Raw genomic sequence first — 46376 nt, 5'->3', positions numbered from 1 at the left:
GCCGCAGACCGATAGTGAGCCACACCGATCGAGTTGGTGGGCAGCCGCATGGAGAGCTGCCCGCTGATCACCTAGACCGAGTCTGGCCAGACACCGGTCCTACGGGAATCGTCTAGCAGCCGCGAGCTGGGCGCACCCCTTGGGCCGGTGTGCTGGATGCGGTTGCTGTCCCGTGATTGCGGCGGACGCCGTCGATGGGGTGATCGCGAGGTGCGGTTGGCTATGCGGCATCACGGGACGGGGGATGCGGGTGGCGCTGGCCTCGATGCTCCTGCACCTCCCGGCGGCCTGGTGGTCAGATGTCGCAGCCGCGCGTACCGTCTCGTGGATGCGCGGGATCCCCATCGGGACCATTGCTGTCGTCATTGCCATGTCCGCGTGCTCGTCGACGCCGGATTTGGAGCCGACGGAGCGCACGTCGGTTGGCGGCCAAGTGGTCACTGTCGGGGCCTCCGGTATGGACATTGAGTCGCGCCTCACGACACCCACTACGACCTCGGAACGCGACGGCTCGTTCGTAGAAACCTTCACGATTGACCCCGCGACCCCCGACCAGCACTTCGCAGTGAGGACGCGCCACACGCCGGGCTCTCGGGCCGCGGGCGACGTCAAATGCTGGATCAGCGTGGACGGGCGATTGGTCTCGGAGAACGCCGACAGCGGAGAATTCGCTATCGCGTCTTGTTCTTGGTAGACGCGGGCGGCACCCGGTCCGGTGGTCGCGAATCCCACCACGGTCGGCGGCTACCAGATCACCGGGTTGTTTGTCATCGTGGTCACGACTCTCCAGGCCTTCGGCCCAAGCTGAAGGGAGCGTCAAACCGCCGCGTGTCGGCTTGGTGAGGGTGGAAGTCCAGTCGCCCGACACCGTCGCCTTGAGCTCATGCGCCGTTGGAGGGGGAACTGGGCTCGAAGGTACCGCCAGCCGGTTCTCGACCGAAGAGAGCCGGGTGGTCACTGGTAGGGGTCGGTGATGGTTCGTAGGTCGGTGAGGGCTTCTCGGAGTTGCTGCATACGCCTTGTGCCCAGGTGTGCGCGCCACTCCTCTTCGATCCGGTCCTCCTCGGCTCGGGCGTGCGGGATCGCCTCATTCGCGCGGGAGGTCATCCGCACCAGCCGCGCGCGGCCGTCGGTGGGATCGGCGACGCGCTCGACGTAGCCAGCGCGCTCGAGCTTGTCGACCAGGGCAGTCGCCGTCTGCTTGGCGATCTGCGCCCGCGCGGCCAGCACGCTGAGCCGGGTGCCTTCGGGGTCGACGCCCATCATGAGCCGGGCCTGCGCGATGGTCACGTCGTCGAAACCACGTTCCTGGAGCGCCTCGAAGATGCGGTTAGCGGCCGATCGCGAGGCGATGAACATGAGCAGGCTGGCCGGCAGTTCGCGCTCCATCCGATCCCCTTCACAAAGTCCCAGTAGCGAACTATAGTAGTCCGCTAGTGGGACCAGTCTAGCGTTGGAGGCGTTCATGGACGCGACACCGGACGTGGTCGACTTCTGGTTCGACCCGGTGTGCCCCTACTCGTGGACTGCCTCGCGCTGGCTGCAGGAGGTGGCGCAGCGACGCCAACTGTGCGTGCGCCACCACGTCATGAGCCTGTACCTGCTGAACCGGGACCGCAGGGACATCGCGGCGGAGTATCGCCGCAGCGTCGAGGGCAGCCGCGGGCCGGCGAAGGTGGCGACGGGCGTGGCGGTGACGTGTGGAACAGAGCTGCTCGCGGACTTCTACACCGCTTTCGGGGAGCGGGTGTTCGACGTCTGGCGTCGACCCACCGCCGCGGAGTACCACGAGGTGATCCGCGCGGCGCTCGACGAGTTGGGGCTGCCAGCTGGCCTGGAGGACGCCATGGAGTCGGACGACTACGACGCACCCCTGCGCCTGAGCCATGACGCCGGGGTGGGCCTCGTCGGTGCCGAGGTCGGGACGCCGATCACCTCCATCGGCGGGGTGGCGTTCTTCGGCCCCGTTCTGAACGGGATCCCGCGTGGAGCCCAAGCGGCCGAGGTGTTCGAGGGCGCACGGCTGCTCGCTGGCCACCCCCAGTTCTACGAGCTCAAGCGGACCCGCAGCCAGCCGCCGGTCTTCACCTGAAGGAGGCAACGATGACACGCTTGACGACCATCGAAACGGACGCCCTCTGGGCCGGGATCGACGACCAACGAGCCAGAACGGCCGCGCTGCTCGAAGGCCTCACCCCCGAACAGTGGGAGCACCCCTCGCTGTGCGACGGCTGGACCGTGCGACACGTCGCCGCACACCTCACCGGGCAGCAACAACGGGTACGTGACGCGTTGCGCTTCATCAGCCGCCACCCCCGGATCCTGCGAAGCAGGTCGTTGAACGCCTTCATCCACGACGCCGTGGTCCTGCAGGCGCAGGCGTTGTCCACCGAGCAGATCGTCGCCGAAATCAGGAACGGCATCGGGTCGCGTCGACACAACCCCGGGCTCACTCCCCTGGAGACCCTGACCGACATCCTCGTCCACAGCCAGGACATCGCCATCCCCCTCGACCTCGACCTGCCCATGCGGCCCTCACTCAGCGCCCTCGCCGCGACCCGTCGCTGGGACACCCGCAACACCTGGCTCGCCACCGTCAACCACCAGCTCCCCCTCGACCCCTATCAGCTCAGAGCCACCGACACCGACTGGAGCCGCGGCCACGGCCCCGACATCACCGGCCCCATCGGCGCCATCCTGCTCCTACTCACCGGCCGGACCGCCGCGCTCGACCACCTCGCCGGCCAGGGAGCAGACGCCCTCCGCAACACGGTGACCCGATCCGCATAGGGACGACACCCACTGCCACGTGCGAACCAACGCTCGCGCTCCCCCCCACGCACGCCAACCAACCAGCGTCTTATCGCCGCGAACCGGCCGGCAGCCGCCATGCGATGCACATGGTCCTTTCAGACCTCCAGGTCGGTCTATAGCGTGAGGGGATGCTTGACCTGGGCGCCATCGACCTGGACGAGCTCGCAACCGCGCTCGCGGATCAGACGGACTACGACCACCGATGGCTGCTCAACCCGCGAACGGGCGAGGTGGCGTTCTGGACCAGCGACACCGGCATCGACGGTGAGAACCCCGTCGAGATCGACGAGCTGGACCTCACACCCATCGACCCAATCCCCTCGTACGTCTGGTACCAGGACATGGCCGACTTCGCCGAGGGCATCAGCGACGCGGCGGCCGGACGACGTCTGGCCGCCGCACTCCACGGGCAAGGAGCATTTCGTCGGTTCAAGAACGAGCTCTATGAGGGATTCCCCGAACTGATCTCCTCGTGGCACGCCCTGCGTGACGTGCGGGCACCGCGCCGCGCCGTCGATTGGCTCCTGGACCAAGGCCTCATAGACGAGAACGCCGCTGAGACGTTCACGGCCGACCACCCAGAGCCAGACCCGCCCTGATCCCAAGCACGCGAGACGACAGATGCCTGCAGCGGCAAGGGCGCGTCACATCGCCGCAAGACGACCATCGGATGAGCAGCACTAGGTGGCGAAGCGGCAGCCACGGGCGCCCACGAGGGCACTAGTCTCGGCGCGTGAGCATCCAAGAGCTCGATTGGGGCGACACCCCATGGGGTGCTATCAGCCTTCGCCGGCGCTGGGACCGCGTCACGGAGCGGGACGTGCACGAGGTCAAGCTCGGGGACGATTTCCTCATGTCCAGTCAGTTCACCACCGGCGAGCGGGAGCTGGCACGAATCGGGCTCGCGGCCGTGACAGGTACGTCATTGACAGTCCTAGTGGGCGGGCTCGGGCTCGGGTACACCGCAGTGGCCGCACTCGAGGACGACCGGGTCACCGAGCTGACCGTGGTCGAGGCCCTTGAGATCGTCATCTCGTGGCACGAGCGCGACCTGTTGCCCGACACCCGCGGACTAGCCGCGGATCCACGTGTGCGCCTAGTGCTCGACGACTTCTTCGACGTCGTGCGCGCTGGCCGAGCCGACCGCACCTTCGACGCGGTACTGCTGGACATCGACCATGCACCCGACTGGCTGTTGCGCGCCGACCACGGAGACCTCTACACGGCCGAGGGGTTCTCGCGGGTCGCTACGATGCTGGCCGACGACGGAGCGTTCACGCTGTGGTCCGACGAGCCGCCCGAGCCTGAAGTGGTGCGGCGTATGGGCGAAGCATTCGAGCGCGCCGACGCCCACGTGGTCCGGTTCCCCAACCCACTTACGGGTGGAGAGTCGGCCAACACCGTGTATCTGGCGGTCAGGCCGCGTCGCTGAGCACGCTCAGACGACTCTGACCGCCGCCTGACACCCGTCGACACCGTTGTGCGGCAACGTGCAAGGTCACGCGCTGATTCCGGGAGCGCAGCAATCCGCCGCGTGTTCGGGCGCCCGCTTGCCATGCGTCGCCCGGGAATGAGTGATTGGACTCGCGGCCCGCCCGCCCAACACACGGAGGCCGCCCATCCCCACGGGGACGGGCGGCCTCTCGCTTCGCACCTCAACGAGAGGCGCTGTACGCGTCCTGCACTTCCTGGCTGATCCGGCCGCGGTCCGAGACCTTGTGGCCATTGGCCCGGGCCCACTCGCGAATTGCCTGGAGTTGATTCTTATCGGTCTTTCCGACGGACGCCTTGGCCGAGGAACGGCGGCTGCCACCGGTCTTGCGAGCCTTGCTCGTGAAGGGCTCGAGAGCCTTGATCAACTTCGCCTCGTTCTTCTTGGAGAGGTCGATCTCGTACTGGATGCCCTGATAGCTGAACTGGATCGTGGAGTCGGCGGGGCCACCGTCGATGTCATCGTCCAGAATCGTTTGGATCCGCTGTGCCATCCTTGGGCTCTCCTATTGCTCGATGAATCCCTGCGGCAGTATCGAATCACACCCAAAGTGAAGCCCGCTACTTCGCTGCACACACATACCGGCACGGACCGAACCACCGCCCTTTGCCGCTATGCCAACGGCTCGGTCATCTTCGGAGCGCCCCACACCGCCGCCCATCCTCCCTTGACTGGGCGCCTGGGGGCGAAGTTCGTAGCGAAAGCGAATTGAGGCTCGTCCCGCTACCCGAAATCCCCGAGGACGCAGGCCGCAGCCGCTGCGACAACAGCTCCGCCAGCGCCAGGCGTGTCGTCGCGCCCTCGACCGCGGGGAGGTCCAAGTTCTGCCTTACAACGGCAACGACACTCATTCCTGGCGGCCAACGCGATGGGTTCACGAGATTGGGTTTCCCCGATTCGGAACCGACCTAGCGAGCCGTCGGGCCGCCGAGCTCGCTCATAAGTGACCGCTTCCAGACCCGGGTCTGTACGGTCGACACATGCCATACCCGGGTCGCCGTGTGCTCCACGTGCTTCCGGAGTTCGTAGGCACCGCCGGGATCCGCCAGACACGAGAGCAGCGGGCGCGGCTGCTGGCGTTCTGTGCGGACCAGTACGCGGCCGGCCGGTCGATCCACGAGCTGGCCGAGCTGACCGGCCGGTCGCAGGCGGTTCTCTGCACTTGTCAACAGGTAGCAACTCGGGGACGGCCGCGGCCAAACGCCCGCTCTGCTCGGTGAGCGGTGGTCGGCTCGTCGCCATGCCACGATGTCCTCTGACGTCGGGTTCGAGGGAGGCCGCGTGTATGGCGAGGCGCCGTTCTGGATTTCTGGCGGCTTTTGGGACTTCGTGCTCCGCCCGAGCCTTCGGGACCCTCCGTTGTGGGATGCGATAGGTGACCTTGTCGGCTGTCTCTCGGAGTCGGAGGAGTGGCTCGCGTGGTGGACGCGCCAGTCCCCGTTGCCTCTAAACGTGTTCTGGGGAATTGAGCCCGGTTCGCGACCCGGCTTGCGGCAGTACCGTTCCCGGTCCTACATCACCGTGACCCGGATCTTTGACGACAGCGAGATCTTCGAGCTTCCGGAGGCGCAAGTTCAGACCCGCGCTGCCCGCGAGGTCGAGGCAGCCATCGCCTACGTCGTGGACCGCAGGGGCCTTGAACCTCACCCACCTTGGCCTTGGAGCGTTCACGACGGCTAGTCGCAGCAGGACCCGGTGATGTCCGGTCATGCCCCTCCACTCGCGTTTTGAGTTCGAGTCGCGCACGGACACTGTGGTCCGGCATGTCGCCTCGCGCGCACTGTCCTGCTTCACTGGTCGTTGGTTGCGGAGCTGGGCGATGGCACCTCCCATGTGGGGTGCGCACCGAGGTCCAGCACGTCGTCGAGGGGTGCGAGCGGCTGAAGCGTGGCGCGCTTCTGCTCGAGCTTGCTCAGGGTGATCCGGAGTTGTTCGACGTCGGCCAGCCAGGTCTGCTCCTGGGCGGTCTTGATGCGTTGGTGCAGGTCCTGCTCGATGTCGTCGAGCCTGGGGCCGCTGCTTGGGGCGACGGTGAGGAACTGGCAGCGGATGCAGGCGTGTTCGTGGGTGCACCCGGAGCCGTAGGGGCGTACGCAGTCGCCGAGCTCGACGCGTCGTCGGCCGAAGTGGTCGGCGAAGACTTGGAGTTCCTCGGGTGTGGGTTGCCGGTATTCGTCGCCTGGGCGGGTGGCTCGGCGTCGTTCGAGGAATTGGTCGTAGTGGTCGAATACGTCTTGGGGGTAGATCGCGACGTAGCCCTGGGTGGTGTTGAGGCTGCGGTGGCCGGCGAGCTGGGCGGCGATGTGCACGGGGAGCTTGTTCGCGACGAGCTCGGTCAGGTAGAGCCGGCGGAAGTCGTGTGGGGTGGGACGCAGCAGGGTCCCGTCCGCGTCGCGTAGGCCGGCCTTGGCTGCGGCTTGGGCGAGGTACTTGCGGATGGTGCTGTCGCTGAAGATGAAGCCGGCACCCGAGCGGAAGTGGTGCTGGAACAGGAACGGCAGCGGCGCGCTGAACTCACGCTCGGACCGGTCCAACCGGCGCAGCAGCGGGACGGTGCCGTGCGCGGCTTGGTGTCGGCTGATGATGTCGCTGACGGCCTTGGTGAGTGCGGGGCTCATCGGCAGGATGCGTTCCTCGTCGGTCTTCGACGGGGCGACCTGCAGCAGCGGCACGATGTCGCCGTTCTGTTTCCGCAGGGGCCGCACCGACAGGTGGGTCAGTTCGAGCAGCTCCTCGATGCGCAGGCCGGTGTGGCGCAGGACCTCCAGGGCGGCCCAGGTCCAGTAGGCCTTGTGCTCGAGGTGGGTCAGGTTCACGGCGTCGCCGGCAGGGTCGACGACGAGGGTGGTCATCAGGGCGTACTTCATGTCCCCGCGGTCGTTGAGCTGGTGGTCCCGGCGGAACCACTGCTGTCCATCGAAGGTGAAGGGGTTGCCGGGCTCGACCGATGTCGCGGCGGCCAGGAGCTGGGCCATGCGGTCCTTGTCGGCGGTGACCGACGCGACGAGCTGGGGCACCCAGGGCGCGAGGGTGCGGGTGCGTCGTTTGAAGTCGTTCTGCTGGCGGCGGGTGTTCTTCATCCGCGCGCCCTTCATGCTGGAGCGCGGGATCGGGTTGGGCGCCACCCACGCCGCCCACGTCCCGGGATCCTCGAGTGCCCAGGCGGCGATGTCGTTGTAGAAGGTGCGGACCCGGTCCATGATTTGGGCCCAGTCCTTGCGGGGCTGGCCGTTGGGCAGGGTCTTGATCCGGGCGCGCCAGGCGGCGGCCTGCTCGGGGGTGAGCTTCAGCGTGGCGATGTCGGGGTGGTGCGCCTGGATGTCGCCCCAGAAGTTCTTCACGAGCAGCTGTTCGAGTTGGTACAGCGTCTTGTAGTCGCAGGAGACCGACAGCTCGGTCAGGTAGGCGATGAACACGCCTCTGATCGCTGGGTTGCGCACCCCGTGGCGGTCAACCAGCTGCTCAGGGGTCATCTTCTGGACGTGGACCAGCTCCGCGTAGCTGGAGGGCTCGTTGGCCAGCAGGCCGGCCTGCTTGCACACCGTCCATGCGCCGGGGAGGCCGTGATAGTTCACGCCGCGGGAGTGGTGGGCGGCCCTCAGGTCGCGGAAGTCCTGTGCGGTCAGCTCGGCCAGGGGCTTGCGCAGCCGGATCGACATCATGGCCAGAAGGGTGATGACCCGGATGGTGTCGCGGAAGCCGCCTCGAGCATCGACCGCCTCGACGACCCGCCGGAACACCTCCGGGTCGTGGTAGGTGGCCCAGTCCTTCCAGAGCCGGATCCGACGCTGGGACAACATCCAGTCGTACGACGGGCTCGCGGCGCCAACGATGATGAGGGCGTTGATGGCATAGGCGGTTTCCCACTTGACGCCCTGGCCTGACGATCCGGGGTTGGGTCGCCAGTCCTGCTCGCCCTGACCGATCCAGTTGTCCCAGCGGTCCTGCCACGTGTCACCGGGCTGCTCCTCGAGCCAGTCCAGCAGTCGCCCGACCACCCGCCGGGAACGTACGACCGGGTTGACCTTCCTCGTCACGGGCAACATGGCTGCGGTGAGCTCCTCGAGCACCGGAGCGAGCTCATGACGTGGCGCGGTCGGTAACCGCCCGGTGGCGATCGCCTCGGCAACCCCCGGCAGTGGGCTCGTGATGCTCATGACGTCAGCCCGGGAAACAGCACCGCCAGATCGTTCGAGTCGTAGTGGATGCTCGTCCTCGGCGGCTCAGGTGGCGGTGCCGCGAGATGGCGGTGCAGTGCAGCCACCAGCTCGTCCAGACGCGCGGCGGCATACGCGTTCAACGTGTCGAGGTTGCGGTGCCGCATGAGCGCCTGCGCGTCGGTCAAGGTCATCCGTTCGTCGGAGAGGATGCGGTGAGAGAAGGTGTGCCGGAAGTCGTGCCAGGTGTAGTTCGTGCCCAACCGCCTGTTGACGCGCTCGAGGACCTGCCTCAACGCGAAGTAGTCCATCGGCCGGTGCGGCAGGCGCAGGCTGAGCCACAGCCGACCGTCGACGTCGATGGATGGCCGCTCGGCCAGGTACCGGGCGATCCACACGAACGACTCCGGCGCAGCCGGCACCCAGATGCGTGAGCCCAGCCCGCCCTTGGGCTCGATCGCCACGACGCCCTGCCCGGCATCGATCCCCTTCACCGTCATCGACAGCAGCTCACCAGCGCGGGCACCCGAGGAGAGCGCGACGGCCACGAGCGCTCGGTCCCGGTCATTTCGCAGCGCGGCAAACAGGTCCTGCAGGCCGGCCTCGGAGACGGCTCGGGGCTGGAACATCGGCACCTTCTGGCGGTACCGAGCGCGGCGAGCCGGGACCGGGTCCCGCTGCCGGTGCGAGCCCGGCACGGGGCTCCATGGGCCCCGACCCGACTCGTACATGAAGGTGTAGAAGGCCGAGAGAACCGACAGCGCATGGTTGATCGTTCGCGGTGCGTAGCCGGTGCGCAGGTACGTCTTCCCCGTGATCGCGTTGACGCTCCCAGCCGGCGGGCGAGACCCGGACCCCGTCCGGGTCCGCTGCGGATTCGGCGCGGACCGTAACCATCGGACGAAGTCCCGCACGTCCTCGGTCCCCGCCTGATCCCACGTCGTGCCGATGGCATGGCAGAACCGCAGCCACCTCAGCAGATCGTGACAGTAGGAGCGTCGGGTCGCCGGGGACGTGCCGTTGGCAGTGAGTTCCGCGATGAACTCGCGTACAGGCTCGACGACCGTGCCACCGTCGTCACGCACCACCCAACACAGAGTCGGCTCCTGGTCCACCCGCATCGTCGACGGAACGACGAGACCCGCGACATCCCGCACCAGAGTCACCGACGCACCCTCCCACCAATGTGGTCAAACACGTCCTCCGGCGCGCTAGTCACGTAGTGCAGTCAACAGGTGCGGTGCGGCGTGCGCTCGACCAAGCCGGTGTTCGACGACGCGGTCGAGGAGCTCAACCGGTCAGTCACGCGGGCTCCTGAGATCATCGACCGATGCCTCGCAAACGCTCCGACTCGGTCGAGGAGCACGCCTCGCAGCTCACGCCACGCTTTTACACGCTCAATGACGTGGCGACTTTGCTCGCTTCTGCGGAGGCCCAGGCCTATGCCATGGTGCGCTCCGGTGACCTGCTGGCGATCAAGATCGGCGGTCGTGGTCAATGGCGTATCGAGGTGACCGTGCTCGACGAGTGGATCGGGCACCAGTACGAGCGGACGGCCACGTACATCCGAGAGAACCCCATACCCGAGTCCGACAGGCCCGGGAAGCGCGACACCTCGGCGCGCTGACCCCAAGCCTGGAGTGATGGAATTCCGCATGGCGTCATACAGGCATCAGCAGGCGGGACGATTTCGCTGAGGTGCCCGAGAGGTACCCGCACGGTCGAGAGCAGCCGCAAACAACTCACACAAAGCAGTGTGAAAACCATTGCGCGACAAGCCCTTTCGACCTCAAAGCTGCCAACCGTCGGACTCCTACAGCGGGTTGTCGCAAGTTCGTATCTTGCCGGGGCACCACATAGCAGCCGCAACCACTCGGCGTCAGCCCGCTCGCTTGACGCCGCTTCTTCGTGGTCCGGGGAAGCGGGCGTCAGGTCGACTCCAGCACTGTGATCGGTGTCGCGTTGTCGCAGGTGAGTAGGCCAGCGTCCGAAGAGTCTGCTCCTAGCGCGATCCGAGTCAGCATGCCAGGTACCCGAGAGGTACCCGGCCCGCACACGGTCCGCCATCTGTGGCGCCCTCAACGACGGGCCCGCTGCTTGGCCAGAAACGCACTCAATTGCCGTGGTCCGATTACGCGGGCGGGGTCACACGCGCGGGCGCATCTGATGGTTGGTGAAGGTGGCAGTCAAGCCTTCGACGTGGACGCCACAGCTCGACCACGTGGCCGGTCATGCATTCCAATGGGAGTGCGGTCGCGGACGGCGTGCCGACGCAACGGCGGCGGTGCTGTTGGGCTACCGGGAGCAGGGGTCGGTGGCCTCCCGCAGCCCGACGACGATGAGGCCGAACAGCACGACCGTGGACAGGGCTGCCGCTGCGGGAGAGGCCACGGGCAGTTGGCCACGACTGTCACGTCCTGGGCCTGCTGACTCAGGGTGCCCGAGCTGATGTCTGGTGCGCTGATGGCCAGGCCGAGGCACCCAGTCGGGCCACGTCCATCCGAGGCCGATCCAGTGCCGGCGCAGTCGGCACCTGAGCGTCAGCGGTTGACGTAGGCCATGTGCGTCGCGTTGTAGCGGTCCCCGCGCACTCCGACGCGCTGGGCCAGGGAGTCCAGGTCGGCGCGTTCGTCCGCGCACAGCGCCACCTGCGTGGCGGCGGCGTTCTCTTCGATGCGGGCGGTGCGGCGGGTGCCGGGGATCGGCACGATCCAGGGCTGCTGGGCGAGCAGCCAGGCCAAGGCGATCTGACCGGGGCTCGCGCCTTTGGCCTCGGCAAGAACCTTCACGTGCTCGACGAGGGCCTGGTTCGCGGCAAGGTTCTCCGCCTCGAAGCGCGGCACCCGGCGTCGGATGTCCCCCTCGGTGAAGGTCGTGGCCGCGTCGACGGTGCCGGTGAGGAAGCCTTTGCCCAGGGGGCTGAACGGCACGAACCCGATGCCGAGCTCCGCCAGGGTGGGCAGAACCTCCGCCTCCGGGTCGCGGGTCCACAGCGAGAACTCGCTCTGTACCGCGGTCACGGGATGAACGGCATGCGCGGCGCGAATGGTGGCGGCCGAGGCCTCCGAAAGCCCGAAGTGCTTCACCTTGCCCTCGGTGATGAGCTCGCCGACGGTGCCGGCAACGTCCTCGATGGGCACGTCAGGATCGACGCGGTGTTGGTAGAACAGGTCGATCACGTCGGTGCGCAGCCGCTTCAGGGAAGCCTCGGCCACCCGTCGAATCTGCTCAGGCCGGCTGTCCAGTCCCACCATCTGCCCGTCCTGAATGTTCCAACCGAACTTCGTGGCAATGACGACATGGTCGCGGATCGGCTCCAGGGCCTCGCCGACCAGTTCCTCGTTGACGTACGGCCCGTACACCTCGGCGGTGTCGTAGAAGGTGACGCCGTGCTCGGCGGCGGAGCGCAGGACGGTGATCATGTCGTCACGGTCGCCGGGGTTGGGGCCGTAGCTCTGGGACATGCCCATCGCTCCGAGTCCGATCGCGGAAACCTTGAGGCCTTGCCCGAGTGTCCTGGTGTGCATGATCAGTCCTCCGCTGTAGGGGCGACGGCGGTCGTGGCGGTGGCGGCGTCGAAGTCCTCGTCAGTGACATGCTCCCGCCAGGTGGCGCTGGTGGCCGGGTCGTCGCCGTGCTCGAACATGGCGAGGTGTTCCATGAAGTGGTCGGGCGCGGCGCCGTGCCAGTGCTCCTCGCCGGGGGGACAGTAGACCGTCTGCCCTGGGGTCGCGCGAACCACGGAGCCGTCGCGGGTCCCGATCAGGGCGGCGCCGCTGGTGACGTGCAAGGTCTGGCCGTTGACGTGGGAGTGCCAGGCAGTGCGGGCTCCGGGGGCGAACCGCACCATAGCGACCACCATGCGCTGACTTGGCTCTTGCGGTGCCGCGATGGGGTCGACCCACACGTCGCCGGTGAACTGCTCGGGCGGGTTCTTGGCGGTCGGGTGCGTGGGTAGACGCTTCATAGCGTGGTCTCCTTGGGTTGGCTGTCGTGCTTCTGGCCGGATGCGTGCTCCTGCCGAGCGGTAGCGGCGAGGCTGGCCAGCAGCTGCAGGCGCTCGTAGCTGGGTGAGCCCGGTTCGGCGGTGTAGATGAGGAATGACAGTCCCGGCTCGGCGGTCAGCTCCATGCCCTCGTAGCTCAGGGTGATCTCGCCCACGTCGTGGTGGACGAATACCTTGGTGCCCGAACCATGGCGCCGTACGTTGTGCGCGCCCCAGCGGGTGCGGAATGCGTCGGACAGCGTGGACAGCTCGCCGATCAGGTCGTGCAGCTGCTTGTCGCGCGGGTCCCGCCCGCCCTCGGTGCGCAAAATCGACACGGTGATGTCGGCGGCGGTCGCCCAGTCGGGGTAGAACACCTTGGCTCGTTCGTCGAGGAAGCAGAACCGGGCTAGGTTGCCGCGTCCTGGACCGTCGAACACCTCGTCGTAGAACGCCCGACCGAGGGCGTTGGTCGCGAGCACGTCCATCCGGCCGTTGCGCACGAACGCGGGCCCGCGGTCGATGACCTCCAACGCGCGGGTGAGGCTGTCTCTGGGTACCCACCTCCTCGGCCTGCTCTTGCGCACGGGCTGGGCGGCATCGTTGGCCGCCCGGGCGAGGTCGAACAGATGCTCGCGTTCGGCGTCGTCGAGTTGGAGAGCGCGGGCGATCGCTTCGAGGACGGGGTCGGAGACGCCGGTCAGCTGGCCGCGCTCGATCTTGGCGTAGTACTCCGGGCTCACGTCGGCCAACATCGCGACCTCGCTGCGGCGCAGTCCGGCAACCCGTCGGTGCCCGGAGACGGTCAGTCCCGCGTCTTGAGGCGTGAGGTTCGCCCGGCGGGACATGAGGAACTCTCGGGCTTCAGTCCTGTTGTCCACGACCCCAACGCTACGGCTGGGTCTGCGGGTGAGGGATTCCCTGTTAGTACACCCCTCAGCAGGGACTCCCCCACCCGGCATAGGTCCGATTCCATCGCCATTGGACCAACAGACATCGCAGGACGCCGAGGGAGGAACGGGCATGACTCAGAACACTGAACACGGTTGGACCGGTGGGCAGAACGCCTTCGGCGACTTCGCCCCCGGGATGGTGCACTACACCGACAAAGTCCTCTTCGACGAGATCTGGGAGCGGGCGGGTCTGTCCAAGCGGGACCGCAGCCTGGTGACCGTTGCCGCGCTGACCGCGCTGGGCAAGACCGACCAGCTGACCTTTCACCTCGGCTTCGCCCAGCAGAACGGCGTAACCGAGGACGAGTTGAAGGAGGCGATCTTGCACCTTGCCTTCTACGCCGGATGGCCCAACGGGATGGGCGCCATGAGCGTGCTCAAGACCATCGTCGAGAAGGAGGACTGATGTCATGCACGGAGCGGTGATCCACAACCCCGGCGACGTCCGGTACGAGGAGCACGAGGATCCGCGGATCGAGACGCCCACGGACGCGGTCATCCGGTTGGCCGCGACCTGCGTGTGCGGGTCGGATCTGTGGGACTACCGCGGAGTCAACCGGGTCGAACAGCCCACCGCCTTGAGACACGAGTACGTCGGGGTGGTCGAGCAGATCGGCGACCAGGTGCGCAACGTCGAGGTTGGTGACTTCGTTGTCGGCTCGTTCATGGCGTCGGACAACACCTGTGAGATCTGCCAGGCCGGCTACCCAGTCCCGCCGCGCGCACGTCGAGTTCGTCGGGGCCGGTGGTGCACAGTCCGAACTGTTGCGTGTTCCGCTCGCTGACGGCACGCTCGTCGCCACCCCCAGGCGGCCCGACCCGGACCTGATCCCGTCCCTACTCGCCGCATCCGACGTGCTCGGCACCGGCTGGTTCGGCGCGGTCGCCGCCGAGGCCGGCCACGGCAAGACCGTCGCGGTCGTCGGCGACGGTGCGGTTGGTCTGCTCGCGGTCCTGGCCCAAGCAGCTCGGAGCCGAACGCATCATCGCGATGTCCCGCCACGAGTCACGCCACCCAACACCTCAAATACGGAGATACCACTCACGACTTGATCGCTCCTCGGCGACCTCGTCGACGGCCTCGTGCACGATGTCGTGACCAAGCGCCCGGCCGACTGGCTGAGCCTCGCTGACCGCCGCCATGGTCAGCTGCAGGACGAGCTCGGAGTGCGGCGGCAGGCGACCCGCCGGATGGTCGACCTGTGTGACGCATCCTCCGAACGGTTCTCCGGCAGCGCTGGTCGAGAACCTTCCGCCGGTCGCGGAGAAGGTGCCGGTCGACGCGGAGCAGTTCGCTCGGATCGACGCCGAGCTGCGCAACTGGTGCGCCGTCACCCATCGAGAGATCCTCGGAACACGCGACCTCCTCGGCTGAGTCGCCGCAGGCAAACTTCCATATAGAGCGCCCACACCGGTGGTCGGCGCGCGTACGACTCCCGCTCCCAACAGACCGTGTCAGCCTCCTGCATCCGAAGGCTCCGCGAGGACACGACGATGACGCGCGGGTTCTGCGCCGTGAGCAGCTCCTCCGAATCGACGCGAACGCGCAGCGCAGAGCCATCCGCCTCGGCATAGACCGGGCGGTGCCAATCGTCGTTCGGTCGACCGAACCAGTTCCCGAAGAAGTAGAGCGAGCCCACCGGAACATGGCCCTCGACCTCCCCTATCAGTCCTTGGAGCGCCACTGCCGCCGCCGCTGCCTCCCACATCGGCCAGACGGGACCCGCTGAGGTGCCCGAGAGGTACCCGCACCATCGAGAGCAGCCACAAATAAACTCACATCAAGCAGTACGAAAACCATTGCGGCACCGGCATTTCCGGCAGCCAACCTGGACTCGGTCGGACTCCTAATGCGTGGGTCGGCGAGGCGGGTTTACCAAGGCGCGTCCTAGCGCCGCGTGTGCGCTGGGGGCTCCTACGGGCGGAGCGCCCCTTCAACGATCGTCCGATTACGCCGTGGTTCCGCCGTGGATAGCGTCGAGTCGATCGCAGTTTGATGGGTCCCTCCGACGATTGCCAGACCCCTGTCATCCGACGTCGAGATCGGCGGCCAGGAGCGGACAACGCGATCAGCCAACTCCCTGAGAGATTCCGGCGTCGCACGGACGCATAACGCCCCCGCTCCGGCTGTTCACGACTCACGACGAAGCGTGTCGAAGGGAGTCTGTGATGACAAGCCAGCAACGGGGCAGCCGCGAGCACCTCAGCGTCCGCGACATCTGCGAGGAGCTAGGCGTCGCCCGGTCCACCTTCTACGACTGGCGTGCTGCCCGGAAGGCGCCACCATGCATCAAACTGCCTAACGGCGATCTGCGAGTACGCCGGGCGGACTTCGAGCGGTGGCTCAAGGCGCTCGAGCAGCCTGCCTGATCATGGGTCACGCGATCACTCACGATGTCCAGGTCTGGGGCGTGCGTCGTTACAAGGGGAAGCGCAAGACGACGTACACCGTTCGATGGCGAGTGGAGGGGAACACTCGCCAAGAGACGTTTGACACCGCCAAGCTTGCCGACGCGTTCCGGGCACGACTCCTTCTTGCCATGCGCAACGCCGAACCCTTCGATGTCGGGAACGGGCTTCCAGTCGGCGCGGTCACCGCGAAGCCACCTGTGGCATGGGTGGGCCACGCCATGGCTTTTGTGGACACCAAGTGGGCTCATGCCTCCCCGCGCCATCGGAAGGGGATCGCAGAGGGATTGGTGTCCGCAACGATGGCGGCGTTCGACTCAGAAGTGCCCGACCCGGCAAACGTGCGCCGGGCTTTGGAGCGTTGGGCGTTCAATACCAATGCGCGAAGGGCGCGCGGCGAGGACGGTGTCCCAGACCACTACGCGCAGGCGATGCGGTGGGTGAACAACAACTCGCCAGTACTTTCAGAGATGACTGATGCCGCTCGCCTGCGACGCGTGCTGGACGGGCTCACCCTCCGATTGGACGGTCGCCCAGCGGCGCCAAGCACAGTCGCGCGCAAACGCTCGGCGCTGTACAGCGCCTTCCAGTACGCCGTCGAAATCGACGCACTCCCTGTCAATCCCATGGACCGCATCGCCTGGAGGCCGGCGGCTCACACAGATGTGATCGACCGCCGAGTCGTCGTGAACCCCGAACAGGCTCGCGCCCTCTTAGCAGCCGTGAGACGCATCTACCCCTCCCTGGAGGCCTTCTTCGCGTGCATCTACTACGCCGGACTGCGGCCGGCGGAGGTGCGCCACCTGACAACCGCGAACTTGGAACTACCGACGACCGCTGGCGCTTGGGGCACGCTCAACCTCCTTGGCTCGACGCAGACATCAGGGAGAGCCTGGACTGACTCGGGCTCGCCCACGGAGGACCGCGCGCTCAAGCACCGGGCGCGCCGCGCGACCCGCGATGCGCCGGCCCCGCCTGAGCTGGTCGAGACCCTTCGTCGGCACCTGGATCAGTTCCCGCCCGGCCTCGGAGGCCGGCTGTTCGTGACTCGCGCCGGTCGGGCCGGTGTCCCTATCGCGCCGCCCTTCGCCAGTCCGCAGGCCACAGGCACGGTGTACCGGGTATGGGCCCGCGCCCGTCGCGCCGCTCTGACCGATGCGGAGTACCAGTCACCCCTCGCGAAGCGTCCGTACGACCTACGTCACGCTGCAGTGTCGCTTTGGCTCAACGCCGGCGTGCCGGCGACGCAGGTTGCGGAGTGGGCGGGCCACAGCGTCAACGTGCTGCTGCGCGTCTACGCCTCGTGCATCGTCGGCCAGGACGAGGCCTCGCGCCACCGTGTGGAGCTCGCGCTGAGCATCCCCGACCGGGAGAGCGCGGAAGGGGTGGCGGCCCGAGGAGACCAAACTTCCCCACTATTTCCCCACTGACACCCGTATGGAGCCGATGTGGGCCGTCACCAGCCGGACACGGGCGGGAGACGCCAGAAGGGCCTCCAACCGACGTTTCCGCTGGTCAGAGGCCCTTCTGAGCACTGGGTGGCAGGTGAAGGATTCGAACCTTCGTAGCTTTCGCGACGGATTTACAGTCCGTTTCCATTGGCCGCTCGGACAACCTGCCTTGGTGCGTCTGGAAGGATAGCAAGAGATCGGGCGCGGTCCGAATCGGGGCCACGGCGACTCTTTTGTCGTGTCCGCGGCCCAGCGCGCACCCGCCCGACAGCCCAGACCCACAGCATCCGGAAGGACCTCACCGATGGCCGACTCCTCCTTCGACATCGTCAGCAAGTTCGACAAGCAGGAGATCGCGAACGCGGTCAACAGCGCGAGCAAGGAGCTCTCGACGCGCTACGACTTCAAGAACGTCGGAGCCTCCGTCGACCTGACCGGCGAGGTCATCAAGATGAAGGCGAACACCGAGGAGCGTTGCCTGGCAGTGCTCGACGTGGTCAAGACCCACCTCGTCAAGCGCAAGGTCAGCCTCAAGCACCTCGACGTCCCGGAGGCCGGGCCGCGTCTCTCCGGCAAGGAGTACCACCTGGACGCGCCCCTCAAGGAGGGCATCTCGCAGGAGAACGCGAAGAAGATCAACAAGCTGATCCGAGACGACGGCCCCAAGGGCGTCAAGAGCCAGATCCAGGGTGACGAGCTGCGCGTCACGAGCAAGTCGCGCGATGACCTCCAGGCCGTCCAGCGCATGCTCCAGGCCGCCGACCTCGATGTCGCACTGACCTTCACGAACTACCGCTGAATCCCGGGTTCATCTGCGCCGCAGGCGAGCCCACGACGACAGACCACGTATGCCGTCCACCCGGGTGGACGGCATACGTGCGCTCACCGGGGGCGGGCGAGACCGCGGAGGTCGGGGAACACCTCGACCGCGAGCGGCCACCAGAAGAGGTGCCCGCACAGCTCGGCGTACTCCTGAGGGCTCACCCAGCGGGTCTCGTGGACCCCGTCGTCACCGTCGGTCAGCACCGGTCGCACGTCGTCGAGCCGGGTGCGGAAGACCTGGAGGAACGGCCTCTGGCGCGTGAAGAGGTTGTCGTCGGTGCGTGGGGTGAACCGCTCATAGCCACAAGGGAACACGTCTGCGTGGCGCAGCCGCAGCCCGGTCTCCTCGAGGGTCTCGCGGACGGCGTTCTCGACCGGGGTCTCGTCCTCCTCGCGCCAGCCGCCGGGCGAGCCCCACTCGCTGCGCCGCACGCTGTGGACGACGACGAAGTCGCCGCGCCGGTCGCGGACGAAGACCATGGCGGCGAGCACGCGCGAGGGATCGAGCGGGTCGTCGGACGCGACGAGGTCGACGTCGCTGGCGCCGTTGGGGAACGCGACGTCGAGGATGCGGCGCACACCGCGGTCGCGCTTGCGCTTGCGCAGACGCAGGCCTGAGGCGTTGAGCCGACGGGCGAGGTCGACGCCGGTGGTCGGGGTGGCGCCGGCGTCGACGGCGTCCTGCCAGCGACCCTGCGGCACGTCGTAGTGGTCGCCGTCGAAGGAGCGCGGGTGCAGCTGTGCGGCTCGCGCGACCGCGTGGAGCTCGTCGTACGAGGTGTCGCTGACGAGGTGCGCGAAGAGCCGACCGTGGGCGGGCCAGATGGGCTGGTCGATCCACACAGTCATGGCTCGAAGCCTAGGCCAGCGAGATGCCACCCGCGCCTGTGGATGACGCCGGACGCCGCTCCCCCGCCCGACCTAGCCTCGAACGCAACGAGGCCACCGTCCGGTCGGCCACCGATCGAGGAGAGACCCATGTCCCGTTCCGTCGTTGACACCGAACGCATCGCCGCTGCGGCCGCCGACATCGACCGGCTCGCCGACACCATCACGTCGAGCACTGCCGAGCTGCGCGGCCGCCTCGCGGGCATGGGCGCTGACTGGCAGGGTCCGGCCAAGGTGGAGTTCGAGCGCGTCATGCACGACTACCAGCGCATCCAGGCCCAGATGACCGAAGCCCTCGCCGATGTCGGCCGGCTCACCCTCAAGGCGTCGACGGCCTACGCGGAGCACGAGAACGCGACACGCGCCCTCTTCGCCCGCTGAGCCGCGACCCACCGAGACCCACCGCGACGCGCCGCGACGCGACGCGACGCGGAACGGCCTAACCGGCGCACCCGTGCGGAAGGGCGGCTCCCCCGTGAGGAGGAGCCGCCCTTCGTGCTACGAGCCGCTGCGTGCAGCGGGAGGCTCTGGGCTCAGAAGCCCATGCCGCCCATGCCACCCATGTCGTCGCCGCCCGGCATGGCCGGGGCGTGCTTCTCAGGCTTGTCGGCGATGACGGCCTCGGTGGTCAGGAACAGCGCGGCGATCGACGCGGCGTTCTGCAGCGCAGAGCGCGTCACCTTGACCGGGTCGATGATGCCCGCGGCCAGCAGGTCGCCGTACTCGCCCGTCGCGGCGTTGAGGCCGTGCCCGCCCTCGAGGCCGCGCACCTTCTCGGCCACGACTCCACCCTCGAGACCGGCGTTGATCGCGATCTGCTTGAGCGGGGCCTCGGTGGCGACCCGCACGATGTTCGCGCCGGTCGCCTCGTCACCCTCGAGCACGAGCTCGTCGAGCGCCTTGGCGGCCTGGATGAGGGCCACGCCACCACCGGCGACGATGCCCTCCTCGACGGCAGCCTTCGCGTTGCGGACGGCGTCCTCGATGCGGTGCTTGCGCTCCTTGAGCTCGACCTCGGTGGCTGCGCCCGCCTTGATGACGGCGACGCCGCCGGCGAGCTTGGCGAGGCGCTCCTGGAGCTTCTCGCGGTCGTAGTCGGAGTCCGACTTCTCGATCTCGGCCTTGATCTGGGCGATGCGGCCCTCGATCTGCGAACGGTCCTCGGCGTCCTCGACGATGGTCGTCTCGTCCTTCGTGACGACGACCTTGCGAGCGCGGCCGAGCAGGTCGAGGGTGGCGTTCTCGAGCTTGAGACCGACCTCCTCGGAGATGACCTGGCCACCGGTGAGGATGGCGATGTCGGTGAGCATGGCCTTGCGGCGGTCGCCGAAGCCCGGGGCCTTGACGGCGACGGACTTGAACGTGCCCTTGATCTTGTTCACGACGAGCGTCGCGAGGGCCTCACCCTCGATGTCCTCGGCGATGATCAGCAGCGGCTTGCCCGACTGCATGACCTTCTCCAGGAGCGGGATGAGGTCCTTGATGTTGCCGATCTTGGAGTTGGCGACGAGCACGTAGGCGTCGTCGAGGACGGCCTCCATGCGCTCGGTGTCGGTGACGAAGTACGCCGAGATGTAGCCCTTGTCGAAGCGCATACCCTCGGTCATCTCCAGCTCGAGACCCATGGTGTTGGAGTCCTCGACGGTGATGACGCCTTCCTTGCCGACCTTGTCCATCGCCTCGGCGATGAGCGCGCCGATCTCCTCGTCGGCCGCGGAGATGCTGGCGGTCGAGGCGATCTGCTCCTTGGTCGTGACCTCCTTGGCCTGCTCGAGCAGGCGGGCGGAGACAGCGTCGACGGCCTTCTCGATGCCCCGCTTGAGGGCCATCGGGTTGGCGCCGGCGGCCACGTTGCGCAGGCCTTCCTTCACCATGGCCTGGGCGAGGACGGTGGCCGTCGTCGTGCCGTCACCGGCGACGTCGTCGGTCTTCTTGGCAACTTCCTTGACGAGCTCCGCGCCGATCTTCTCGTACGGGTCGTCGAGCTCGATCTCCTTGGCGATCGAGACACCGTCGTTGGTGATGGTGGGGGCGCCCCACTTCTTCTCCAGAACGACGTTGCGGCCCTTCGGGCCGAGCGTCACACGGACGGCGTCGGCGAGGATGTTCATTCCTCGCTCGAGCCCGCGGCGCGCCTCTTCGTCAAACGCAATGGTCTTGGCCATTCGGGTGGTTCCTCCCACGCGAATCGTTGGTGGTGGCCCGCGTGCCGCCCGCGACGGACGGGACCGGACTCCTCAGCTCACGTCGCTGCGAACCCAGCCCCTCGGCATTCGGTCCATATCTGTCACTCCCACGGGGAGAGTGCTAACGCCATTATTGGCACTCTCGGGGTGAGAGTGCAAACAACTGGCCACGCGGACGACGCGGTGCGCCCGCGGTCACTGACGCGGTGCCACCGCTTCGAGGGCGGCGGCGAGGCGGGCGGCGTACTCGGCGGACTCCGCCTCCGACGCGTACTTGGTCCGCGGCCAGAAGAAGCCGCGCAGGCCGTCACCCTTCGTACGGGGCACGACGTGGACGTGCAGGTGCGGCACCGACTGGCTCACGACGTTGTTCATCGCGACGAACGTGCCCTGGGCGCCCAGACCATCGACCGCGGCGGCGGCCAGCCGCCGAGCCGCGCCGAGCAGGCCCGCGTGCAGCTCGCCCGGGAGGTCGAGGAGCGTGTCGACGTGCGGCCGCGGGACGAGCAGGACGTGCCCCTTGAACACCGGACGCCGGTCGAGGAAACCGAGGAAGTCCGGCTCGTCGAGCACGACGTCGGCTGGGATCTCGCCCGCGACGATGGAGCAGAAGACGCAGTCCATGCGCTCAGGCTCCCATGGGCACCCGCCCGAGCCGGTGGGTGCGCCGCCTCAGCAGATGACGAGCAGGACGCACCCGCCGTCGTCGCCGGAGGACGTCGGCGAGCTCGTCGGCGTCGGCTTCTTCGTCGAGGTCGGCTTCGGCTTGGGGTTGTCGTGCGTCGAGGTGGGGTCCGGCGCCGACGTCGAGGTCGGTGCCGGGACAGCCGTCGAGGTCGTGGTCGTGGTCGAGGTCGGCGCGGGGGCCGGGGCCTTGCTCGTCGGCAGCTTTGTCGGCGTGGCGGATGCCTGCTCGACGACGGCCGTCGACGTCGGCTGGCTGCTCGTGGTGCCTGCTGTGGTGCGCGAGGCGACGGACGTGCTCGATGACGTTGACTCGCCCCAGCCGTCGGCCGACGAGGTGCTCGCCCAGTCACCGCCCGGCAGTCCGGGGAACGCGGACGACATCGCCTCGTCGCTCCAGCTGTCGCCGGACCAGAACGCGACGGCGCTCGTCGTGCCGATGGCGAAGGTGGCGAGCACGGCCGCGATGAGAAGCTTGCGCCGAGGCTTCGGGTCTTTCGTGGAGGTGCGGGTCTCGGTCGACATGGCTACCAAAGGTAGAGGAACCCGGCGAGAAGCGCCTGTCCGTCCCGTGCCCACTACCGTGGACGCATGCCGGCAGAGACGTGGATCACACCGAGGTGCGCTCGATGAGCCCTGCAGGCCGCGCCGGCCCGTATCCGACGTACGGCTCCACCGGGCCCGCCGGGCCGACGACGGGGTTCGTCGAGGTGGCCGACCGCGTCTTCGTCGCGCGCTACAAGCAGTGGGACGTCAACGTCGGTCTCGTTCTCGGGCGCGACGGCGCGGTCGTCATCGACACACGAGCGAGTGACGTGCAGGGCAGCCAGGTCCTCGACGACGTGCGCCGCCTCGCCCGCGACATCGAGGTGCGGCACGTCGTCAACACGCACGTGCACTTCGACCACACCTTCGGCAACGCCGCCTTCGACACGGCCACCGTGCACGCGCACGACAACGTCGGCAGGACCCTCGAGGCCGACGCAGAACGCATCAAGGGTCTCTTCCGCGCCGATCCGGGTGACGGCCCCGAGCTCGGCTACACCGCGCGCGACGCCGCGGACGTACTGGCGACCGCGGTGCGCGGCCCGGACCGCACCTTCTGCTCCCACGCGACCATCGACCTCGGCGACCGGGTCGTCACGATGGCGTATGCCGGCCGTGGCCACACCGACGGTGACGTGGCGGTGCACGTGCCCGACACCGACGCACTGTTCCTCGGCGACCTCATCGAGGAGAGCGCACACCCGTCGTTCGGCATCGACTCGTGGCCGCTGGAGTGGGCCGACACCCTGGCCTCGCACCTCGTGGAGGCCAGCGACCGGTCCGTCGTCGTGCCCGGACACGGCCGCCCCGTCGACGGCCGCTTCGTGGCGCGGCAGCGCGACGACATCGCGGCCGTCGCTGCCGTCATCCGCGAGCGCCGGCTCGGCGGCGGATCCCTCGAGGACGCCCTGCACGAGCCCGACTCCCGCCTGCCCTACCCGCTGGACCACCTCGGTTCCGCGATCCGCCGCGGCTGGGAGCAGTTCTCCCCACCCACTCCCTGACCGGCGCTCGGCCCTCGAGGTCGGCGGCGCCGGTGCAAAGTGCCCACTCGACGGGCGAAGCCCCGGTGAAAAGTGCCCACTCGACCGTCGAGCCGATGCAAAGTGCCCACTCGACGGGGCGAAGCCCCGGTGGAAAGTGCCCACTCGACCGTCGAGTGGGCAGTTTCACCCGGATGGGTCGCGGTTCGGTTCCTCGCCCGGGCTCGGACGGGGTCAGGCGGCTGGGGGCGCGACGGCGGCCAGGACGGTGTTGTCGCCACACGCCCGCGCGAACGCGGCGATGCGAGACCGGATCTCGCGTCCGAGCAGCCACTGCCCGAACGGCTCGGCCACGGGACGCAGCCAGGCCGGCCGCACGGCATACGTGTACTTCCAGACGGCGCGGGTGCCCGCCACGCCCGAACGCTCCTCGGGCGTGAAGCGCCATCCGCCGCCGAAGCGCTCGAAGAACCACGGACCGTCGACCATCGTCATGCCGACGCTCGTCGGCGGGCGGTACGACACGTACTCGCTGACCATGCGCGGACCGACGCGGGCGCGGGTCACGGTGCGCACACCCTTGCCCGGCTGGACGGCGTCGACGAGGTGTTGGCTGCGGATGAACGGGTCCCAGCGCAGCCGGACCTCGCCCGTCGTCTGCGACACGGCGAACGCGAGGTCGGCCTCGACCGGGACCCAGAGCTCGGCGGTGACGTTCGGCATCCCGCGACCCTATCCGCCCAAACCGAGCGCGACCGGGCGCCTGCGCCGTAGCATCCGGAGACGCCTCACCCGTCGTCGAAGGATGACCGTGTCCGAGCTCCACCCGACCACCCGACGCCACCGCCCGCGCCCAGACGCCCGCCCAGCCACGCGCTCACGGACCCGCCCGCGGAGCGGGCACGCGAGCCACGGCTGTCGTGGTTCGCCCGCCGCCGCCGCGAGGCGCTCGACCGGGCCGCCCGCACCATGCACGACCGGCTCGTCGCCCAGGTGACGCGCGGCGAGCGCCCGAGGGCCACCACCGGAACCGGCACCGCCCTGCTCGTGCTGTCGGTAGTCGTCCTCGGGGTCTTCGCGGCCGCCGTCGTCCTTCTCGTCGTCCTGACGTTCGCGCCCAGGAACGTCTGGGCTGGCTGGGCGTCGCGCTCGCGTGGGTGGTCGTCGTCGCCGTCGCACCCCGGCCGGGACGGGTCGAGGCACGCGAGCTGCCGCCGGACGAGTTCCCCCTCACCCACGCGTTCGTCGGCGAGGTGGCCGCGGCCGTCGGCACGAGCACGCCCCACGGCCTCGGCGTCACGACGGAGTTCACGGCGTTCGTCGCGCAGCCCGGCTTGCGCCGGCGGCCCGTGCTGGTCATCGGCCTGCCCGTCTGGACCATGCTCACCGACGACGAACGCGTGGCCCTCCTCGCACACGAGCTGGGCCATCTGCGCGGCAGCGACACGGCGCTCGCCCACCTCGTCGACCTCGCTCACGGCATCCTGCTGCGTCTCGCGACACTCCTGACCCCGCTGCCCAGCGACTGCTACTCCGACTTCGCCGACTACCGCCTGGGGATCGGGGAGTCCCAGGCGACGATGAACGCGGCGGGCGCCGGCATCCTGCGCGCCGTGTCCGCCCCGGCGACCGGTCTGCTGCTGTGGTTCGAACGCCTCGCCGCCGTCGACGGCCAGCGCCGTGAGTATCTCGCCGACCTGCGTGCGGCCGAGATCGCGGGCACGGCAGCCAACGTGCGGCTGCTGCTCACGATGGAGAACCTCCCGGGCCTGCACACGCTCGCCGGCGCGGCGGTCCGGCGTCGCGAGGACCCGTTCGCGGCCCTCGAACAGGTGCGCGAGCGCCCGGCGCCGACCGGCCAGCAGGTGGCGGCTGCCCGCGCGCGAGCCCGCGAGCAGGACCTGCGCTGGGACGCGAGCCACCCGCGCGACGACTTGCGGCTGGCCCTCGTCGAGGCCGTAGCGGCGAAACGCTCGCTCCCGCGCACCGCGGCAGAGGCGGGGTCAGACAGCGAGCTCGCCGGGCTGCGGCACGAGATGGCCCGCGAGCTCGGTCACCAGCTCACCGACACCTACTACTGACACCGTCACCGAAGACCTCTGCGGGCAAGCTAGCGGGACCCCAGCGCCGACGGGAACGCGTCGGACCACGACCGCAGCGCCACGCCACCGGCGGCCGAGCGGTCGACCGACGTCGCTGCCAGCAGGGCTTGGACGATGGCCCGCGCGACGCAGTCGGCACCCGCCTCCATGAGCAGGGTCTGCTCGACGGGGTCGGGAGCGGGCCGCTCACCCGTGGCCAGCGTGAAGAGCGTGTCGCCGTCGAAGAGCGTGTGCACCGGCTTGAGGGCACGCGCGAAGCCGTCGTGACCGATGCCGGACGCCTTCTGGCACTGCGCCTTGGTCAGGGTGGCGTCGGTCGCGATGACACCTATCGTCGTGGCGAGCCCGGGCCTGCCGCTGCTCGCGGGCAGCGCCTCGGCCCGGGCTCGGGCCGCGTCGAGCTCGGCCGCGCTCGGCCGCCCCACGTGGGCCAGCTCGTCCCCGAGACCCAGCCCGACGGCATACGGCAGCCCGGTGGCCGGGTCGACGGCCGAGCCGACGGCGTTGAGCGCGACGAGCGCTGCGACCGTCGTGCCCGACTCGAGCACGACGCTCGCCGAGCCGATGCCGCCCTTGAAACCGCCGGCCTTGGCGCCCGTCCCGGCGCCGACGCACCCCTGCGCCACGGCCGACGTGGACGCGCCGGCGTATGCCGCCCTGCCGTCCTCGGCGCGCGGATGGTGGCGCCAGGTGCCGCCACGTCCCAGGTCGAAGAGGATCGCGGACGGCACGATCGGCACGACGTGTCCGGGTTCGCCCATCGGCCAGCCGATCCCGTCGTCGAGGAGAGCGTCCACGACCCCGTCGACGGCGGCCAGGCCCGGCGCGGACCCGCCGCCGAGGACGATCGCGTCGACCCGGTCGACGAGGTTGCGGGGATCGAGCAGGTCGGTCTCGCGGGTGCCGGGTCCACCACCGCGCACGTCCACGCCGGCGACCGCACCACCCTGAGGGGCGAGCACCACGGTGACGCCGGTGAGCCAGCCCGGCTCGTCGCGAGTGCAGTGACCGACGCGGAGGCCGGCGACGTCGACGAGCGAGTTCGTCGGGCCGGGGCGAGGCGAGGTGAAGGGCGGGCGCTGTTCGGTCACTGCGGGTCCCGCAGGTCGAACTCCATGAGCCGGCCGGGCGAGCTGAACCCGAGCCGCTCGTAGAACTCCTGGGCACGGTCATCGGGCGCGTTGAGGCGGATCCACTTGACGTCGGTGGTGCGCGACCACTCGATCATCGCCTCGGTGAGGGCCCGGCCGACGCCCCGGTCGCGGCAGGCGGGCACGACGAACAGCCCGCCCACGTGCAGCCACGACACGTCCTTGCGCCCCGGCCACGGCAGGGCGCGGATGCGCCGCGTCTCGAGGATGCCGGCGTGCTCGCCGCGGCTCTCGGCGATCCAGGTCGGGCGGTCGGGCCGCTCGGCCAGCCACGCGTCGACGAAGCGGTCGAGGTAGCCGGCCTCGGACGGCATACCGAGCTCGCGGGCGAACTGCAGGTGCAGGGCCGCGACGATGAAGGCGTCGTCGGCCGACGCGCGACGGATCGTCACCTCGGCCATGAGGGAAGTGAACCACGCGCACGCCGTGCCGGCCTGCAGGTGGGCCCCGAGTCGGTCAGGCGCGGGTCACCGCACCGACCGCGTTCGTGCGGTGTGGAGGCGTGAGGTCTCAGACGTTGATGCCGAGCCGGCGGCTCGTGCGAGCCCGCTGACGGCTCGCACGCATCCGGCGCAGGCGCTTGATGAGCATGGGGTCGGCCTCGAGCGCCTCGGGGCTGTCGAGGAGGGCGTTGAGGACCTGGTAGTAGCGCGTGGAGCTCATGTCGAAGAGCTCCTTGATGGCCTGCTCCTTCGAGCCGGCGTACTTCCACCACTGCCGCTCGAACGCCAGGATCTCGAGGTCGCGTGCGCTGAGGCCGTCCTCGGACTCGTGGCGGTGCGGCTGCGCCGTGGCGTGGTCTGTGCTCATGTCCCCGTCTCGCTGCGGTCGTGCGTTGGCTCCGGTCACACCCTAGACCGAAATGACAAGGGTGTCATTCAGTCGGGCCTGTTCGCGGCATGTCGTGCGCGGGCCTCGCTGCCCCACCGGAACTGCAGTCCCATCCGCCTCACTGGGCGCAGGCGTCACAGCCCGTCCCCCGACGTCAGGACATCGTATCGAGGATGGCGTTGACGTCCTCACGCGTGGTCTGCGGGTTGCAGATCGCGAACCGCGTCAGCGTCTCCCCCCGGAAGCTCGTCGGCACGACGAACGCGAACTCCTCGGCGAGCAGACGGTCGGTCCACGCCTGGTAGTCCTCCGGTGACCAGCCGAGGCGCCGGAACACGACGACCGACAGGTCCGGTTCGCGCACCGCCTCGAGGTAGGGCCGGCGGCGGATCTCGTCGGCGGCGAACCGGGCCACCGCGATCGTGCTCTCGACGGCCTCGACGTACGCATCCGTGCCGTGGACGGCGAGGGAGTACCAGAGCGGCAGCCCGCGGGCGCGGCGCGTCAGGCCGATCGAGTAGTCGGTCGGGTTCCACTCGGCCGACTTCGTGATGACGTCGAGGTAGCCCGCCTCCTGCGTGTGCGCGACCCGGGCGAGCTCGGGATCTCGGTAGATGAGGGCGCAGCAGTCGAACGGGGCGAAGAGCCACTTGTGCGGGTCGACGATGAAGGAGTCGGCGTGCTCGATGCCGTTGAAGAGGTGACGGACGGAGGGCGCGGCGAGCCCGGCGCCGCCGTACGCACCGTCGACGTGCAGCCAGAGGCCGTACTCCCGGCACACCTCGGCCACCGACGCGAGGTCGTCGACGACACCGAAGTTCGTCGTGCCGCTCGTCGCGACGACGGCGAAGAACGTCTCGGGGCCGTGCTCCTCGAGCGTGCGGCGCAGCGCGGCACCGGTCATGCGCAGCTTCTCGTCGACGTGCACGCCGCACACCTCGGCATCCATGACCGCGGCCATGGACACGACCGACGAGTGCGCGTTGTCCGTGGCGGCGATCCGGTACGGACGCGCGCCCGTGCCGGCCTCCTTCGCCGTCGCCCTGGCCGTATGCCGTGCCACGACGAGGGCGGAGAGGTTGCCCACCGTGCCTCCTGGCACGAAGACGCCGCCCGCGGTGTCGGGCAGGCCGGCGAGGTCGGCGATCCAGCGCAGCGCCTGGTTCTCGGCGTAGACGGCGCCGGCACCCTCCATCCACGAGCCGCCGTAGATCGACGAGGCGCCGACGACGACGTCGAACGCCGCTGCCTCACGCGTGGGCGCGCAGGGGATGAAGGACAGGTAGCGCGGGTGGTCGGTCGAGAGGCACGCCGGCGCGAGGGTGTGCTCGAAGAGCTCCATCGCGCGCGTCGAGCCGAGGCCCTGCGGCGTGATCGTCTGGCCCGCCGCGGACGTCAGGTAGTCCTCGGTCTGCGCGCCGTCGAGCGGGATCGGGGCCATGAGCAGGCGCTCACGCGCGTAGCTGAGGACCTTGTCGACGGCGGCGTGGTCGGCGTCCTTGTCGAAGCTGTGCACGCACAGATGCTAGGGCCTGCCGGAGCTTGCTCGAGCCCGCCCGAGCCCGCCCGAGCCCGCCCGAGCCTGCCCGAGCCTGCTCCGACCGGCGCGACCCTGGCGGTGTGCTCAGCCGAGCATGGCGGTGCGCAGCTCGTCGGCAGTCGCGACGACCGCCGACGGGCGCACGCCGTGCAGCGCGGTCGGAACCCCGGCCCCCCACGTGACGGCGACGGTGTCCATACCGGCCGCCTTGCCGGCGAGCACGTCGACGACGGCGTCACCGACGTAGACGGCGTCGTTGGAGCCGCGACCCATCCGGTCGAGGGCGAGCAGCAGCGGCGTCGGGTCGGGCTTGTGCCGCTCGGTGTCCTCCATCGCGACGAGCACCGCGACGTGCTCGCTGAGGCCCAGGATGTCCATGGCCTGCTGCGCGGACTCGCGCCGCTTCGACGTCGCGACGCCGACGTGGACGCCCGCGGCGCGCAGGTCGGCCAGGACCTCGCGGACGCCGTCGTAGCCGCGGATCAGCCGCTCGGTGTTGTCGGCGTTCCAGGCGAGGTACGTGGCGTAGAGGTCGTCGGCGTGCTCCGGCGAGTGGTCGCGGAAGGCGGCGATGAGGGGACGGCCGATCCACGAGCGGATGACGTCGGGGTCCTCCTCGCGACCGATGATCGTGCGGAAGGCGTGCTGGTAGGACTCGACGATGAGGTTGATCGTGTCGGCCAGCGTGCCGTCGAGGTCGAAGACGGCGGTGGACCAGCGGGGAGAAGTCACCGGGCGAGCCTAGGGCCTGTCGCCGTCCACCCAGCGACCGGCTCTCAGGACCCGGACCAGCCGTGCGGAGTCGTCGACGACGACGACGTCGGCGCGCGCCCCGGCGACCAGGGCCCCGCGGTCCGCCAGCCCCAGCGCGCGGGCGGGCGTTCGCGTGGCGGGCCGGACGGCATACGGCAGGGGGATGCCGGCGGCGACGGCCCGCGCCACGATGTCGGCGACGTGGCTCGTGCCACCCGCGATGGAGCCGGGCGTCGTGCCGTCGGGGTCGCGCGCCAGCCGGGCGACGCCGCGGTCGACGACCACGGACAGGCCCCCGAGGACGTACGCCCCGTCCCCGACACCGGCTGCCGCCATGGCGTCGGACACGAAGGCGACGTGGTCGGCGCCGACGAGGTCGAGGACGGTGCGCACGGTGTCGTCGTCGAGGTGCGCGCCGTCGGCGATGAGCTCGACCGTGACGCGACCGCGCGCGGCCGAGCGCATCAGCGCCGGGGCCGCACCGGGCGTGCGGTGGTGCCACGGGTCCATGCCGTTGAAGAGGTGCGTGGCGAGGTCCGCGCCGGCCGCGACGGCCCGCTCGACCTGGGCGAACGTCGCCGTCGTGTGCCCCACCGCCGCGTGGATACCGGCCGAGGTGAGCCAGCGGACGAGGTCGAGGCCGTGCTCTCGCTCCGGCGCGAGCGTCACCTGTCGCAGGTGCCCGCGGCCGAGCTCGATGAGCCGCTCGACCTCCGTCAGGCTCGGATCGCGCAGCAGCGTCGGGTCGTGCGCGCCGCACCGCGCCTCCGCGAGCCAGGGGCCCTCGAGGTGGATGCCGTCGACGAGCCCGTCGTCACACAGCTCCGCGAGCATCGCGACGCCACGCTCGAGGTCACGCGGGCTCATCGTCACGAGGCTCGCGAGGAGGCTGGTGGAGCCGTGCGCGTGGTGGTGCCGGGCCGCCGCGGCCGCCGCCTCGTCGCGCAGGTCGGTGAACGCCGTGCCGCCGCCACCGTGGCAGTGGATGTCGACGTATGCCGGCACCATCGTGCCGCTCACGCGCTCGGCCGCGTGGGCCTCCCCGGGCAGCTCGGCGCCGGGGGCCAGCGGGGTGACCGCAGCGATGCGCTCGCCCTCGATGCGGACGAGGACGTCGGGCAGCACCGTGGCGTCGACGAGGGCGGGGCCGCGCAGTGTGAGGTCCATCGGGGTCGATTCTGTCGCACGGCCGCGAGGCCCGGGGGCGAGGTCGGCGTGGGTGGTATCCGGATGGGCGTGGGTGGGCGGCGGCGCGCGGGGATCACCTCGGAGCGGCCCAGCAGGCGGGGGTAGCGTGTGCCCGTGCCAGCCCGACCCCTCCCCGAGCTCGTTCACCCGACCTGGGTGCCCGCCCTCGAGCCGGTGGCCGACACGATCGCCCAGCTGGGTGAGTTCCTCCGCGGCGAGGTCGCGGCCGGTCGCGGCTACCTCCCGGCCGGCGAGCGCGTGCTGCGCGCCTTCTCGCGACCCCTGCCCGATGTGCGGGTGCTCGTCGTGGGCCAGGATCCCTACCCGACGCCGGGGCACCCGGTCGGGCTCAGCTTCAGCGTCGCCCCGGACGTGCGGCCAGTCCCCCGGTCGCTCCAGAACATCTACCACGAGCTGGGCACCGACCTCGGCCTGCCGACGCCGGCCTCCGGCGACCTGACGCCGTGGTTCGAGCGAGGCGTCATGCTGCTCAACCGGGTGCTCACCGTCCAGCCGGGACGCTCCGCCAGCCACCAGGGCAAGGGCTGGGAAACCGTTACGGCACAGGCGATCTCGGCCCTCGTGGCTCGCGGTGGACCGCTCGTCGCCATCCTCTGGGGTCGACAGGCGCAGTCGCTGGCCCCGATGCTGGGGCCGGTGCCGCGCATCGAGACCGCCCACCCGTCGCCGCTCTCCGCACGGTCGGGCTTCTTCGGCTCGCGGCCGTTCAGCCGCACCAACGACCTGCTCGCCCAGCAGGGCGCCCCACCCATCGACTGGAGGCTGACATGACCCAGCCCGCCGCAGACGGTGCCGCACCCACCGTCTGGACCCGCTACGTCGCGATCGGCGACTCCTTCACCGAGGGCATGTGCGACGACGACCCGGCCTTCGGCCACGACGGCGAGTTCGCCGGATGGGCCGACCGGCTCGCTGCCCACCTGTCGGAGATCGCCCGCGCCGAGGGGCTCCACTTCGGCTACGCCAACCTGGCCGTGCGGGGTCGGAAGCTTGCCGACGTCGTCGGTCCCCAGCTCGAGGACGCCCTGTCGCTCCAGCCCGACCTCGTCAGCATCGTCGGCGGCGGCAACGACATCCTGCGCCCCAAGGCCGACCTCGACGCCCTCGCCGCCCGGCTGGAGGCCGCCGTCGTCCGCATCCGCGCCACCGGGGCCGACGTCCTCATGGCGACCCCCGTCGACCCCGCCGACGCACCTCTGGTCAAGGCGACCCGCGGGCGCGCCGCGATCCACGCCGCCAACATCTGGAGCATCGCCCGCCGCAACGGCGCCCACGTCATCGACCAGTGGGGCCTGCACGCGCTGCGCGACTGGCGGATGTGGGCCGAGGACCGCATCCACATGACGACCGAGGGCCACCGGCGGGTGTCGCTCGCCGCGCTCGAGGCCCTCGGGCACACGCCGGCCGAGACCGACTGGGCGACGCCGCTCGACCCCGCCCCGCCCATCGGACGCCGAGAGGCCCTCCAGGCCAACGCCCAGTGGGCCAAGGAGTACGTCGGCCCGTGGGTGCACCGGCGCCTCACCGGGCGCTCGTCGGGTGACCGCCGGCAGGCCAAGCGGCCCGACATCACGCCCTTCGACCCCCGGGCCTGAGCACCCCAGCTGCGACGGTCGTGACGACCGGCTGGCAGCTCGATCTGCCGTGAGCACAGCCGTACGGTCGAGGGTCCCGAACTGCCAGCCGGGCGTCCCGGTTCAGGCGACGGCCGTGCGCCCCGCCGGTCGCGTCCCGGAGCGCCTGCGGCGGAGCGCAACGGCACCGACGAGCATGCTGCGCACCCAGGCGGGGTGGAACATCACCTGCTCCCACGTGAAACGCAGCACGATCCAGTCGCGCACGGTGAGCTCGTCGTAGCGCCGGCAGTCGCGGTCGAAGGCCCGTCGCTCGGCGTGGAACTCGTGGCTGTCGGCCTCGACGACGATCTGCAGCGACTCGTCGGCGAGGTCGACCCTCGCATAGAAGTCGTCGTAGCGCAGCCGCACCTGTGGCTCGACGGAGAGGCCGGGCACCTCGAGCGCGATGGCACGCAGCACGGACTCGAAGGGGTTCGCCGCGCGGCCGTCGGCATGTCTGGCGACCTTGAGCACGCGGGCGCGCTGCCGAGGACCGAGCGTCAGACCGACCTCTGTGACCTCTCGCATCCGCAGGCCCGCGCGCAGGGCCGAGTCGAAGACGGCGAGAGCCTCGTCGAAGGGCAGGTCGAGGCAGCAGTCGACGACGGTCCGCGCGGGCGTCGTCACCCCGGCCCGGACGTGCGCCTGTGGCAGGGTGCGCCAGTGCAGCGTGGCGATCTCCGCGGCCCGTGGCGGCAGACGCCGGTGTCGTGCAAGGGTCACGTCGGGCCGTTGCGGTGTGATCTTGACCTTCCAGCCCCAGTGCGCTGCCGCCGACCGGTGCGAGACCGTGCCCGTCAGGCGCCGGGCCACCGTCACGGCGTCGTCTGGCCCACGTAGGCCGTACAGCCCCCGTCGCAGCCGCACGACCTCACCTGACTCGACGGCTACGCCGATGCGCCGCCACGGGACCGCGCGCCGCAGCTCGCGCCAGGTACAGACCCCACCCAGCCGCCCGACCGCCTCGGCAACCTCCACGGGTCGAGCGTCGCGCCCGTCGAGCCGTGCGCGGGCGCGTCGTCCACAGGGGCATGGTCAGGGGTCAACGGGCTGGCAGCAGGACGTGCCGCAGACGCGGCTGGTGCTCGCGCAGACCGGACCTGCCAGCCACGCGTCCCGATCCGGGCCCTCCACGCACGTATGCCGTCCCGCGGGCTCAGCGGGACGGCATACGTCGTCGGATGGCGGGGTCAGACCGACGCGGCGAACGCCTTCTCGAAGATGTCGAGCCCCTCCGAGAGCAGCTCGTCGCTCGCGGCGAGCGGCGGGAGGAAGCGGAAGACGTTGCCGTACGTGCCGCACGTCAGGGTGACGAGTCCGTCGGCGTGGCAGGCCTTGTTGACGGCCCCGGTCAGCGCCGCGTTCGGTGAGATGTCGCCTTCGCCGTTGACGAGCTCGACGGCGAGCATCGCGCCCCGGCCGCGGATGTCGCCGATCTGCGGGTACCGCGCGGCGAGGGCCTCGAGGCGGGGCCTGAACAGCGCCTCGACCTGGCGTGCGCGACCGCAGAGGTCCTCGGCCTTCATCGTCTCGATCGCACCGAGGGCCGAGGCGCAGGCGACGGGGTTGCCGCCGTACGTGCCGCCGAGGCCGCCGCCGTGCACGGCGTCCATGATCTCGGCGCGGCCCGTGACGCCGGCGAGCGGGAGGCCGCCGGCCATGCCCTTGGCGGTCGTGACGATGTCGGGCACGACGCCCTCGTGCTCGCTCGCGAACCAGTCGCCGGTGCGGCAGAAGCCGGTCTGTACCTCGTCAGCGATGAAGACGACGCCGTTGTCACGGCACCAGTCGGCGACCTGACTGACGAATCCGGGTGCGGGCACGATGAACCCGCCCTCGCCCTGGATGGGCTCGAGGATGACGGCGGCGAGGTTCTCCTCGCCCACCTGCGCATGGACCTGCGACACGAAGACGTCGAAGGACTCCTTCGCGCAGTCGGCGGGGCCGCCCGGCCAGCGGAAGGGATAGCTCATGGGCGCGCGGTAGACCTCGCCGGCGAAGGGCCCGAACCGGTGCTTGTACGGCATGTTCTTCGCGGTCAGCGCCATCGTGAGGTTGGTGCGGCCGTGGTACGCGTGGTCGAACGCGACGACGGCGTTGCGGCCGGTGTAGTGGCGGGCGACCTTGACGGCATTCTCGACGGCTTCGGCCCCCGAGTTGAAGAGCGCAGAGCGCTTCTCGTGGTCACCCGGGGTCAGCTCGTTGAGGGCCTCGGCGACCTCGAGGTACTCCTCGTACGGCGTGACCATGAAGCACGTGTGGGTGAAGTCGGCGACCTGCTCGGTGACGCGCTCGACGACACGCGGCGCCGCGTTGCCGACGGTCGTCACGGCGATGCCGGAGCCGAAGTCGATGAGCTGGTTGCCGTCGACGTCGACGAGGATGCCGCCGCCCGCCCTCTCGACGTACACCGGCAGGCCGGTGCTGACACCGGCCGACACCGCGGCGTTCTTGCGGGCCTGGAGGGTGGCCGACCTCGGGCCCGGGATGGCCGTTCGGAGGACGCGCTTCTGCTCGACATTGGTCATGCGCACAGTATGCCGACGACCTGCTCAGCGGGGTGGCGCTGCCGCCGGCTCCGGTGCCGGCACCCGGAGCGATCCGTAGCGCTCCATCCGGTGCCAGCGCAGGTAGGTGCCCGCCAGCGCGGTGAAGACCGACTGGATGACGACGAGGTACATCAGCTGGCGGTAGACAACCTGCTGCAGGGGCAGCGACCACATGGGGCGCAACGACTCCCCGTCGAGCCGGAACGCGTAGACGGCCATGACCGCCTGGATCGCCAGGAAGGCCAACCAGACGAGCGTGACACGGGTGGCGTCGAGGAAGACGAGGCCGTAGACGGCGAAGACGTCGACGGCCGGCGCGAGCAGCGGCAACAGCACCTGCAGGACGAGCAGGTAGGTGAGGCCCCGTCGACCCAGCTTGCCGGCCGCGCCCGACTGGGTCAGCGCGCCGCGGTGCTTCCACATGGCCTGGAGGGTGCCGTAGCACCATCGGTAGCGCTGCCGCCAGAGCGCCCCCAGCGAGGCGGGCGCCTCGGTCCAGGCCCGGGCGCCGTCCTCGTAGACGACCCTCCAGCCGTCGCGCGACAGCGCCATGGTGAGGTCGGTGTCCTCGGCGAGGGTGTCGTCGCTCACGCCGCCGACGCGCTCGAGCGCCGACCGGCGGAACCCGCCGATCGCGCCGGGCACCGTGGGCATGCACTCGGCGATGTCGAAGAGACGCCGGTCGAGGTTGAAGCCGATGACGTACTCGATGTGCTGCCACCGGCCGAGGATGCCGCCACGGTTGGCCACCTTCGTGTTGCCCGACACCGCACCGACGCGGGGGTCGGCGAACCGCTGGACGAGCGTGTACACGGCATCCGGCTCGAAGACGGTGTCACCGTCGACCATGACGACGAGGTCGTGCGAGGCGTGGCGCAGGCCGGTGTTGAGAGCGGAGGGCTTGCCGCCGTTCACCTGCCTGATGACGGTCACGCCGGGCAGGTGGAGCGACTCGACGAGGTCGGCCGTGCCGTCCGTCGACCCGTCGTCGACGACGATGACCTCGACGGGATGGGTGGAGGCCACGATCGAGCGCACCGCCGCCTCGATGCCGGCCGACTCGTTGTAGGCGGGGACGATGACGCTGACGGGCTCGAGAACGGGCTCGGCGCCTCGCCGTCGCTCGCGGAGCCGACCGCGGTGGTGGCGCGCGGCGGCGCCGATGACGAGCACGGCGCGCAGGCCGACGACGAAGCCACTGGCGACGAGACACGCTCCGATGACGGCTATGACGAGGTCGCTGAGCCGAAGGACCCAGACGAGCGTCAGTCCGGTGAGCCGATCGACGGCAGACGCCGGGCTCATCGCGGATGCCATGCCCACGGACTGGCTCACGGTCTCGAAGCGGTAGCCCTTGGCCGACAACGCGGGAAGGGCACGGTCGAGGGCGGCGACGGTCTGGCTGCGGTCGCCTCCGGCGTCGTGGAGCAGCACGACCTCCCCCGTGCGTCCGGGCGGTGTGATGCCGTGGACGATCGCCTCGACTCCGGGCCGTCGCCAGTCCTCACCGTCGCGCGTGGCGAGCACGGAGACGTAGCCGTCCGAGGCCGCAGTGAGCATGGAGTCGAGCATCGCGTTGTCGATGGCGCCGTTCTCGGAGCTGAAGGGCGGTCGCAGGAGCGCGGTCGTCTGGCCGGTGAGGCCGACGAGCACCTGCTGCGCCTCACGCAGCTCGAGGTGACGCTGCCATGCAGGTGCCGCGCCGAGGTCGACATGGGTCAGGGTGTGCAGCCCGATCTCGTGACCGTCGGCGAGGATCTTGGCGACCAGCTCCGGGTGGTCGAGCGCCTGGGTGCCGACGAGGAAGAACGTCGCGTGGACGTGATGGCGCCGCAGGACCTCCAGCACCTTGGGCGTCCAGGTCGGGTCGGGGCCGTCGTCGAAGGTGAGCGCAAGCACCCCCGGAGCCGGGCCGGCCGTGCGCGGCGTCCCGCCGCGGGCGTCGATGACGGGCCCTCCGTGCGCCAACGCGCTCGGGACCTTGTCGGCACGGCCGGGCGGCGCGGCGGCGTCCTCGCTCACCCCGTAGAGGTGGCGCAGGTAGCCCTGCATGACGAGGGCCACAGTGAGGGCGAGCAGGACCACGGAGAGGACGAGCCAGTGGGTCCGCGGGCGGACCAGCCGCGAGGGCGGCGGGCGGTGCCGTCCTGGCTGCGACGACCGTCGACGCCGTGACGTCGGCGTGCGATGCCCGCCTGCCACCGGTCAGCGGCTCGTCGTCGGGGTCGGACGCTGGGTCAGCCCGGGCGCCGTGGGGGTGCTCGCGCGTCGTGTCGACGCAGGCACCGTCAGCGGCTTCGCTGTCGTGGGCTTGGCCGCCGTGGGCCTGGCTGTCACGGTCGCCGCCGGTACGGGAGTGCCGGTGGATGAGGGAACAGGCGCGCTCGGTGTGCGCGGCGGCTCGGCAGAGGTGGCCCGCACGGGGACCGCTCCACCTGTCCCCGCGGGGGCGTGGTCCCCCGACGAGGGCACGACTGCGCGATTGACTGCGGTGGGCGGCAGCTTGGCCAGGCCGTGGGTGGGCGCAGCCGGGCGCGGGAGGAACGGTGCGTCGATGGTCGGGCCGCCCAGGGCGGCGCTGAGCAGGAGCCCGACGTAGCCGATGACGACGAGGGCGATGCTCGCGCCCAGAAGGCGCACTCGCCGCAGACGCCGACCGGTGAGATCCAGGAAGACCGGACTGCTGCCGGGAGCGTCTGCAGGCGTGGAGGGGTGCGTCAGGGGCATCGGCAACAGAGGGTACGCGGCATGCTCGGCGTGGCGCGAATCTGCGCCCAGGGGTTCCGCGGAAGCAGGCGAGAGCCGGTGCGAAGTGCCCACTCGACGGTCGAGCCGGGTGCAAAGTGCCCACTCGACGGTCGAGCCGGGTGCGAAGTGCCCACTCGACGGTCGAGCCGGTGCGAAGAGCCCACTCGACGGTCGAGTGGGCACTTTCACCCGGCGACGGTCACCCCTCCTGGCTCTCGCCGAAGCGCCCACGGTGCTCGCGAGGGATGAGCGGCGTGTCAGCGCGCGCCTTGATCTGCTGGACGGCCCACGAGTTGCCGTCGGGGTCGTGGAAGCCGAAGAACGTGCCGCCGTCGCGCTCGTCGAAGACTCTGATCTCGTCGCACTCGACCCCGCGACCGACGAGCTCCTCGCGAGCGGCCGCGGCATCGGCCACGACGAGCTGGATGCCGTGCAGGCTCCCCGGCTTCATCGCGTTCTGCGCCGGCAGGCTGCCCACGACGATCGAGCAGCCGGAGCCACGCGGCGTCAGCTGGGCGACGTGCATGTGCTCGTTGCGGGTGTCGTGGTCGAGGTCGAACCCGACCTGGTCGCGGTAGAAGGCGATCGCGGCGTCCAGGTCGCTGACCGGCACGACGACGACCTCGAGGGTCCAGTCCACGGCGCTCAGCCTTCGGCCTTGGCGGGAGCGCTGGAGACCCCGAGGAGCTCGTCGAGCTGCTCGTAGCCCTGCACCATGCCGGTCTCCATGCCGCTCTGGACCATCATGTCGCGTCCCTCCACCGACGGGCCGACGCTGTGGCCCTCGAGCCGGCAGCGGCCGTCGCCGAGGTCGACGAAGCGCATGAACTCGATGGCGACCTCGTCCGGCGCACCCTCGAACTCGAAGGTCTGGATGGCCAGCTCGTTCTCGCGCACGGTGTGGAAGGTGCCACGGAAGGCATAGACGTTGTCGCCGTCACGGTGCGTGTAGCGGTAGCCGCCCCCCGACGTGAAGTCCCAGTGCTCGATCGTCATCTCGTAGCCGCGCGGACCGAGCCACTGACGGACGAGCTCCGGGTCGCGGTGAGCGTTGAAGACGGCCTCGACGGGGGCGTCGAACTCGCGCGTGAAGTCGATCCACGGCAGGCCGGCGGGGACGTCGAGGTTCAGTGGGTTGCTCATGACTGTTGCTCCTTCTCGGTGCCGTGCGCCGCGGTGGTCGCGGTCGCACGGGTGGTTGCTGTCTCCCTGGTGGACGGTGTTGCTGCGGTTCGTTCGAGAACGGCGTCGAGCGACCGGAAGCGCTGCTCGGCGACGAGGCGGTAGCGGTCGATCCAGGCCGTCATGGCCTCGAGCCGGGCGGCCTCGAGGTGGACCGGACGTCGCTGCGCGTCGCGCGTCCGGCTCACGAGGCCCGCGAGCTCGAGCACCTGGATGTGCTTGCTGACGGCCTGCTTGCTGATCTCGAACGGTTCAGCGAGCTCGTTGACGGTCGCGGCGCCCCTGCTGAGGCGGGCGATGATCGCGCGCCGGACGGGGTCGGCCAGGGCCGCGAAGGCGCGGTCGAGGTCGTCATCCGAAACCGGCGAGAGAATCATTGTCAACCAACTCCTTGATCAATCAGTAAGTTGATTAAAGCCCCGTCGCCCTACCGTGTCAACCGTTTCGCGCGCTCCATGCCGAGCGCACGACGGCGCCAGCAGGCGCGCGACATCTCACGCGCTCCGCCTCGTGCCCGCGCTCCGGTGACGAGCGTGCGAGATGCGCGGAGCGGCGGGAAGGGCGTAGAACGTCGAACTGCCGCACATGCGGGTGTAACGTGTCGCTCATGCCGCATCTGCGCATCACCGAGGCGGCCGCCCTGCTCGGGGTGTCCGACGACACGGTGCGTCGCATGGTCGACTCCGGCCGGCTCTACGGCGCCACCGACGAGGTCGGCCGACGCACCGTCGACGGCGCGCAGCTCGCCGCCGTCGCCCAGGAGCTGGCCCACCCAGCCGCGGTCGGCGCCATCGGAGCGGCGTCCGCCCGCAACCGGATGCGCGGCATCGTCACGGCCATCACCAAGGACACCGTGATGGCCAAGGTGGAGATGCAGTGCGGCCCGTTCCGCATCGTCTCGCTGCTGTCGAGCGAGTCCGTCGACGACCTGGCGCTCGAGGTGGGCTCCGTGGCCGTCGCGAGCGTCAAGTCGACGCACGTGGTCGTCGAGGTCCCCGCGTGAGGCTCACACCGCCCCGGTTCGCCCGCCGCACGCTGCTGCCCGTCGCCGCGGGGCTGGGCGCCGCCCTCCTTGCCGGGTGCGGCCACGCCACCCCCTCGTCCGCCGACGGGAGCGGGCAGCCGGAGAGGTCCGGCGCCTCGGCTTCGTCGCTGCAAGGCACCGTGACCGTGCTCGCGGCCGCCTCCCTCACCGAGTCGTTCGACGAGCTGAGGAAGGCGTTCGAGGCCGCCCATCCGGGCGTCACCGTCGAGACGTCCTACGGCTCGAGCGCGACCCTCGTCCAGCAGGTCGACAACGGCGCCCCGGCCTCGGTGCTCGCGCTCGCCGGCACCGCCGCGGCCGAGCCGCTCGACCGGAGCATGGTCAAGGACTCGAAGACCTTCGCCACCAACGTCCTCGAGGTCGCCGTGCCGCCCGGCAACCCCGGGCGGGTCGCGTCGATCACCGACCTCGCGAGGCCCGATGTCAAGGTCGTGCTGTGCGCCGACAGCGTGCCGTGCGGGAAGGCGGCGCAGGCGACGTTCACGAAGGCGAGGATCGTGCCGAACGTCGTGAGCAAGGAGGTCGACGTCAAGGCCGCGCTCGCCAAGGTCAAGCTCGCCGAGGCCGACGCCGCCGTCGTCTACCACTCCGACGTCGTGGCCGCGAAGGGCGCCGTCACGGGCGTCGCCATCGAGCCGCGGTACAACACGACGCTCCACTACCCCGTCATAACGCTGGTCGACGACGCGGCGACGCGGGCGTTCGTCGCGTACCTGGTGAGCGACACCGGCCTCGCGACGGTGCAGTCGTTCGGCTTCGGTGCGCCCTGAGGGCCGGGCACCCAGCCCCGGGAAGGATGACGTGACATGACGTATGCCGGCCGGTGGCGTTCCCGCGTCACCCTGGGTGTGCCCGCGGCGCTGGCCCTGCTGCTGCTCGTCGTCCCGCTCGTGGCACTGCTGCTGCGGGCGGACTGGGGGCGCATCCCGTCCGACCTCGCGACGCCGAGCGTCCTTCCGGCGCTGCGGCTCTCGCTCACGACGACGACCTCGACGGCTGTCCTGTGCCTGCTCCTCGGCACTCCCCTGGCCTGGTTACTCGCCCGTTCCGACCACCGCACGACGCGTTGGGTGCGCGCGCTGCTCACGGTGCCGCTGGTGCTGCCACCTGTCGTGGGAGGCGTGGCGCTGCTCATGGCATGGGGCCGCACCGGGCTGGTCGGACAGCACCTGACGCCCTTCGGCATCCAGATCCCGTTCACGACGGTTGCGGTCGTGCTCGCCGAGACGTTCGTCGCGATGCCGTACTACGTGCTAGCCGTCGAGGGCGCGATGCGCGGCCTGGACCCGCGACTCGAGTCGGTGGCGCGCACCCTCGGCGCGAGCGACCTGCGCTACCTGCGCACGGTGGCCATCCCGCTCGTCCTTCCTGGCATCGCGAGCGGCCTGGCTCTGGCGTGGGCCCGTGCGCTGGGCGAGTTCGGCGCGACGATCACCTTCGCGGGCAACTTCCAGGGCCGCACGCAGACCCTGCCGCTGCTCGTCTACGTCGAGCTCGAGCGCGACCCGCAGGTCGCGATCTCGATCAGCATCATGCTGCTCGCCGTCAGCGTCCTCGTGCTCGGCGTCCTGCGCGGGAGGTGGCTGCGATGAGCCCGACCTCTGCCTCTCCGCCTTGGCTCGACGCGCGGGTTCGACTGTCGCGCGGGACGATCGAGCTGGACGTCGCCCTGGGTGCTGAGCCAGGCCAGGTCATCGGCATCCTGGGCCCGAACGGCGGCGGCAAGACGACGACGGTGCTCGCGCTGGCCGGTGTGCTGCCCATCGGTGAGGGCTTCGTCCGGGTCGGCGGACAGGTCTGGGACGACGGCCGCCGCGCGCTCGCCCCGGAGCAGCGCGCCGTCGGGCTCATGCTCGCGGACAGCCTGCTCTTCCCCCACCTCAGCGCCCTCGACAACGTCGCCTACGGTCCGCGCAGCCGCGGCGTCGACCGTCGCCGGGCCCGTGACCGCGCGCGCGATGAGCTCGACCGTGTCGGCCTGGCCGACCGCGCGTCGTCACGGCCTCGTGAGCTGTCGTCCGGGCAGCAGGCTCGAGTCGCCCTGGCCCGGGCTCTTGCCACCGACCCGGAGCTGCTCCTGCTCGACGAGCCCCTCTCCGCCCTCGACCCCGACACCCGCGCCCGCACGCGCAGCGACCTCGCGGCCCGCCTCACGGCATACGACGGCGTGACGGTGCTCGTGACCCACGACCCGCTCGACGCGCTGACGCTCGCCGACCACCTCGTGTTCGTCGAGGACGGGCAGGTGACGCAGGCGGGCACACCCGACGAGGTCCTGAGCGAACCGCGCAGTGCCTACGTGGGCACCGTCGTAGGGCTCAACTTGTATGCGGGACAGGGCGATTCGCATGGCCACGTGCATACCGCCAATGGCGGGCTCGTCGTGACGACGAGCCCCACCGAAGGCAACGTGTGGGCGACGATCCCACCGAGCGCGGTGTCACTGCACCTCCACGAGCCGGAGGGTTCCCCGCGGAACACCTGGCGGGTTCGGATCGCGTCGGTGACGATGCAGGGCCAGTCAGCGCGCGTCGGTCTCGTCGGCGACCTGTCGCTGACGGCGGAGGTCACGCTGGAGTCGGTCAGCGCCCTGGGCCTGCAGGTCGGGCGCGACGTGTGGGCTGCCGTCAAGGCCACCGAGGTGCGCACCTACCCGCGCTGACGCCGCCGTCCACTAGGGCACGAGCAACCAGCGCCCGCGCTGACCGCCACCGGCGAGCTTGGCATAGGCGACCGCCGCCTCATCGAGCGGGATCCGACCGGCAACGCGCACGGCGAGCTCGCCGGTGACGCTGCGGTGCAGGAGGCCGGCCAGACGTGACGCGTCGGCGTGGACCAGCACGGCGGACGTCTCGATGTCGCGCACGCTCTCCACCACCGCCATGGGGTAGACGCCCTGGAATCGACCACCGTCGCGGACCGCCCCGATCGCGTTCTCCTGCAGGCCGGCCGTGTCGAACACCGCGTCGACGGCCGCCGCGGGCAGCACGGTGACGAACTCGCGGGCTCCCGCTGCGCGGACGAACTCCTCGTCACGGTCGCGCCCGTGGCCGACGACCGACCACCCGGCCGCCGAGGCCAGCGCCACGGCATACCCACCGACGCCGCCGCCGGCGCCTGTGACGAGCAGCGTCCGGCCGGCCGGGGCACCGAGGGCCGCGAGCGCCTGGTCCGCCGTCAGCGCGTTGAGCGGAACGGATGCCGCGTCGACCAGGTCGAGGCCGTCCGGCACGACGGCGACCGCAGACTCCGGAAGCACGACCTGCGCGGCGTGGGTCCGGCTGGTCCTCGTCAGGTCGTCGTCGAGGCCGGCGACGCGGTCGCCCACCCGAAGGGAGGTCACGGCGGCGCCCACCGCAGCCACGACTCCGGCAACGTCCCACCCGAGGCCGACGACCCCTTCGAGACCCGCGATGTCGCGCATCGGGCCGAGGACGACCCCGACGTCCACCGGGTTGACGGCAGCAGCCGCGACGTCGACGAGCACGTCATGGTTCCCGAGCTCTCTGGGCATGGCCTCGACGAGGAGCGGTTCGTTGCGGTTCGGCTGTGACACAAGGGTCTTCATCATCACTCCTGAGTTGCTGTCGTTTGCGACCTCATCCTCGGGTGGTTACTCTCCGCCGGGAAGTACGCACTTCGAAGTGGCACACGCACCTGGAGGTATGTCATGGCAACACGCACCGCAGCCCAGCGCCGGCTGGAGGCCAAGGCGGATTACGACGCGTACCTTGCGTCCTGCCCGAGCCGGCAGCTGCTCGCCACCCTCTCCGACAAGTGGGTCACGCTCGTCGTCTGCGCCCTCGGCGAGCGCGACCACCGCTACTCCGAGCTCTCGACGCGACTCGCCGGCGTGAGCCAGAAGATGCTCACCCAGACACTCCGGTCACTGGAACGCGACGGCCTCGTCGACCGGGCCGTCACCGCCTCGGTCCCGCCGCGCGTCGACTACTCCCTGACCGACCTCGGACGGTCGCTGCTCGAACCGATCCAGCACGTCAAGGCCTGGGCGGAGCTCAACATGCCCGCCGTCGACGAGGCCCGCGACCGGTACGACCGCGTGAGCGCCTAGCGCGCCACCCCCGGCGCGAGGGCAAGTGTCCACGGGAGGCCACCGCTCGTCTCACACTTTGGACAAAATGCTCGGACGTCCTAGTATCTGAGCATGCCAGCGACGAGGCTGATGCCCACCGACGAAGCCACTGACCTCATCGAGCTGACCCGCGAGATCTGCCTCAAGGAGCTCGCACCCCAGGTCGACGAGGCCGAGCGCGCCCGCGTCTTCCCCGAGGCGACGTTCCGCACACTCGGGCGGGCCGGCCTGCTGTCGCTGCCCTACCCCGAGGAGTTCGGGGGTGCCGGACAGCCCTACGAGGTCTACCTCCAGGTCGTCGAGGAGATCGCGTCGGCCTGGATGAGCGTCGCGGTGGGGGTCAGCGTGCACAGCCTCACGGCACACCCGGTGGCGACGTTCGGCACCCGGGAGCAGCAGGAGACCCTGTTGGAGGGCATGCTCTCGGGTGAGCAGCTCGGCGCGTACTGCCTGTCCGAGCCCCTCGCCGGCTCCGACATCGCGTCGATGACGACGCGCGCGACGCGCACCGACGACGGCTGGTCGCTCAAGGGCACCAAGGCCTGGATCTCGCACGCCGGGCACGCCGACTACTACACGACCTTCGCGCGCACGTCCGACGACGGCAGCAAGGGCCTGTCGACCTTCATCGTGCCGGGCGACGCCGCGGGCCTGACCTTTGCCGAGCCGGAGAGGAAGATGGGCCTGCACTGCGACCCGGTGGCCCAGGTCATGTTCGACGACGTGACCGTCGATGGCGCCCGCCTCGTCGGCCGGGAGGGTGACGGCATGAAGATGGCGCTGTCGGCGCTGGACGCCGGGCGCCTCGGAGTGGCCGCCGCCGCAACCGGACTCGCGCAGTCCGCGCTCGACGTCGCCGCCGAGTACGCGACCGAGCGCCAGCAGTTCGGCCGCCGCATCGCCGACTTCCAGGGTCTCGCCTTCCTGCTCGCCGACATGGAGGCCGCCGTCACCTCAGCGCGGGCCACCTACCTCCACGCCGCCCGGCTCAAGGACGCCGGACGCGGCTTCACCAAGGAGGCTGCCGTCGCAAAGCTCGTCGCGACCGACGCCGCCATGAGGGTGACCACTGACGCCGTCCAGGTGCTCGGCGGCGCCGGCTACACCGAGGACTTCCCGCTCGAGCGTTACATGCGCGAGGCCAAGGTGACCCAGATCTTCGAAGGCACCAACCAGATCCAGCGCGTCGTCATCGCACGCCAGCTCCTGTCCCGCTGACCTCCACGTTCCCGCGAAAGGCCTTGTCATGCAGTTGAGCCCGTCCACCGTTGCCGTCATCACCGGAGGTGGCTCCGGCCTCGGTGGGGCCACCGCGCGTCGTCTCGTGGCCGACGGCGCGACCGTCGTCATCATCGACCTCGAGGGCTCGTCGGCGCCCGCACTCGTCGACGAGCTCAACGGCCAGCGCGAGGGCTCGGCCGTCTTCGTCCCGGCCGACGTGCGCGACGAGGAGCAGGTCCAGGCCGCGATCGACCGGGCGACCTCGCTCGGTCAGCTCCGGATCGCGGTCAACTGCGCCGGCGTCGCGACCCCGGGCCGCGTCGTCGGCCGAGGCGGTCCGCTCTCGCTCGACACCTTCAAGACGGTCATCGACATCAACCTCGTCGGGTCGTTCAACGTCATGCGGCTCGCGGCCGTGGCGATGCTCGCCAACGAGCTCGTCGACGGCGACCGCGGTGTCATCGTCAACACCGCCAGCATCGCGGCCTACGACGGGCAGGTCGGACAGGCTGCCTACGCCGCGAGCAAGGGCGGCATCGTCGGTCTCACGCTGTCGGCCGCCCGTGACTTGGCGGACAAGGCAATCCGCGTCATGACGGTCGCCCCCGGCACGTTCGAGACGCCGATGCTCGCGGGCCTGCCGGGTGAGGTCAGAGAGGTCCTCGAGAAGCAGGTGCCACACCCGTCTCGGCTCGGCCACCCCGACGAGTACGCCTCCCTCGTGCGCCACATCGTCGACAACCCGATGCTCAACGGTGAGGTCATCCGTCTCGACGGCGCCCTGCGTATGCCGCCCCGCTGACCAACCCTCCCCTGCCGACCGGAACACCGACTCGAGTGGGCACTTCCACCCGTCCACCCACGGTGCAAAGTGCCCACTCGACCTGACCCCCACCACTCGAGTGGGCACTCCACCCGCCCGCCCACGGTGCAAAGTGACCGCTCGACCTCCCCCCACTCGAGTGG

49 protein-coding genes, 1 tRNA gene and 1 pseudogene are annotated in these 46376 nt (G+C 70.0%); 24 read left to right on the top strand and 27 right to left on the bottom strand.

The annotated features are described in order from the left end of the window. Positions 1-954: 954 nt before the first annotated feature. Positions 955-1389 carry a MarR family winged helix-turn-helix transcriptional regulator gene (locus tag ACFQU3_RS16830; RefSeq protein ID WP_385911818.1) on the bottom strand — a complete coding sequence of 145 codons (435 nt, stop codon included), beginning with the start codon at positions 1387-1389 and terminating at the stop codon, positions 955-957. Positions 1390-1465: 76 nt separating this feature from the next. Between ACFQU3_RS16830 and ACFQU3_RS16825 the strand changes: the two genes are divergently transcribed. The 4 genes from ACFQU3_RS16825 (at position 1466) to ACFQU3_RS16810 (ending at position 4246) form a co-directional block, all read left to right on the top strand. After that, a complete protein-coding gene (locus ACFQU3_RS16825) occupies positions 1466-2092 on the top strand; it encodes a DsbA family protein (RefSeq protein WP_385911816.1) in 627 nt (208 codons plus the stop codon). A 20-nt stretch (positions 2093-2112) separates the two neighbouring features. Further along, the gene (locus ACFQU3_RS16820; protein WP_385911814.1) at positions 2113-2790 is read left to right on the top strand and encodes a maleylpyruvate isomerase family mycothiol-dependent enzyme; all 678 of its coding nucleotides are present in this window, start codon (positions 2113-2115) and stop codon (positions 2788-2790) included. A 152-nt stretch (positions 2791-2942) separates the two neighbouring features. Then, positions 2943-3413, top strand: a complete 471-nt coding sequence (locus tag ACFQU3_RS16815; protein ID WP_385911812.1) for a UPF0158 family protein — start codon at positions 2943-2945, stop codon at positions 3411-3413. A 134-nt stretch (positions 3414-3547) separates the two neighbouring features. Beyond that, on the top strand, positions 3548-4246 hold the full coding sequence (locus ACFQU3_RS16810) for a spermidine synthase (RefSeq protein ID WP_385911810.1): 699 nt from the start codon (positions 3548-3550) through the stop codon (positions 4244-4246). Positions 4247-4469: 223 nt separating this feature from the next. Here the strand turns inward: ACFQU3_RS16810 and ACFQU3_RS16805 are convergent, their stop codons facing one another. Further along, positions 4470-4799 carry an Lsr2 family protein gene (locus ACFQU3_RS16805; RefSeq protein WP_385911808.1) on the bottom strand — a complete coding sequence of 110 codons (330 nt, stop codon included), beginning with the start codon at positions 4797-4799 and terminating at the stop codon, positions 4470-4472. A 487-nt stretch (positions 4800-5286) separates the two neighbouring features. Between ACFQU3_RS16805 and ACFQU3_RS16800 the strand changes: the two genes are divergently transcribed. Then, positions 5287-5526: a helix-turn-helix domain-containing protein gene (locus ACFQU3_RS16800; protein ID WP_385911806.1), complete on the top strand. Its 240-nt coding sequence runs from the start codon at positions 5287-5289 to the stop codon at positions 5524-5526. Between the two features lie 570 nt (positions 5527-6096). On the opposite strand, the gene ACFQU3_RS16795 is transcribed toward ACFQU3_RS16800, so the two are convergent. Continuing rightward, on the bottom strand, positions 6097-8463 hold the full coding sequence (locus ACFQU3_RS16795; RefSeq protein ID WP_385911804.1) for a tyrosine-type recombinase/integrase: 2367 nt from the start codon (positions 8461-8463) through the stop codon (positions 6097-6099). After that, positions 8460-9629 (bottom strand): tyrosine-type recombinase/integrase, encoded by a 1170-nt coding sequence (locus ACFQU3_RS16790; protein WP_385911803.1) that lies wholly within the window; start codon positions 9627-9629, stop codon positions 8460-8462. Before ACFQU3_RS16790 ends, ACFQU3_RS16795 begins: the two co-directional genes overlap by 4 nt. A 164-nt stretch (positions 9630-9793) precedes the next feature. Between ACFQU3_RS16790 and ACFQU3_RS16785 the strand changes: the two genes are divergently transcribed. Beyond that, the gene (locus ACFQU3_RS16785) at positions 9794-10090 is read left to right on the top strand and encodes a helix-turn-helix domain-containing protein (RefSeq protein ID WP_385911801.1); all 297 of its coding nucleotides are present in this window, start codon (positions 9794-9796) and stop codon (positions 10088-10090) included. Positions 10091-11003: 913 nt separating this feature from the next. Here ACFQU3_RS16785 and ACFQU3_RS16780 read toward each other — a convergent pair. From ACFQU3_RS16780 to ACFQU3_RS16770, 3 genes are read right to left on the bottom strand one after another with little or no spacing between them, the layout of a single operon-like run. After that, positions 11004-11990, bottom strand: coding sequence for an aldo/keto reductase (locus ACFQU3_RS16780; RefSeq protein WP_385911799.1), 987 nt, complete (start codon positions 11988-11990; stop codon positions 11004-11006). Between the two features lie 2 nt (positions 11991-11992). After that, entirely contained in the window at positions 11993-12430 is a 438-nt protein-coding gene (locus ACFQU3_RS16775; RefSeq protein WP_385911797.1) for a cupin domain-containing protein, read from the bottom strand. Next, complete coding sequence (locus ACFQU3_RS16770) at positions 12427-13329, bottom strand: helix-turn-helix transcriptional regulator (RefSeq protein ID WP_385911795.1); 903 nt, start codon at positions 13327-13329, stop codon at positions 12427-12429. The genes ACFQU3_RS16775 and ACFQU3_RS16770 overlap by 4 nt, the downstream gene beginning before the upstream one ends. A 142-nt stretch (positions 13330-13471) precedes the next feature. On the opposite strand from ACFQU3_RS16770, the gene ACFQU3_RS16765 reads away from it, so the two are divergent. From ACFQU3_RS16765 to ACFQU3_RS16745, 5 genes and pseudogenes are all read left to right on the top strand, one after another. Continuing rightward, the gene (locus ACFQU3_RS16765) at positions 13472-13807 is read left to right on the top strand and encodes a carboxymuconolactone decarboxylase family protein (protein WP_385911793.1); all 336 of its coding nucleotides are present in this window, start codon (positions 13472-13474) and stop codon (positions 13805-13807) included. A gap of 4 nt (positions 13808-13811) precedes the next feature. Then, a pseudogene (locus ACFQU3_RS16760) lies at positions 13812-14413 on the top strand (alcohol dehydrogenase catalytic domain-containing protein); the annotation flags it as partial. A gap of 192 nt (positions 14414-14605) precedes the next feature. Continuing rightward, positions 14606-14776, top strand: coding sequence for a hypothetical protein (locus ACFQU3_RS16755; RefSeq protein ID WP_385911792.1), 171 nt, complete (start codon positions 14606-14608; stop codon positions 14774-14776). Positions 14777-15570: 794 nt separating this feature from the next. Beyond that, a complete protein-coding gene (locus tag ACFQU3_RS16750) occupies positions 15571-15771 on the top strand; it encodes a helix-turn-helix transcriptional regulator (protein ID WP_385911790.1) in 201 nt (66 codons plus the stop codon). Between the two features lie 2 nt (positions 15772-15773). Then, positions 15774-17240, top strand: a complete 1467-nt coding sequence (locus ACFQU3_RS16745; protein WP_385911788.1) for a tyrosine-type recombinase/integrase — start codon at positions 15774-15776, stop codon at positions 17238-17240. Between the two features lie 109 nt (positions 17241-17349). On the opposite strand, the gene ACFQU3_RS16740 is transcribed toward ACFQU3_RS16745, so the two are convergent. Continuing rightward, positions 17350-17430: transfer RNA gene (locus ACFQU3_RS16740), tRNA-Tyr, on the bottom strand. Positions 17431-17565: 135 nt separating this feature from the next. Here ACFQU3_RS16740 and ACFQU3_RS16735 point away from each other — a divergent pair. Beyond that, a complete protein-coding gene (locus ACFQU3_RS16735) occupies positions 17566-18060 on the top strand; it encodes a YajQ family cyclic di-GMP-binding protein (protein ID WP_385911786.1) in 495 nt (164 codons plus the stop codon). Positions 18061-18143: 83 nt separating this feature from the next. On the opposite strand, the gene ACFQU3_RS16730 is transcribed toward ACFQU3_RS16735, so the two are convergent. Continuing rightward, positions 18144-18932, bottom strand: coding sequence for a DUF4031 domain-containing protein (locus tag ACFQU3_RS16730; RefSeq protein ID WP_385911784.1), 789 nt, complete (start codon positions 18930-18932; stop codon positions 18144-18146). A gap of 129 nt (positions 18933-19061) precedes the next feature. Between ACFQU3_RS16730 and ACFQU3_RS16725 the strand changes: the two genes are divergently transcribed. Next, complete coding sequence (locus ACFQU3_RS16725; protein ID WP_385911782.1) at positions 19062-19352, top strand: WXG100 family type VII secretion target; 291 nt, start codon at positions 19062-19064, stop codon at positions 19350-19352. Positions 19353-19504: 152 nt separating this feature from the next. Here ACFQU3_RS16725 and groL read toward each other — a convergent pair whose 3' ends face one another. The 3 genes from groL to ACFQU3_RS16710 all read right to left on the bottom strand — a co-directional run bounded on the left by groL (position 19505) and on the right by ACFQU3_RS16710 (position 22366). Beyond that, positions 19505-21136 carry a chaperonin GroEL gene (groL, locus tag ACFQU3_RS16720; protein ID WP_385911780.1) on the bottom strand — a complete coding sequence of 544 codons (1632 nt, stop codon included), beginning with the start codon at positions 21134-21136 and terminating at the stop codon, positions 19505-19507. 216 nt (positions 21137-21352) lie between these two features. Further along, entirely contained in the window at positions 21353-21781 is a 429-nt protein-coding gene (locus ACFQU3_RS16715; RefSeq protein ID WP_385911778.1) for an HIT family protein, read from the bottom strand. 48 nt (positions 21782-21829) lie between these two features. Beyond that, entirely contained in the window at positions 21830-22366 is a 537-nt protein-coding gene (locus ACFQU3_RS16710; protein ID WP_385911776.1) for a hypothetical protein, read from the bottom strand. Positions 22367-22470: 104 nt separating this feature from the next. On the opposite strand from ACFQU3_RS16710, the gene ACFQU3_RS16705 reads away from it, so the two are divergent. Then, entirely contained in the window at positions 22471-23391 is a 921-nt protein-coding gene (locus ACFQU3_RS16705) for an MBL fold metallo-hydrolase (protein ID WP_385911774.1), read from the top strand. A 213-nt stretch (positions 23392-23604) separates the two neighbouring features. Here the strand turns inward: ACFQU3_RS16705 and ACFQU3_RS16700 are convergent, their stop codons facing one another. Beyond that, the gene (locus ACFQU3_RS16700) at positions 23605-24093 is read right to left on the bottom strand and encodes an SRPBCC family protein (RefSeq protein WP_385911772.1); all 489 of its coding nucleotides are present in this window, start codon (positions 24091-24093) and stop codon (positions 23605-23607) included. A gap of 434 nt (positions 24094-24527) precedes the next feature. Here ACFQU3_RS16700 and ACFQU3_RS16695 point away from each other — a divergent pair, with 434 nt between their 5' ends. Next, positions 24528-25451: a M48 family metalloprotease gene (locus tag ACFQU3_RS16695; RefSeq protein ID WP_385911770.1), complete on the top strand. Its 924-nt coding sequence runs from the start codon at positions 24528-24530 to the stop codon at positions 25449-25451. A 29-nt stretch (positions 25452-25480) separates the two neighbouring features. Here the strand turns inward: ACFQU3_RS16695 and ACFQU3_RS16690 are convergent, their stop codons facing one another. The 6 genes from ACFQU3_RS16690 to ACFQU3_RS16665 all read right to left on the bottom strand — a co-directional run bounded on the left by ACFQU3_RS16690 (position 25481) and on the right by ACFQU3_RS16665 (position 30914). Then, entirely contained in the window at positions 25481-26563 is a 1083-nt protein-coding gene (locus ACFQU3_RS16690) for a P1 family peptidase (protein ID WP_385911768.1), read from the bottom strand. Further along, complete coding sequence (locus ACFQU3_RS16685) at positions 26560-27024, bottom strand: GNAT family N-acetyltransferase (protein ID WP_385911766.1); 465 nt, start codon at positions 27022-27024, stop codon at positions 26560-26562. The genes ACFQU3_RS16690 and ACFQU3_RS16685 overlap by 4 nt, the downstream gene beginning before the upstream one ends. A 109-nt stretch (positions 27025-27133) precedes the next feature. After that, positions 27134-27433, bottom strand: a complete 300-nt coding sequence (locus ACFQU3_RS16680) for a DUF3263 domain-containing protein (RefSeq protein ID WP_385911764.1) — start codon at positions 27431-27433, stop codon at positions 27134-27136. Between the two features lie 175 nt (positions 27434-27608). Then, on the bottom strand, positions 27609-28970 hold the full coding sequence (locus ACFQU3_RS16675) for a pyridoxal phosphate-dependent decarboxylase family protein (protein ID WP_385911762.1): 1362 nt from the start codon (positions 28968-28970) through the stop codon (positions 27609-27611). Between the two features lie 108 nt (positions 28971-29078). After that, on the bottom strand, positions 29079-29726 hold the full coding sequence (locus ACFQU3_RS16670; RefSeq protein ID WP_385911760.1) for an HAD family hydrolase: 648 nt from the start codon (positions 29724-29726) through the stop codon (positions 29079-29081). 9 nt (positions 29727-29735) lie between these two features. Continuing rightward, entirely contained in the window at positions 29736-30914 is a 1179-nt protein-coding gene (locus tag ACFQU3_RS16665; protein WP_385911758.1) for an N-acetylglucosamine-6-phosphate deacetylase, read from the bottom strand. Positions 30915-31049: 135 nt separating this feature from the next. On the opposite strand from ACFQU3_RS16665, the gene ACFQU3_RS16660 reads away from it, so the two are divergent. Continuing rightward, complete coding sequence (locus tag ACFQU3_RS16660; protein ID WP_385911756.1) at positions 31050-31727, top strand: uracil-DNA glycosylase; 678 nt, start codon at positions 31050-31052, stop codon at positions 31725-31727. Further along, a complete protein-coding gene (locus tag ACFQU3_RS16655) occupies positions 31724-32551 on the top strand; it encodes an SGNH/GDSL hydrolase family protein (RefSeq protein WP_385911755.1) in 828 nt (275 codons plus the stop codon). The genes ACFQU3_RS16660 and ACFQU3_RS16655 overlap by 4 nt, the downstream gene beginning before the upstream one ends. A gap of 102 nt (positions 32552-32653) precedes the next feature. On the opposite strand, the gene ACFQU3_RS16650 is transcribed toward ACFQU3_RS16655, so the two are convergent. The 7 genes from ACFQU3_RS16650 to ACFQU3_RS16620 form a co-directional block, all read right to left on the bottom strand. Then, positions 32654-33550 (bottom strand): DUF559 domain-containing protein, encoded by an 897-nt coding sequence (locus tag ACFQU3_RS16650; RefSeq protein ID WP_385911753.1) that lies wholly within the window; start codon positions 33548-33550, stop codon positions 32654-32656. Between the two features lie 212 nt (positions 33551-33762). Then, positions 33763-35100 (bottom strand): 4-aminobutyrate--2-oxoglutarate transaminase, encoded by a 1338-nt coding sequence (gene gabT, locus ACFQU3_RS16645; protein ID WP_385911751.1) that lies wholly within the window; start codon positions 35098-35100, stop codon positions 33763-33765. Positions 35101-35124: 24 nt separating this feature from the next. After that, entirely contained in the window at positions 35125-37206 is a 2082-nt protein-coding gene (locus ACFQU3_RS16640; RefSeq protein WP_385911749.1) for a bifunctional polysaccharide deacetylase/glycosyltransferase family 2 protein, read from the bottom strand. A gap of 120 nt (positions 37207-37326) precedes the next feature. Next, the gene (locus ACFQU3_RS16635) at positions 37327-37848 is read right to left on the bottom strand and encodes a hypothetical protein (RefSeq protein WP_385911747.1); all 522 of its coding nucleotides are present in this window, start codon (positions 37846-37848) and stop codon (positions 37327-37329) included. Between the two features lie 220 nt (positions 37849-38068). Then, a complete protein-coding gene (locus ACFQU3_RS16630) occupies positions 38069-38509 on the bottom strand; it encodes a VOC family protein (protein ID WP_385911745.1) in 441 nt (146 codons plus the stop codon). A 5-nt stretch (positions 38510-38514) separates the two neighbouring features. Further along, positions 38515-39012: an SRPBCC family protein gene (locus ACFQU3_RS16625; RefSeq protein ID WP_385911743.1), complete on the bottom strand. Its 498-nt coding sequence runs from the start codon at positions 39010-39012 to the stop codon at positions 38515-38517. Continuing rightward, entirely contained in the window at positions 39009-39428 is a 420-nt protein-coding gene (locus ACFQU3_RS16620; protein ID WP_385911741.1) for an ArsR/SmtB family transcription factor, read from the bottom strand. Before ACFQU3_RS16620 ends, ACFQU3_RS16625 begins: the two co-directional genes overlap by 4 nt. 230 nt (positions 39429-39658) lie before the next feature. On the opposite strand from ACFQU3_RS16620, the gene ACFQU3_RS16615 reads away from it, so the two are divergent. The 4 genes from ACFQU3_RS16615 to ACFQU3_RS16600 are packed head-to-tail and all read left to right on the top strand — an operon-like array spanning position 39659 to position 42758. Then, a complete protein-coding gene (locus ACFQU3_RS16615) occupies positions 39659-40054 on the top strand; it encodes a molybdopterin-binding protein (RefSeq protein ID WP_385911739.1) in 396 nt (131 codons plus the stop codon). Next, positions 40051-40866: a molybdate ABC transporter substrate-binding protein gene (gene modA / locus ACFQU3_RS16610; RefSeq protein WP_385911737.1), complete on the top strand. Its 816-nt coding sequence runs from the start codon at positions 40051-40053 to the stop codon at positions 40864-40866. Before ACFQU3_RS16615 ends, modA begins: the two co-directional genes overlap by 4 nt. Positions 40867-40902: 36 nt before the next feature. After that, positions 40903-41688: an ABC transporter permease gene (locus tag ACFQU3_RS16605; RefSeq protein WP_385911735.1), complete on the top strand. Its 786-nt coding sequence runs from the start codon at positions 40903-40905 to the stop codon at positions 41686-41688. Continuing rightward, positions 41685-42758, top strand: a complete 1074-nt coding sequence (locus tag ACFQU3_RS16600) for an ABC transporter ATP-binding protein (RefSeq protein WP_385911733.1) — start codon at positions 41685-41687, stop codon at positions 42756-42758. Before ACFQU3_RS16605 ends, ACFQU3_RS16600 begins: the two co-directional genes overlap by 4 nt. Before the next feature lie 12 nt (positions 42759-42770). Here the strand turns inward: ACFQU3_RS16600 and ACFQU3_RS16595 are convergent, their stop codons facing one another. Next, positions 42771-43664, bottom strand: coding sequence for an alcohol dehydrogenase catalytic domain-containing protein (locus tag ACFQU3_RS16595; protein ID WP_385911731.1), 894 nt, complete (start codon positions 43662-43664; stop codon positions 42771-42773). Positions 43665-43766: 102 nt separating this feature from the next. On the opposite strand from ACFQU3_RS16595, the gene ACFQU3_RS16590 reads away from it, so the two are divergent. The 3 genes from ACFQU3_RS16590 (at position 43767) to ACFQU3_RS16580 (ending at position 46212) form a co-directional block, all read left to right on the top strand. Then, positions 43767-44168, top strand: coding sequence for a winged helix-turn-helix transcriptional regulator (locus ACFQU3_RS16590; protein ID WP_385911729.1), 402 nt, complete (start codon positions 43767-43769; stop codon positions 44166-44168). 93 nt (positions 44169-44261) lie between these two features. After that, positions 44262-45407: an acyl-CoA dehydrogenase family protein gene (locus ACFQU3_RS16585; RefSeq protein WP_385911727.1), complete on the top strand. Its 1146-nt coding sequence runs from the start codon at positions 44262-44264 to the stop codon at positions 45405-45407. A 28-nt stretch (positions 45408-45435) separates the two neighbouring features. Continuing rightward, entirely contained in the window at positions 45436-46212 is a 777-nt protein-coding gene (locus ACFQU3_RS16580) for an SDR family NAD(P)-dependent oxidoreductase (protein ID WP_385911725.1), read from the top strand. Positions 46213-46376: the final 164 nt, after the last annotated feature.

This window comes from Terrabacter sp. GCM10028922 (assembly GCF_042666095.1).
Taxonomy (GTDB): Bacteria; Actinomycetota; Actinomycetes; order Actinomycetales; family Dermatophilaceae; genus Terrabacter.
This window is presented reverse-complemented; position numbering and strand designations above follow the sequence as displayed.

Excerpts from the sequence above, each read along its gene's own strand:
- ACFQU3_RS16830 (WP_385911818.1), bottom strand. The coding sequence starts at position 1,389 with ATGGAGCGCGAACTGCCGGCCAGCCTGCTCATGTTCATCGCCTCGCGA.
- ACFQU3_RS16825 (WP_385911816.1), top strand. The coding sequence starts at position 1,466 with ATGGACGCGACACCGGACGTGGTCGACTTCTGGTTCGACCCGGTGTGC.
- ACFQU3_RS16815 (WP_385911812.1), top strand. The coding sequence starts at position 2,943 with ATGCTTGACCTGGGCGCCATCGACCTGGACGAGCTCGCAACCGCGCTC.
- ACFQU3_RS16805 (WP_385911808.1), bottom strand. The coding sequence starts at position 4,799 with ATGGCACAGCGGATCCAAACGATTCTGGACGATGACATCGACGGTGGC.
- ACFQU3_RS16800 (WP_385911806.1), top strand. The coding sequence starts at position 5,287 with ATGCCATACCCGGGTCGCCGTGTGCTCCACGTGCTTCCGGAGTTCGTA.
- ACFQU3_RS16795 (WP_385911804.1), bottom strand. The coding sequence starts at position 8,463 with ATGAGCATCACGAGCCCACTGCCGGGGGTTGCCGAGGCGATCGCCACC.
- ACFQU3_RS16785 (WP_385911801.1), top strand. The coding sequence starts at position 9,794 with ATGCCTCGCAAACGCTCCGACTCGGTCGAGGAGCACGCCTCGCAGCTC.
- ACFQU3_RS16780 (WP_385911799.1), bottom strand. The coding sequence starts at position 11,990 with ATGCACACCAGGACACTCGGGCAAGGCCTCAAGGTTTCCGCGATCGGA.
- ACFQU3_RS16775 (WP_385911797.1), bottom strand. The coding sequence starts at position 12,430 with ATGAAGCGTCTACCCACGCACCCGACCGCCAAGAACCCGCCCGAGCAG.
- ACFQU3_RS16765 (WP_385911793.1), top strand. The coding sequence starts at position 13,472 with ATGACTCAGAACACTGAACACGGTTGGACCGGTGGGCAGAACGCCTTC.
- ACFQU3_RS16750 (WP_385911790.1), top strand. The coding sequence starts at position 15,571 with ATGACAAGCCAGCAACGGGGCAGCCGCGAGCACCTCAGCGTCCGCGAC.
- ACFQU3_RS16745 (WP_385911788.1), top strand. The coding sequence starts at position 15,774 with ATGGGTCACGCGATCACTCACGATGTCCAGGTCTGGGGCGTGCGTCGT.
- ACFQU3_RS16735 (WP_385911786.1), top strand. The coding sequence starts at position 17,566 with ATGGCCGACTCCTCCTTCGACATCGTCAGCAAGTTCGACAAGCAGGAG.
- ACFQU3_RS16730 (WP_385911784.1), bottom strand. The coding sequence starts at position 18,932 with ATGACTGTGTGGATCGACCAGCCCATCTGGCCCGCCCACGGTCGGCTC.
- ACFQU3_RS16725 (WP_385911782.1), top strand. The coding sequence starts at position 19,062 with ATGTCCCGTTCCGTCGTTGACACCGAACGCATCGCCGCTGCGGCCGCC.
- groL (WP_385911780.1), bottom strand. The coding sequence starts at position 21,136 with ATGGCCAAGACCATTGCGTTTGACGAAGAGGCGCGCCGCGGGCTCGAG.
- ACFQU3_RS16715 (WP_385911778.1), bottom strand. The coding sequence starts at position 21,781 with ATGGACTGCGTCTTCTGCTCCATCGTCGCGGGCGAGATCCCAGCCGAC.
- ACFQU3_RS16710 (WP_385911776.1), bottom strand. The coding sequence starts at position 22,366 with ATGTCGACCGAGACCCGCACCTCCACGAAAGACCCGAAGCCTCGGCGC.
- ACFQU3_RS16705 (WP_385911774.1), top strand. The coding sequence starts at position 22,471 with ATGAGCCCTGCAGGCCGCGCCGGCCCGTATCCGACGTACGGCTCCACC.
- ACFQU3_RS16700 (WP_385911772.1), bottom strand. The coding sequence starts at position 24,093 with ATGCCGAACGTCACCGCCGAGCTCTGGGTCCCGGTCGAGGCCGACCTC.
- ACFQU3_RS16685 (WP_385911766.1), bottom strand. The coding sequence starts at position 27,024 with ATGGCCGAGGTGACGATCCGTCGCGCGTCGGCCGACGACGCCTTCATC.
- ACFQU3_RS16680 (WP_385911764.1), bottom strand. The coding sequence starts at position 27,433 with ATGAGCACAGACCACGCCACGGCGCAGCCGCACCGCCACGAGTCCGAG.
- ACFQU3_RS16665 (WP_385911758.1), bottom strand. The coding sequence starts at position 30,914 with ATGGACCTCACACTGCGCGGCCCCGCCCTCGTCGACGCCACGGTGCTG.
- ACFQU3_RS16655 (WP_385911755.1), top strand. The coding sequence starts at position 31,724 with ATGACCCAGCCCGCCGCAGACGGTGCCGCACCCACCGTCTGGACCCGC.
- gabT (WP_385911751.1), bottom strand. The coding sequence starts at position 35,100 with ATGACCAATGTCGAGCAGAAGCGCGTCCTCCGAACGGCCATCCCGGGC.
- ACFQU3_RS16635 (WP_385911747.1), bottom strand. The coding sequence starts at position 37,848 with ATGCCCCTGACGCACCCCTCCACGCCTGCAGACGCTCCCGGCAGCAGT.
- ACFQU3_RS16625 (WP_385911743.1), bottom strand. The coding sequence starts at position 39,012 with ATGAGCAACCCACTGAACCTCGACGTCCCCGCCGGCCTGCCGTGGATC.
- ACFQU3_RS16620 (WP_385911741.1), bottom strand. The coding sequence starts at position 39,428 with ATGATTCTCTCGCCGGTTTCGGATGACGACCTCGACCGCGCCTTCGCG.
- ACFQU3_RS16615 (WP_385911739.1), top strand. The coding sequence starts at position 39,659 with ATGCCGCATCTGCGCATCACCGAGGCGGCCGCCCTGCTCGGGGTGTCC.
- ACFQU3_RS16605 (WP_385911735.1), top strand. The coding sequence starts at position 40,903 with ATGACGTATGCCGGCCGGTGGCGTTCCCGCGTCACCCTGGGTGTGCCC.
- ACFQU3_RS16600 (WP_385911733.1), top strand. The coding sequence starts at position 41,685 with ATGAGCCCGACCTCTGCCTCTCCGCCTTGGCTCGACGCGCGGGTTCGA.
- ACFQU3_RS16595 (WP_385911731.1), bottom strand. The coding sequence starts at position 43,664 with ATGAAGACCCTTGTGTCACAGCCGAACCGCAACGAACCGCTCCTCGTC.
- ACFQU3_RS16590 (WP_385911729.1), top strand. The coding sequence starts at position 43,767 with ATGGCAACACGCACCGCAGCCCAGCGCCGGCTGGAGGCCAAGGCGGAT.
- ACFQU3_RS16585 (WP_385911727.1), top strand. The coding sequence starts at position 44,262 with ATGCCAGCGACGAGGCTGATGCCCACCGACGAAGCCACTGACCTCATC.
- ACFQU3_RS16580 (WP_385911725.1), top strand. The coding sequence starts at position 45,436 with ATGCAGTTGAGCCCGTCCACCGTTGCCGTCATCACCGGAGGTGGCTCC.